Genomic DNA, 57,671 nt, shown 5'->3' with positions numbered 1-57,671 from the left:
ATTCTTTGTGGAACCTGATCAGGCAGTGATCTGGCGCGGGCCGATGCTGCATAAGGCGATTACGCAGTTCCTGCAGGATACTGAGTGGGGAGAACTGGATTATCTGATTATTGATATGCCACCGGGGACGGGAGATGTCTCACTCACTCTGTCTCAGTTGATTGACCTGGCAGGTGCCGTTGTGGTCTGTTCTCCGCAAAAAGTTGCCTTACTGGATGCTGTCAAAGCCGTCCAGATGTTTCGACAGGTGAAGATTCCTGTACTGGGAATTGTCGAAAATATGTCGGGAGATATTTTTGGACGTGGGGGAGCCCAGGAGAAGGGAAAAGAATTGCAGATACCCTGTTTGGGTGAAATCCCCATGAATGCAGAGATTCGTGAAAAATCTGATTCGGGTAATATTTCTGAATTGTTGACAGGGGGTCTTGAGTCGCAAGAGTATCTACTGAAGGTCGCAGAAAATACTGCGATTGAAATTGCCCGCACACTGATCGAAAAACCTTCGAGACCCCCATTGGAAATACTATAGTTTAAAGATGGATGTTGGATTGGCTGAATTATGCCTGTCTGGCTTCTACAATTCGCTCACTTGCTATAAATGTTAAAAATAAAATGTCCTCGCAACAGAACTCTACAACAGCAGATATAACTCAGAACATGATTACCATTAACGAACTGATAGAGGAGTTTGAATTTCTTCACGACTGGGAAGAACGCTGTGACTTTCTGATCGATCTGGGATTTGAACTTCCTGCCATGCCCGCGTCTGAAAAGACAGAAGCGAACCGGGTGCATGGTTGTCAGAGTATGGTCTGGCTGACTACAGAACTGAAAAAAGCAGAAGGCCAGAAGGTACTACATATTAATGCAGACAGTGATGCGTTGATTGTGAAAGGACTGATTGCAGTCCTACTGGCGATTTATAATGATAAAACTCCAGAAGAGATTCTGAAGACAGATGTCAGGCAGTATTTCTCACAACTCCAACTGGATAAGTATTTGAGCTCCCAACGCAAAAATGGACTGTTTGGAATGGTGGAACGTGTCCAGAGTGAAGCAAAACAGGTTGCTGAAGAAAACTGATCCAGGTGCTCAGGCCGCTGGCATCACGGTTTACTCTTATCGTCGTTCACTGGAAGTTTGAGTTTTTCGAAATGAAACCTGATCGGTGCAGCGGTGATCAGAGTGGGGGCGAGATAAGTGAATCGCAGGTTATTCTGTTGCAGGGGCAGGTCTTTAAATTGATATGAAACCCCGGTTTTACCAGCGCTTTCCAGCGTCGTATGTGAAGCGCCGTTGAGCCAGTACTTCTGCCCCGCTGGGTTTTCCAGGTACGCCCGGTTGTGATAGATCCAGGTGCGGTGAGATTCAAATGCAGGGCCACCGTAGTCGTAACTCAGGGCGATCCTCACATTTAATGTCTGACTGGTGGGGAGTTTTTTTTGCTCGACATGGATGAGTTCAACAGATACATTTCCCCGTCGCCGAATTGCGCCCTCTGATTGATTTAGATTATCAAACGAAATCGGCAGTGTTTCCGCGGCGAGTTCCATTTGTAATGTTCCCTGGATATCGAACGTCGAACTCTTCTGCTCGCTGTCGAGGATCCAGGTCATTGTAAAATTGACGTTCTTCCCCCCCTCCCCCAGGGGGAGTTCCAGTTTTGCCTGTGGAGTGAATGGAGAGAGCTTAGATGCTTGACTGGTACTGCAATGGATCTCTTCGGCTGCATAGCTCAGAAACAGAGGTCGCAGTCGGGGTTCGACTTCGACTTGAAATTTGACAGACAGTAACTCTTTATTCGAACTTCCTCGCAAGGGGCGGCTTTTAAGATCCAAAACGGTAATTCTGAATGGGCCATCATAATAAACATGTAGAGCTTTGGAGGATCGAGAGGAATTATCTGCAGCACTTTGCTGGAACTGCATTGAGTCGCTGGCCCCATCAAACTGATATGTGAAAGGCCGTTTATGACTCAACTCATCGATGGCTTGCCAGAAGGGAGTTTTTTCGAATTCAACCTGGATATTTTGATCAAGGAATTCAGCTGTTAGATTCTTCAGATCTAGCGGGTTACCGGACTGTGTGGAAATTTGCTGCAGAACCGTATTGAAGGGGTAGTCCCCTTTGATAGTAACCAGTGAGGCGTGTATTGAATCTCGGGCGGCCTGTTTTTCTATCTGGAGTTTTACGCGTATTAGCGCTTCCCGTACCGAAGGGGTCGTCACTAGTTCGGGGGGAGGGAGCTGAGCGAGTACAGGTTTTCCCAGATCAATCAGCTTACGTTCCGCCTGCTCTCTGACTTGTCGCTGGTTGGCATCCAGTTGAGAGATCAGCGTTTCCACCTGATGTTTCAGATCGGTCTGTTTCTGAACCGGGTTCGGGTCAGCTGCACTCACATTCAGTTGGCCGCAGACCAGAGCCAGTATCGTAATTGCCGTGTGTAGTAACAGGCGTGGCACCATTAGATCCTGTTCAGATTCAAAAGGGATTCAGGAAAAATTCGACATGCTTCTCTTTTATATTGTAGCTATTGAATGTGACAGGAAAATACCCCGAGGTTTCCGCTTCACCAATTAATCTATTGATTATAACCGTTATGTTCCCTGTCATCCAACGCCCTGATCGGACTCCGATTCTGATTTGAGAAGCCGGACACACAAACAGCGGTTAAACTATCTATAGAGATTCTCCTCCAAAAACCAGAGGTCCTGCCACTCGATTTGAGGTCGTCCCGATGTTGACCTGCCTGCGTCTGATTCCATTTTCCCTGCTGGGGGCCAGTTTGTTCTGGCTGACATCAGGGTCTGTCTGCGCAAAACCACCTACACTGATTGAGATGAAAACCAGGGACACGGTGTTCGTGGGTAAATCGATTGCGCACAATGCAGATCTCTGCTGGATGATGGATCAGTCAGGGAAGTTGTCGGAAGTCTCTCTGAAGAAAGTCACGTCCTTTCGTAGAGTCGCCTCCGAATTTCAAAAACTTCCCTTAAATAAAATGAAGTTGCAGCTCCAGAACGAATTCGGCCCGTTATATGAAATTATCTCGACTCGACATTACCTGATCTGCGCCCCGCGCGGGAAAGCCAAAGCGTATGGCGGTGTTTTTGAAGATCTCTATGAATCGTTCTCGCACTATTTTTCCTTACGTGGTTATCAAGTCAAGGCACCTGAATTTCTAATGGTCGCAGTCATCTTTCCTGACCAGGCTCAATTCTTCGACTATTGCAAAAAGGATGGGGTGCGTGCCGGCCAGGGTTTGCTGGGGTATTATCACCCGCATACCAATCGAACAGCTCTGTTTGATCAGAGTGCTGCGACTGCGTTACAGGATCCTGATCCGGCTCAGGTGCAAACGCAGTTGAGCTATTCGCGGGTTTCCGCTAACGGTGAAAACATGGCAGAAGCCTTGCGGGATACGATGATTCACGAAGCCACCCATCAGGTTGCCTTCAATACGGGACTGCATACCCGGATTGGTGAGAATCCCCGCTGGGTGGTTGAGGGTCTGGCAACGACGTTTGAATCAGATGAGCTGCGGTCTCATACGGGCGGCAGCATCCGGGCTCTCTCCAGAGTCAACCGGAGTCGACTGATCTGGTTTGTGAATTATTCACGCACCCGCCGAGAGAAAGAGTCACTGCGAACATTTATCCGGGATGATTCCCTGTTTCGTTCATCGACTCTGGATGCCTATGCCGAAGCCTGGGCACTGACGTTTTTTCTGGTGGAGACTCAGCCTGCACGTTATGCCCGCTATCTGAAATCGATCTCAGCACGCGACCCTTTGCAGGAATACTCTGCCGATGCCAGGGAACAGGACTTCAAGAAAGCATTTAAGACTAATATCAGGACGCTTGAAGTAGATTATCTGCGGTTCGTGGATCAGCTGACTGCAGAACTGGTTCAGCAGAATTAAGCTGCCCGTGTCGCGACTTCCTCTTCCATTGCGGCGACAACAAGAGCGCCACGGGTAATTGTAGATGGTTCATCCGGAACCAGATTGATTTCGTTTTGATTGAACGGAATTTTGTGATTTACCAGATTCTGACTGAGCAGTTCGTTGAAACCGGCTGTCTGCGCGAGGTCACCCAGGCAGGCAACAGGCAATAGTTCCAGTGTGGCAATGTAGGTTTGGATTGCCTCCAGCTGAGTCGTAAATTCATCCAGCAGGCTGTCCAGCAGCGATTCATACCACGATGTGACTACAGAGTGATGCGACAGATAGGGACTCAAGCTGGTTTGCGGACTGAGCCGTTTTGCTTTTGCCCGTTTTGAGTCGGTCCGCTGTTTCCCCTCAGAGTCGTTCTGGAACATTTTCCACGAGTGGGCCAGTTGTTCGTCCATCCACTCACTTCCAAATGGTACTGAATGTCGCGCGACCACTCGACTCTGATGGACTAATCCAATTTCGGAATGCGAATGTCCCAGGTAGATTACGTATCCGGAAAAGCGAGTTGCTGCAGGAAATGCTGCGAGTGCCGCTGCCAGCGTGATCGTAGTGGCAAACGGAGTGAATCCCTGCAGTGCAATTAGTTGAGAAGTCAGCTTGTTAAGTGGTGACTGCGGGTCAATGCCTGGTCCGATGAAAGCACAATATTCCCCACTGTGTCTGGCCTTGGGGAGTATGGACTGAATCAAAGTAGAAAGCAACTGACGGTGGACCGGATCATTCAATACCAGTTCACCATTCGCAAACAGCGGATAGAGAGGTACATTTGAAAAACGTGAAATCTGTGCGGCATTTCCGCCGGGGATAATCAATGTTTCCTCGGAATTGAGAAACGGGACACCAATTTTATGCAGCATCGACCGATTTTCAATGTTGTCTTCCAGGATCGTATACAACGCTTCGATGGAACGTCGTGTCAGTTTATGACTCGAATCATTCTGTAATGTCCGGAGACAGGTTGAGTCGATCTGCAATGCGCTGCTCATTTAGGTAATACTCCCTGTACTGCTTGCAGCACACGGTCAAGAATCCCGGAATGCCTTTTCTTCTCAGAATGTCCCAGTCGTGTTGTGTCTGTTGGTGGCTTCTTTTCTTTACCAGACTGTGAGGAGTCCTGATGTGAGCGGTCAAAGCGGAAAGAAGGTGGTTTCAGTTTCTTTTCCGGTGGTTTCTCAGGTGCAACAACCGTTCCTGTGCTCGAAAATTCCTGTTGATCTGGCGTCTTCGTATTACGGTTGGACTTCAGATTGAAGTGAGGTCCTTTCAATGTCGGCTCTTCTTTATCGACTCGCAGGGAGCGTGACTGATGTCGTCCGTATATGAATGCCTGAGTTGGTATTTGAGGTGTTTCATCAATTACGGGAATCTGATTTTCGAGAATCTGTTCCAGTAATGATTTTTCCGGAAGCGGAGGCAGCTCCTCCCAGTGAGTAATGATCGCGCTGTTATTGTCGCGTTCAGACTGTTCGAGCGGAGTGCTTACCTTATGCGTTCGGGGTTCCCTGTGCAGGTATTTCCAGAGTAACACCGCAATGCCAGCGAGTAAAATATAAGCGGTTCCCGGGGGCCAGGACGATGATTCAGATAACTCGTCTGTCTCTTCAAATTTTGATAAGCCTTCATCGAAACGGCTCTCGTTTGATTCCACAGGAGGTGCCGGAGCTGCTGTCAGATTCAGGTCCGGAACTGAAGAGGAATCAGCCAGCAGTTGGGTATTCTCATCAGTTTTATCATTCGCAACAGTAGAATTTAAATCTTCTGATCGGGAATTCACGGGATGGGGAACCTCAGCTATACTGGCGGCAGTCTGTTGCAGCATTGGTCCTCTAAGCAGCGGTGGATTTGTTTCTACTTTCAGGGAAGAATCTTCAGATGGCAGGGAGGTTTCTTCCGGATGCGTCACCTTCTGTAATTCAGGAGTCTGTTCTTCGACAGCAGCAGCCGCTTTCCCTAACATTCCAGGCGCTGACGTTTCTCGGAATGGATTTGAATTCGTACCATTGTCACGGCGCAATCGACGAGCAGCTGGCAGGGAGTGTGGAACCATGGACAGATTTAATACCTGTGGAGAATTTAAGACGATCACTGTTCCCGAGTCGAATTTGGAAGTCAGTTTTCTCAACTTGAAGTCGGAATTTCCCCGGCTGCGATAGGGGGGAATGACTTTGATGGACTCTGCCAGGTTCGCATATTGCTCCAGAGGTTGTCGTAGACATTTCAGGATGCCGGCCAGGTCGGCAATTTCCGGGCGTACCCCAAATACAACAGGACGATCTAAAAGATTGAGGATGGCAATCTGAACTAACTCAGAGTTCTGGGGCTGCTGCAATTGCGCATTCTGAGCGGGTGTGCTGAACGAGACATTCATGACGTTCGCTGGTGATTTCAATGCAATCAGAACATCACCATGCATGAGTGGAAAGTCGACATCAGTGTTAAAGAACAGGTCCTGACTGCTGCGACCACCTCGAATTACTCGGATGACACCAGATGAATCAGATGTCAGGCCGCCCGCTCCAGTGACAACCTGGTTGAGTTGCAGTTCCTGATTTGAAAGTTCGTAGGCGGCACAACGATTGAATTCACCCAACAATCCGACAACAGCAGATTCCCTGACCTGTACTTGCGGTAAGCCAATTTCACGAACAACCGTTTGCGCACGAGCATCCTGAAATGTTCCTGTGAACAGAAACACCATCAGCAACCTGATACCAATTTGGCGCCAGCAATCCATCCGGCCTACCTTATGACTATTTATATAGAAAAGAGAAAATATGAGTGGAGGAGAGGAAACCGTATAATCATTAAAATCGGCAGATTCTAACATCCAACATGATTCAATCTGCCGGTTTTTTATAAATAAGGAATGATTCCAAGCGATAGAAATAAATATCAGTAAGTGTTTATCTCAATATGACTTGAGTAAGTATGCCTTATAAGGAGGGAACTCTTCGCTATCTCGAAATGCAATTCATTTCGAGTGTGGTATTGATTCCAAGTGAATTACGATGTTGCTAGGATAAGCAGGTATGTGCTTGCTGAGTGTATTGTCCCGATACGGTGCGATGCACCTTGTGTTTGAGGTAACTCCGATCCGGTCAGAGTTCTCTATCTGAAGAAGCAGGAAATCTTGTGAACGTAACTAGTTTGACTGTTGAGAATTATCTGAAGGCCATTTTGCAGATCAGTCTGCAGTCTGGTTCAGAATGGATCAGTACGGGTGAATTAGCAAGATACATGAATGTGGCTCCGGGCACGGTCACCAGTATGCTGAAAACTCTGAAACAGTCTAAACTTGTCGAGTATCGTCCGTATGAAGGGGCAAGTCTAACTGACGCAGGTAAACAGTCTGCTATTCGAGTTTTACGTCGGCATCGACTGATTGAACTGTTCCTGTTTCAGACGTTAAAACTCACCTGGGATCAGATCCACGCAGAAGCCGAAAATATGGAACATGCGGTGAGTGATTTCCTGGTGGACCATATTGATGAGTACCTGGGATTTCCTGAGACCGATCCGCATGGTGACCCAATCCCTTCGATTGATGGTCAAATGCGGCGAGCCTATCCCAATCTGACCACGCTGGCTGCCTGTTCAACCGGAGTCAGTCTGCGGATCGTGCAGGTGACCGATCAGGAACCTGAATTTTTACGGTTTCTCTCCCGCACCGGTCTGGAGATCGGTTCAGAGGGACGGGTTCTAGAAAAAAATATCGAAGCCGGAATTGTTATTTCAGAATGGAGTGGCCAGCAGATCTCCATGGGGATTCATGTCGCTGAGAACATGAAGGTCGTTCCCATTCCCAATAATTAGTACCTCGTATTAAAGGTGCTGTCATTGAATCTGTGTGAAATGCGTTTCACCTGTCGTGCTGAAGAAAGAGAAGAAATTGAGTCATCTTATTTATGAAAATCCGTTGATTAGTCGTTATGCGTCACAAGAAATGAGCCAGATCTGGTCTGCGCAGAAGAAACATTCTACCTGGCGAAGACTATGGGTGGCGCTGGCAGAATCGCAGCATGAAATGGGACTGCCTGTCACAGCCGCTCAAGTCGATTCATTAAGATCAGCCGTCGATGATATCGATTTTGAAGTGGCTGCCAGAGAAGAAAAAAAACGTCGTCATGATGTGATGGCACACGTACATACTTATGGGGAACGTTGTCCGGATGCGTTGGCAATCATTCACCTGGGGGCGACCAGTTGCTTTGTCACTGATAACAGCGAATTAATTATGATTCGCGAGAGCCTGGAACAGGTACGCAGACGACTTGTTTCGGTCATTGATCAACTGGCGAAATTTGCTCAAGAGAATCGGGATTTACCCTGTCTGGGATTCACTCACCTGCAACCTGCTCAGCCAACGACTGTGGGGAAACGCGCCACTCTCTGGTGTTATGATCTGATTCTGGATCTCGAAGAAATCGAATACCGACTGGAAAAACTACGTTTCCGTGGGGTGAAAGGGACGACAGGAACCCAGGCGACCTTTCTGCAGCTGTTTCAAGGTGATCATGCCAAGGTCGACGAGTTGGATCGACGTGTCACGGAGAAAATGGGTTTTGCGGAACGTTATGCTGTCACTGGTCAGACTTATTCGCGAAAAGTGGATGCTCAGGTTCTGTCAGCTTTGAGTGGCATTGGCCAGTCGGCTCATAAAGCCGGGAATGATGTTCGCATCCTTCAGAACCGCAAGGAACTGGAAGAGCCGTTTGAGAAACATCAGATCGGTTCCTCGGCCATGGCTTACAAACGTAATCCAATGCGATCTGAGCGAATGTGTTCGCTGGCCCGGTTTGCCATCAGCCTGACTGCGAATGCAGAAGATACTGCCGCTACACAATGGATGGAACGAACACTGGATGATAGTGCCAACCGTCGGCTGTCTCTGCCACAATCATTCCTGGCAATCGATGCGGTGCTGATTTTATACCGCAACATTGTGGATGGCATGGTGGTATATCCAAAAGTCATTGAAAAACATTTGAATGAGGAATTGCCTTTCATGGCGACCGAAGAATTTCTGATGGCGGGTGTGGAAGCGGGCGGCGATCGTCAGGAACTGCACGAACTGATTCGCGTGCACAGCCAGGCGGCGGGAGCAGAAGTCAAAGTGCATGGTGGCCAGAATGATCTGATCGAACGCCTGCAGAAAGATCCTGCTTTCAAAGACTGTGATTTGAACAGTGCACTCGATGCCCGAAAATACATTGGTCGGGCGCCGGAGCAGGTAGATGCGTTTATTGCAGAAATCATCGAGCCGGTCAGGCAGAAATATCAGGATGATCTGCAACTGACTGTCGAAGACCTGAAAGTGTAACTGCTTTCGCCTGTACCAATTCCTGAGACAGCAGAAAAGAAAACGCCCCGATAAAAATTCGGGGCGTTTCTCAGGGACTTACAGTGCCATGCTACGTCAGTATTTGATCGATGACGTGCGCTTCTTCCACACCCGTGAGCCTGGTATCCAAGCCCTGAAATTCAACGCTGAATTGCTGGTGATTAATTCCCAGCAAATGTAGCATCGTCGCGTGCAGATCACGTACGTGTACAATGTTCTCTACTGAATTATAGCCCAGTTCATCGGTTTCGCCATAGCTAATTCCCCCTTTTATTCCTCCTCCGGCCATCCACATGGAAAAGCCTTTAATATGGTGATCACGGCCTGCGCCTCCTTTACCCTGAAACATGGGGGTTCTGCCAAATTCCCCTCCCCAGATCACGAGGGTTTCATCGAGCATTCCCCGTTGCTTGAGGTCATTAATTAACGCCCAGGTCGGTTTATCGGTTAATCCACAGCAGGTATTCATATAGCGAACCAAGTCTCCATGATGGTCCCAGCCACGGTGATAAAGGTGAATAAATCGGGAACCCCGCTCCGCCAGACGCCGAGCCAGCAGGCAGTTATTGGCATAGCTGCCCGAACCGGGTTCAGCACCATACATTTCCAGCGTCTGTCTGGTTTCCCCGGAGAGATCCATCAGTTCGGGAACAGAGGTCTGCATCTTAAAGGCCATTTCATAGGCGGCGATTCTGGTCTCAATTTCCGGATTGGTAACACGTTCATTTCGATAGCGGTCCAGTTTCTGGACGGTTTCAATTAATTGCTTTTGTTGAGCATTACTGATGCCTGCCGGGTTCTTGAGGTAGTTAACTGGATCGCCGGTCGAGTTGAACTGGACGCCCTGATAGCGGCTGGGAAGGAACCCTGTGCCCCATTGCCTTGATGCGATCGGCTGTGGATTCCGTCCACCGACACTGGTGAGTACCACGAAGCCGGGCAGCTCTTCTGTTTCACTTCCCAGACCATATGTAATCCAGGACCCCATTGATGGACGCCCGCTGATAGCGGTTCCCGTATTAAGAAAAGTATGCGCAGGGTCATGGTTGATTTGCTCGGTTACCATCGAACGGATGATACAGATGTCGTCAGCGATCTTGGCTGTCCAAGGCAGAAAATCACTGATCTCCTGCCCGTTGCGTCCATACTTGCGAAACTTGGTTAAAGGGCCCTGGCATTTGAGTTCTTTCCCCTGTAGCTGTGCGATCGGTTGGCCTTTGGTAAAACTTTCGGGGAACGGTTTTCCATCCATTTGTGCCAGTTTGGGTTTATAGTCGAAGGTCTCCAGATGTGTGGGACCGCCGGCCATACAGAGAAAAATGACCCGCTTTGCTTTAGGAGCAAAATGTGGCAAACCCGGGATGCCATCCATCGCAGTTTGATTTTTCGCTGCGGACAGTTTGTCATCCTTCAGCAGGTTTCCCAGCGCAGTGGCTCCCAGTCCGACGCCGGTATTATTCAGGAAGGCACGACGGTTCAAACCGGTTTGAATTTGATTCCAGTTCAGCATATTCTCAGTTCCTCGTCCCCACTTCATTCAGATTTAACAGTGCCCGCGCAACTTCCGTCCAGGCAGCCAGTTCGACCGCGTTCAGCGATGAACTCGTCTTTGCCAGTCCGGTGTGAGTTAATGAATCTGCGGACTTGGGTTTCGCCGAAAATGCAGTTCGATTGGAATTCAATAAAGTCAGCAGAACCTCACGCTCTATTTTCTCCGGTTGGCGAGAAGTTGCTTTTGAAAAGGCGAATTTAATTTTGGCTGAATCTGATGTTCCGCCATTTCGGATTACATCTTCAGCGAATTTTCGAGATGCTTCTACAAAAGTCGGATCGTTGAGTAGCGTCATTGCCGCAATCGGTGTATTGGAACGGGGGCGTTGAGCCGTACATTCTTCACGGCTGGGAGCATCAAATGCTTTGAGCATCGGATGCAGGAATTGCCGCTGCCAATGCACATACAGGCCGCGTCTCCATTGACTTTCATCTGTGTCTGCAATGTATTTTCGCTTGGGGAAATTCAGATGACGGTAGTATCCCTCGGGTTGATAAGGTTTTACACTGGGACCGCCAATCTCTTTCACCAGTAACCCGCTTACTGCCAGGGCATTATCGCGAATCATTTCTGCAGGCAGCCGAAAACGGGCCTGTCGATTGAGCCAGTGATTAAAGGGATCTTTCGTCCGTTGTTTGGTCGATTCAATCGAGGACTGACGATAGGCACGACTCATGACGATAAACTTGACCATCTGCTTCGTGTTCCATTGGTCATCCAGGAATTTGATCGACAGCTGATCGAGCAGTTCGGGATAATGCGGGGGACCACCCTGTCCGCCGAAATCATCCAGTACAGGAGCAATACCACGGCCGAAATAGAGATACCAGAGGCGGTTTACCATAACCCGCGCCATGAGAGGTCCGTAGCCTTGTTGGCTGGAGAGCCAGTCAGCCAGATCCAGCCGGGTCAGTCGGTCCTGCTTACTATTCAAGGGCCCTAAAAACTCCGGAATGGCAGGCTGTACAACGGGGCCCGTCTCATCCAGCCAGTTGCCGCGGGGGAGAACCCGAATTTCACGGGGCTTAATGGAAACAGTGATCATTGTTTTTGTCGTACTTCGATCAATGGCAGCGCGCGACTTCTTCAGCTTTTCCAGTTCCTGTTTAAGTTGTTTAATTTCCTGTTTCTGTTCCGCAGTCTTTAGTTCCGCCTCTGTTATTTTGATACTCGATTCAAGTTGAGCGATCTGATTTTTTTCCCGGTCTGTATAGAGAAAGATTTCCGGTTCCCTGATGGTGGGGATGCGGTCCGCGCCCCGTCTCAAGTGCTGGTCTTCATCGATATCCGCAAAAAACGCCACCATTGAGTAGAAGTCTTTGATGGTATAAGGATCGTACTTGTGATCGTGACACTGGCAACAACCCATGGTGGCGCCCATGAAAACGCCGGAAAAGTTACGTATTCGATCGGCAGCATAGATTGCCAGATATTCCTTGCGCTGGACTCCCCCTTCATGGGACGTCTGAAGTACGCGGTTGTATCCGGATGCAATTTTTTGCTGGAGGGTTGGCTCTGGTAATAAATCACCTGCCAGTTGTTCTCTCACGAATTGATCATAAGGGAGATTTTGATTGAAGGCATTGATGACATAATCCCGGTAGGGAGAGATGTGGTGATCCTGATCTCCGTGGTAACCCACCGTATCGGCAAAGCGGACCAGATCCAGCCAGTAAATCGCCATGCGCTCTCCATAATGTGGAGAGGCCAGTAAACCGTCGACTAGTTTTTCATAAGCCTGGGGGCCTGAATCTTCGACGAAACGTTTTACATCAGCTGGCGTGGGGGGCAGCCCCGTCAAATCGAAACTGAGTCGGCGGATGAGCGTGATTTTATCTGCTTCTTTGGCTGGTTTCAGATTTTTTGATTCCAGTCGTGACAGGATAAAGTGATCAATCCAGTTAACGGGCCAACTCTGATCTTTGCTGGTCGGAGTTTTTACTGGTTTGGGTTTTACATAAGCCCAGTGTTGAGACCAGGGAGCGCCTTCTGAAATCCATTGTCTGATCAGGTTGATTTCAGCAGGTTTCAACTTTTTCCCGGAATCGCTCGGTGGCATGACCAGGTCCGGATCTTTACTGGAAACCCGCTCGAAAAGTTCGCTATGACTGGGTTGACCAGGATGAATCATCGCTGGTTCTTCTGTGGATTTGAGCCCCTGTTCCATGTCTAGCCGCAGATCTGCTTCGCGATGAGTGGCATCAGGACCATGGCAGTGAAAACAGTTCCGGGAGAGGATCGGTCTGATATCCCGGTTGAAATCTACTTTCGCTGCAACCGCTTCGAGTGGAATGACCAGGCTCAAAATAGCAAAGCAGCAGATTCCCAGTGATCGCAGTATTACCCAAGGCATGGAAAGTCGCCCTCAGTTGAGGACACGCATGAAAGGCTGGAGGAGATGGGGTTCTACCCGAAATTCCTGGCACATCAAACGTGTTGAAAACTGTTTGGTGATACCGGTCCGTAACGCTTGGTGTTAACGGTAGCTGAACTCCCAAAGTTCAGCAGGCAGGCTCATTACTGCTAAAATCTTAGCAGGTGTATAGAGCAGATGCAAGAACTTCCGATTCGGCTCGAAATCGAAAATAAGGCATTGGTAACTTGACATTGTCGGTCTGTCTGACGAACTTCAAAGGCGGGAATGTGTCACAGTATTTGTGAAACGTTCTTCTTTCAAACTCCAGTTTCAGGTAATCAGAATGCAAGCCCCGACTTATCAAGAGATCCAGGATGCCCTGCCCCGTGTTCACAGTATTTTACCCCCGACCCCGCTGATTGAATGGCCCGGATTGAGCCGACTGACCGGAGCCCAGCTTTTCCTGAAACATGAGAATCACCAGCCTGTAGGTGCGTTCAAAGTGCGTGGCGGCATCAATCTGGTGAGTACACTTCCAGAGGAAGAACGGCAGGCTGGCATCATGGGATGCTCAACAGGCAACCATGGGCAGTCACTGGCATTCGCGGCGCGGAAGTATGGAGTGAAGTGTACGATCGTGGTTCCCCGGCATAATAATCCGGACAAAGTCGAAGCGATTCGTATGCTGGGGGCAGAGATCATTGAAGCGGGTGAAGATTTCAATGAAGCCAAGCAGTACCTCGAAGAGCATCTGGTTGATGGCAAGCGGCGCTATGTCCATTCTGCCAATGAACCGAAGCTGATTGCCGGCGTGGGAACACAGGGGATCGAAATATTCGATACGCTTCCCAATCCGGATGTGATACTGGTCCCCGTGGGGATGGGGAGCGGTGTTTGTGGAACAGGAATAGTAGCCCGGTCTATCCGCCCTCAAACCGAGGTGATCGGCGTGCAGGCTGAAAATGCACCCGCGAATCAACTTTCCTGGAAAGCGGGGATGATGCAGACCACGCCGACCGCATCGACCTGGGCAGAAGGAGTTGCGACACGCGCGGGCGCTGAATTGACGCAGGGAATTATGCAGTCAGTATTAGATGACTTTCTATTAGTCAGCGAAGATGACATGCGAATTGCCGCTTACCACATTTTAAAACAGACGCATAATCTGGCAGAAGGAGCGGGGGCGGCGGCGCTGGCTGCGGTTTTGAAATATCCGACTCGCTTTGCAGGTAAGAAAGTGGTTGCTGTACTGAGTGGCGGTAATTTAAATCTTGCCGAGTTACCCGAAATATTGCGCATCGGTTCACAGCAGTCATCTATCCAGAGCAAAATGCAATAAACCTTAGCGTCTCCCAATCTAATACACCCGGTAAAATTTGCGTGGAGACGCTATAGTAAAACAGGACACAGTCTAGAATCGTTATAATCAGCATACAGAAAAAATAAAGCTCATTTATTTAGTCACGCACTCTCAATACAAAACTGCGTTGGATTGGAATTCCCTCCCGGTAATTGTTACCGTAAATGTCGAACTGGAACGTTTCAGTTATCTGTTCCGAGCTTGATCCTGCAAGATAAATCCGTTGAGGGAACTATGAGATTTCAAGATCGTGTGGTGATTGTCACCGGCGGCAGTAAAGGCATCGGTGAAGGCTGCTCTCGCGTGTTCTGTGCTGAGGGGGGCCATGTGGCAATCCTTGCACGAGGGATACAGGCCGGACAGGATCTGGCACGTGAACTCAATGAAACCGGCCCCGGCAAAGCAATCTTCGTGCAATGCGATGTCGGTGAGCATGAGCAGATTCGATCGGCAGTTGATCTGGTTGTGGAACAGTTCGGCAGACTGGATTGCATCATTAATAATGCCGGCGTACATCCCCCTGCAATGTCTCTGGAAGAGACCAGCATTGAGGAAATGGAACAGTTGATGAGAGTCAACTTCCTGAGCACGTTTGCCGGTGCGAAATATGCCCTGCCGCATCTGCGTAAGACCAAAGGGACGATCATTAATATGTCGTCGATGACTGCTGTTCTGGGACAGCATCATTCGACTGCTTATTGTTCAACCAAAGGAGCGCAGGTCAGTTTTACCAAGTCCCTCGCGATCGAACTGGGAGAAGCCGGAGTGCGCGTGAATGCGATCCTGCCAAGTAATATCGATACTCCCCTCATGCGTGACTGGGCGGCAACTTTACCTGACGCTGAGAATGCTTTGAAAACGGTTGCCGATCTGCAGGTCTTCAAACGCATGGGAACGATCGAAGAGATGGGAAAACTGGCGTTGTTTCTTGCCACTGAAGATTCCAGTTTTCTGACAGGGCAGGCCATCGAAGCCGAAGGGGGCGCCAGCCTCGATTACTGAGGCTTCAGCCTGACAGTTGCAGAATCAACTTTCTTAATTCGACAATTTATTCAAACATAAATATAAAACGGGAGAACGTTATGACAGGTTTACATAAAGCGTTTCGGATTCTGGTAATCACTGTTTTTCTGGGAACCGCTTATCACACCTATGGAAATCTGGTGGAAGAATACAAAAATGGTCTGATCTGGAAAGAGCCCGAAGTCGTACAGACACCTCCCCATCAACCCCCTTCCGATGCGATCGTTCTGTTTGACGGAAAAAATCTCGACAAGTGGAAAGACGGCGATCAGTGGAAAATCAAAGACGGGTATGCGATTACCACTAATAAAAATATCGAAACCAAACAGTCATTCGGGGACTGCCAGTTGCATATCGAATGGGCGACTCCTGAGAAGGTGGAAGGGAAAGGTCAGGGACGCGGCAATAGTGGTGTCTTTCTGATGGGCAAGTATGAAGTTCAGATTCTGGACTCTTACGAAAATAAAACGTACTTCGACGGACAGGCCGGTTCGATCTACAAACAGTATCCACCCCTGGTGAATGCCTGCCGTAAGCCGGGTGAATGGCAGGCTTATGACATTATTTTCACTGCACCTCGCTTTAACGTATATGGACAGCTGGTAAAGTCCGCATTTGTAACAGTAATTCAGAATGGTGTGGTCGTACAGAACCATACCGAATTGCAGGGAGCGACCTATTATCATCAGCCCCCTTTCTATACGGCTCATGAAGAAAAGCTGCCGATTCAACTCCAGTTTCACAGAAACGATACTCAGTTTCGAAACATCTGGGTACGTGAACTCTCTGAAATCCAGCCAATTGGTTGTGTCTGCCCTGAATAAGTTTCAGGATCTGAATTCGTGTCTGGTTTCTGTTTGCTGCAATTGAGTAACTGACTTTGAGAGAAGGACCTGAGGCATGGCAGTTTTTCTAGGCGTTGATGTTGGGACCAGTGGAACAAAAACACTGGCGATGCAGGAAGATGGTACTATTCTATCTTCTGCGACCATTGAGTATCCCCTGTATAGCCCGCAGCCCGGCTGGTCGGAACAGGATCCGGAAGACTGGTGGCAGGCCACGATCAAAAGTATTCGTAAGGTCTTGAAAACAGGAAAAATCAAACCAGCCGATGTCAAAGGCATTGGATTGAGCGGGCAGATGCATGGTAGTGTGTTTCTCAATAAAAAACACGAAGTCATTCGTCCCGCTCTACTCTGGAACGATCAGCGGACAGCCGCGGAGTGTGCCGAGATCGAACAACGGGCCGGCGGACGAAAAAAGCTGATAGGCCTGGTTGCCAATCCGGCTTTGACCGGTTTCACGGCTCCCAAGATTCTCTGGCTGCGAAATCATGAACCAAAGAATTTTGACAAAACGGTTCAGGTCCTCTTACCTAAAGATTACATTCGTTTTCGCCTGACCGGTGAATTCGCCACGGAAGTCAGCGATGCCTCTGGGACATTATTGCTGAATGTCAAGCAGCGAAAATGGAGCCGTCCCCTGTTGAGTAAACTGGAGCTGGACGAATCACTTTTGCCGGAAGTTTATGAGTCAGAGGATGTCAGCGGGCATTTGACTGCGGAGTCGGCACGTCTGCTGGGACTGTCTGCCGGGGTGGCTGTTGTCGGGGGAGGCGGCGATCAGGCTGCGGGGGCAATTGGAAACGGGATTGTGAAAAAAGGAGTGATTTCTGCCACCATGGGGACCAGTGGTGTGGTGTTTGCCCACAGTGATGAAGTTCAGATTGACCCCGAGGGCCGCGTACATACCTTCTGCCATGCCGTTCGCGATAAATGGCATGTAATGGGAGTGGTCCTGTCCGCGGGTGGGAGCCTGCAGTGGTATCGCAATCAACTGTGTGAGCAGCAGGTCGCTGCAGCCAGAAAGCAGAAAGTAGATCCCTATCAGCTGATTACCGCCCAGGCAGCCGAGGCGCCGGCGGGCAGCGAAGGATTGTTCTTTTTGCCCTATCTAACGGGAGAACGAACACCGCATGCAGACCCCTATGCCCGGGCAGCCTGGATTGGTCTGAGTTTAAGGCACGGCCGATCTCACCTGAGTCGTGCGGTGATCGAAGGTGCCACTTATGCCATGCGCGATTCCCTGGAAATTATTAAGGAGCTGAATATTCCTGTCAAAGAGATCCGTCTTTCTGGCGGTGGAGCCCGGAGTCCGTTCTGGCGTCAGGTTCAGGCTGATATCTACGGACAAAAAGTCGTGACCATCAACGCCGAAGAGGGCCCAGCATACGGAGTTGCGTTACTTGCTGCTGCAGGGACCGGTGCCTACAAAGATGTCGTAGAAGCCTGTTCTGCAACGATTCGGGTTGTGGAAAGTACCAGCGTCAATTCAAAAGACAAAAAAGTCTACAATCGGTCTTTTCCCTTGTATCAAAAGCTTTACTCTTCTTTAAAGCCTGATTTTCAGCAGATATGTGGCCTGCTGGATGAGCGTTAAATTCCCTCCGGGGCCAAAATTGAGTCATGGATACAATATTCCACTATTATAATTGAGAGTCGACCGGGAGTGAAACAATTTTTCTGATGTCAATTGTGTAACTGGGGGTAAACAGTTAATTTAAACGGGGTAAGAATGCATGCATTTTGCGGTGTCAGGCTCATTGTATTGAGTAATCCTGTTGAACCGGAAAGAGTTGATCGAAGTCTGAAACACGGGATGCCGAAATAAATTCAGTATGTGTCCGCTGATTCAGATCATTTCAAATTTGGATATTGTGGTAGAAAAATAAACCCATAGCCGCTATTCTACTCTGCCTGCCCGAAGACAATCTCATACAAATCGAGTATAATCTTGACCTTCCAGCAGTGTTGAATTGATCAACCATGCTGAAAACGGGCATTCGTTTGCCAGCCGGGCTATGTAGTGTGTTGATAAAAAGCAGGACAGTCTCCCCAGATGACTAAACCCCAGGAAAAGAAGAGTGGATCAACTCAAGGCCCTTTTTGTGTCTGGTCTGGTGTCGGATTCACAAATTTTGTCAAACTGATGAGGCTCCGTCCAACAATCCGGTGGTCTGGACTGGGACGGTTGATTTCATCCGGCATCTTGAGTGTATCCAATTCTTTCTTTGGCATCCTGGAGAATTTGATCTTCAGTCGCAAAGTCAATCAGACGCAGTTGGAGCCTCCCGTCTTTATTATTGGCCATTGGCGCAGCGGGACAACATTGCTGCATAATCTGATGTCCAAAGACGATCAGTTCATTTATCCAAATATGGGAGCTATGCTGTTTCCCTCGCACTTCCTTCTGACGGAGCGGGTTCTTAAGCACGTTGTCAAACATCTGCTGCCAAAGCAGCGGCCCATGGATAATATGCCAGTGACCTGGGATCTGCCTCAGGAAGATGAAACGTCTATCATGCTGCTGCATTTGATGTCCCCTTACCTGGCCACAACCTTCAGCGATCAGCCGGAAGTCTATGACCGTTACTATGAACTGGATCAACTGACTCCCCGGGAAACTTCGATCTGGAAAAAAACATTTTTGTATTTCATGAAGAAGCTGACATACAAAGCGGGTGCCAAAAAACACGTGCTGCTGAAGTCACCCACACATACTTTTCGGATTCCATTCCTTCTGGAAATGTTCCCCGATGCGCGGTTTATTTATATCTATCGGGATCCCTACAAAGTATATAATTCGACACTGCATCTGCGGAAAACCATGTTTGGGGATAACGGTTTTGCTCCATTGGACATGGAGAAACTGGAAGAGGACATGTCGAATATTTATGTGAATCACTTGAATGTTTATGAACGTGATCGACAAATTGTACCCGAAGGCCAGTTGCATGAAGTCCGGTTTGAAGATCTGGAAGAAGACCCGGTAGGTGAGCTCAGAAAAGTTTATGAGCGTCTGAATCTCTCGGGCTTTGAAGGGCTCGAACAGAATATGAAGCCGTATTTGAAGGATCAGAAATCCTACAAGAAAAACAAATACGAAATGGATGCCGCCCAGGAGAAGAAAATCTACGAACGCTGGCAGAAAGCGTTCGAGATGTTCGGATATGAAAGACTTCCTTCGGAAGCCCTGGTGCAGAAAGCACGTGTGGCTTCCTGAGCTACCCGCTCATAGAGAGTATCAATTCTCTTGTTCGGGCTTGGAATCCTCGTCCGCTGACTTCTGATGGTTCTTACGCAGTTCCAAAAGCTGTTTTTCCAGCAGTCGCTGTTGATCGTGAACTCGTGAAATCAGGTGTGTTGATCGAATGCGGGAGGCACTCATGTCCCCAATCGCACAGAGAATCACCCAGAGTGCGATCAGCAGGATCCCTCCCCAGTACGCTGCGAATAGCCCGGGATAAGTTTTCCAAGGCATATAAGGCGAATCACCGATCACAATCAGAAACCCGATCACAATCAGCAGGCTCGAGGTTTGCATCCGTCGCCGATATTGTTTTGAGTAAAACCGGTGATCATCATCGCTGAGCTCATCATCATGCTGACGATGGAACCAGGACGTACGATGCAATTGAATCAGTCCTGCTCCGAATAGCACAAGAAGTGTACCAACGATTATGCCTGGGATCGTATCTGTCACTATTACTGCGTCCTTGAGTGATGGTGGGGGGAGTCCCTTAGTCTGCTGAAATGTTAACATTTCAATCTTCCAGTCCTCTCGTTTTCAGTCTAACAAATTCAGTTTCAGATGAAACGTGTCTGATGGAATTTATTTTGCAGACGGAATAAGAGGCAGGAACAGAGCGGTTTCTTTCCATTTTCAGAAATCCCTCATTTCAGGGAATACTGAAATGAATGGACGGGAATGGTGTTTTTTCTCAACACTCAACTATCGCCGGTACTAATGCTCTTCATCTGAGTTGGCTGAAATCACGGGAGGCAGGGATCGGAACAGGATGGTGAAATAAATGCCTACCAGCAGAATACCGGGAATCCACCAGTACAAAGTGGTGGTCAGTTTTTCCGGTCCAGGTGAGGTATTATAGATTGTGAGATGAAAATCGGGGTTTAATCCGGGCAGAAGATTGGGATAGATTGCGGCAGTTCCAGTGAAAATGATGAGGTAAATGAACAGTCCTGAACTCAAAAATGCCAGCATGTTTTTATTTTTCCAGCGTAGATATCCCGAGGCGAGTAGAGCCAAAACCGCCGTCACTGGCAGAATCATTTTCCAGGGAGTCTCCGAAAAACTTGTCCGGGCGAGGGGTTGTACATACCAGCTGGCCAGGAAAACGATCAAGGTCAGGCCAAAAGATCCAAGCCAGAGCCAGACAGCTGCCTCGCGCGCGTGTTGCTGAACTCTTCCGTCCGTTTTCGCTGTAAGCCAGAGCGCACCGTGATGCAGGAGAAATGTTGCGGAGGTTACACCACTCAGGATTGTGTACCAGTCCAGAATTCCCGTTTGCGGACCAATACGAAAATTCGTCCATAGGGGTTCAAAGAAAGAACCATTCGTATCCAAGGGGACACCTCGATAAATATTTGCCATGGCGGCCCCTAAAATGACGATCAGTAATCCGCTGGCAACAAACAGCATCAGATTCCAAAAATGAATCCAGAGAGAATCGGAGAGATAGTGTGGTAGTTCAATACTGATCGCCCTGAAGATCAACAGCCAGACAACCATGGTCAGTGGCAGATAAAATCCGCTGAACATGGCGCTGAGAAAGCCGGGAAACGCCATCATCATCGTGCCACCCGCGGCAATCAGCCAGACTTCATTTCCGTCCCAGACTGGGGCGATCGACTGGATGATCTGTTTCTGCTCCGAGCGATCGCGGGCGATCAACAAATGCAGAACACCCACTCCCAGGTCAAATCCATCCAGGACGATATATGTCGCAATCATCAAAACCAGCAGGATCAACCAGACTGTTTCCATACTAAACTGCTCCTCTTTCGGTCACTGTTTCTGATTGATTAATGAGCTCGGGCCCCTGGCCAATGATTCGTATTGCCAGAAAGAAATAAAGAACCGACAGTAACAGATAAAGTCCCATAAACCCGAGGAGGGTAAACATGACATTTCCCTGCGAAATATTATTCGATGCGCCATCAGCAGTCTTCATCAGACCATAGATTAACCAGGGCTGACGTCCGATTTCAGTTGTAAACCAGCCTGCAGTATTTGCAATAAACGGGAATGGCAGAGAAAGCATCAACAGCCAGAGAATGAAGCGATTGGTGTGTAGTTTTCTTTTCCAGACAAGCAGCAGACTGATTCCCATTAATGCGATAAACAGCGTACCCAGTCCCGCCATGATGTGATAGGAAAAATACAACAGTTCAATGTTGTCAGGCCAGAGGTCACGATCGTATTCGGTTAACCCTTTTACCTCTGCATTCCAGCTGGCGTGGGTTAGAAACGAGAGTGCTTTGGGAATGATGATCGGGTTATCGATTTTCATTTCCTGGAGATTGGGCTGTCCAAGGATGATCAGGCCGGCACCATCCTCCGTATGAAAGTGACCTTCCATCGCTGCAAATTTGACAGGCTGATGCTGCTGAACCTGTTTGGCTTCCCAGTCACCGGTCGGCATGGCAGCGATCATGCTGGCGGGAAATCCGACCAGCACCGCAACCGTCAAATACCGACGGGATACTTCCTGATGCTGCTGTTTCAGAAGATGAAAGGCGGCAATCGATGCCATCGTGAAACTACCGGTAATGACGGCTCCTGTCATGGTATGCAGATATTGCTTGAGCGCCCAGGGATTGCTGAGTAAAGCCCAGATACTGGTCAGCTGGTACACGCCATCCTCTCCGATTCGATAACCTACCGGATATTGCAGGAATGCGTTCGTGCAAATGATGAAGTAGCCACTGAGCCATGTGCCTGCCAGCAACAGAAAGGAAACCAGGCAATGCATACGTTTCCCCATTTTCTTTTCTCCAAAAATGAGGAGATAAAGAAAAGTTGATTCGAGGAAAAAAGCAAAGATTCCTTCCATCGCCAGGGTTTGCCCCAGGATCGAACCAGTCTTTTTTACAAGTTGCGCCCAGTTGGTCCCAAATTGAAACTCAAGTGGAATGCCTGTGACGACTCCCATGAGAAACGTGAGACCAAAAATTTTTAACCAGAACCTGGCTGCAACGTCGGCCCAGGTATGTCCTCTTAATCCCATACATTTGAGGATGAAAATTAAGAGAGCCAGGCCCATTGTTAACTGGGGAAACAGATAGTGGAATGAGACCGTAAAAGCAAACTGTACGCGATGTAGCAGTAGTGAATCAATCATGCATCGGATTCCATTCTGAAGCGGGTGTTTAAAGTTGAATCAGGCAATGCACACATGGGAATAGTTCGATCATTCAGGCAGATTCTGCAGCCAGTAGATGAGCACGGTTCCTACTTTTTTCAGACTGGTTCCTGAACAGTAGCGTGGAATGTCGCGCGTCGTATGCCAGGCCGGGTAATCAAAATCGATTATATCGCATGTTGGGATCCCGGCGATTTCATTCAGGGGGAGATGGTCATCCCGAATTTCAAACTTGGCCTGAGGAATAAACTCCCGCACCCCGGTTTTTCTGGCTGCTTCCCAGATGCTGCGCGTTAACTGGGGAGCATACTTCAAGCTGTTTTTTTCCATGTAGATTCCCAGGTTTCTGTCGGCGATCATATCCAGCAGAACCCCGTAAACATATTCGAATTCACGCGGTTGATTCTTGTACTGTTTGGCAAAATATTTCGATCCCAGAAAATACGGATCATTCTGACGGTAGACAAGCTCTTCACCATCAAAGAAGACGAAATCGACTCCGTAGCCATGGCTGACTTTGAGTTCCCGCATCACATTTCCCAGTTCCATGAGGAAGGCGACACCGCTTCCGCCATCGTTGGCCCCGATGAATAAGCCCTGTGGTTGATTTCGGTCGCGGTCGGGAAATGGCCTGGTGTCATAGTGGCAGGCCAGCAGGATGCGTTTTTTGGCTTCCGGATTCCAGCTGACAATCATGTTGTTCATCCGCACCGGATTACCGGTAATGGGGTGCGGTGCATCAAAGGACTGGAACTGGACTTTTGCTTTCAGTTCCTTGAAATGGTCCAGAATGATTTTCTGCTGAGCCGCCATGCCGGGAGAACCACTAATGCGGGATTTGAGGCGACAAATTCTGGTGAGATATTCATAAGAGCGTTTTGCGTCAAATGTTGTCCTGGTTTCTGGGTCATCTGCAATGCCGTCGGTCAGAGAAACCGCTCCTGCCAGGAGTAGCAGGGAGAGATAAACCACAGTTTGTTTCAGTCGCCACAACATGGGTACCCGTTTCATGGTCATTCGTTATGTTTTTATGATCTGTAAAAGAGGATCATCTACAAATAAACGATTCCTGTTACATGAATAGTAGCTTGATCGACATGCAGACAAGAGCAATATATAAAACTGTGCGGATGAAGGCATCCCCTTTTTTGACTGCCAGGTTTGATCCGATCCATCCCCCTACCGACATTCCCATCATCAGGACCAGGCCGGTACCCCACCAGATTTGACCTTGCCATGCGAAGATACCAATCGCCGCCACCGTATAGACAGCAACGATAAATACCTTATGCATGTTCGTCCTTAATAAATCGATATTCATTACATTATGAATAATGGCAATCAGAATAAAGCCGACACCTGCCTGAATGAATCCGCCATAAAATCCTGCCAGAACCATCAGCAGATATGCGGTAACTGGCACAGGTGGTTCAGAAGCGGTGTTCGTGGAAAGCTCCTCAACGTTTGCCGAACCGGCGGAGGGGGCTTCGACTTTCTGGTTCGGCTTTTTCTTTTTACGATTACCAAGAATCATTGTCACCAGAACTCCCAGCATGACAACAGCCAGAACACGATTAAACCAGGCATTGCTGAGTTTGGTGCCTAAAAATGCGCCAATCACAGTGCCAGGCAGCGCACACAGAGCCAATGTCAGGCTGAGGCGGTAATCGGAGAATCCCTTTTGTTTAAAACCAGCGATCGCAGTCAGGTTCTGGCCTAAAATAGCGATACGAACTGTCCCATTGGTGACAGCACCTGGGATATCCAGAAACACCATGATGGGCATCAGGATAAGTGAACCTCCGCCTGCCAGAACATTCAGAATACCAGCAATACAGCCGACACCTGCCAGTAATAGATAATGCCACCAGACCAACTTGTTCTTCTTTCCATCAGGAATTGATATTGATGTGGATGTTCTGAATGTTCCCCTGCTTTTGGGGGAATTGAATTCGGCCGCGGGATTAAGGATTTCTCCCGCTATCATTTCTCGACTGTTGTGCTAATCTATCCGTTTCCAGGACAGCATAGTAAACTTTGCGATAGTTACGATAGTTTAAAGTGTAAAGCTTTCTATGGCAGAGTACCAAGAGAATGCAGTTCAATTTACGACAAACATTCACAATCTTTTTTCAAAAAAAGCGAATCCTGCTTGCGCTAAGTGGTGTGACACTTTTATTTCTGCATACGGGTTGTCACTCTGAGTCGCTGGATCAAAAAAGATCAGACGCTCCGAGTGAGAGTTCTGTTCAGAAACCTGCGCTGAAAATCGCTGACTGGCGATATGTAGAAGAGGTCGTTGCCGACAATCAGGGGAAAATTGTGGTCGTTGATCTCTGGTCAACCTCCTGTCCTCCCTGCCTGCGTGAGTTTCCGGATCTGGTTACTTTGCAGAAGGAGTACCCGACAGAGGTGCTTTGTGTGTCCTTCAATTGTGATTATTTTGGAGGCAAGAATTATCCTCCCGAATATTATCGAAAGCCTGTTGAAAAGTTTCTCACGGAACAAAAGGCCTATATGAGGAATATCATCAGTAATGTGCCTGCGGAGGAATTGTTTCCCACACTGGATCTGGCCTCAATGCCTGCTACCTACGTTTATGACCGGCAGGGTAAACTTGCGAAACGTTTTGACAATGAACGTCGCGAGTATGGAAAGGAAGGATACACTTATCAACGTGATGTGATCCCTTTCGTAGAGAGCATGTTGAAAACAGACGCACTCAAACAATGAGTGCAGCGATCATGCCCGAGAGGACAATTCCATCCCAGGTTCCCGCTCCGCCTATGCTGATTGAAGGCGAATTCAGTTTTTTGAAGTCATTCCAGTGAAACAGGTCGGCTCCAATCAGTGGACCTGAGATACCGATCACAAAAGCAATGGGAGCATACAAAGCCTGATAATTCATGTCCGCATTGCCGGTCAGTGGTCCGATAATCCCAAATCCCAGGATGGTTGCGATCACAGAAACCAGCGGCGGTATTAAGAGGGGCATCGCAATTCCCATTCCCGGAACCAGCCGTGAAGTGCGGTAACAGATCACGGTATTCAGGCAGATTCCCACAATAGTCACCAGGATGGGAGTAATGCCCCCCCCGATAATGAATCGAGAGAGCCAGATAGCCAGTAAAACGGGAATCACGCAACCACCCAGATTGACAGCGATAATGGCTTCCTGTCGCAAACGCTGCATTTTCGGCATCAGCTGCATTCCAGCCAGGGATTCAAAGACAGGGACATTCACTTCCCGATCGAGCGGGAACCTTGCGATGGGGAAGTTGATCAAAGAGCCAAAGATCATTCCAAACAGTACCAGAATGGCAGCCTGCGGACTGAGATGCAGATTTCGCAAGGCCGTCTCTGCCAGATCGACGAAGATCAGTGGCAGCATGCAGCCCAAAAAAATCATCAGGCTCAGAATCATGCAACCTGAAACGGGAGGCGTCTGAAATTGCTGGGGTGGCTGTGTCGACACGCTCAATCATCTTTCTTTTCTGGTCAATTGGTGGTCTGCTGATTCGATACATATAGACAGGAGCTGGATTCGAGACCACTGTTTTACCCGGGTATTTTAGCGGGCCACCCCGATTCCCGCAGGTTTGAAGCGGGAATATTCGGAACAATTCCTACCTTCTCGCTGATTTCATACTGTGGAGACAGCCGGGAAGGATGAAATTCCACGAAGTCCCGCTACAATCAAGGTATGGCAGGAAACAGTTTTGGACAAGCATTTCGGATCACAACAGCTGGCGAAAGCCATGGTCCGGGCAATGTCGTGATAATTGATGGCGTTCCACCAGGAATTCCGATCAGCGTGGAAGATATGCTGGTTGATCTCAATCGCCGCAAACCGGGACAAAGCAAGATTGTCACGCAGCGCAAAGAAGCAGACCATCCTGAAATCCTCTCAGGTGTGTTTGAGGGAATCACGACGGGGACCAGTCTGGCAATTCTTATTCGCAATGAAGACCAGCGTAGTAAAGATTATAGCGATATCAAAGACAAGTATCGCCCCGGACATGCGGACTACACCTACGATGCGAAATACGGCTTCCGCGATTACCGTGGTGGTGGACGTTCCAGCGCACGTGAAACGAATGTCCGCGTGGCTGCAGGTGTTGTCGCCAAGAAAATTCTGGACGCATCATTCGGCGGACGTATCATCGGTTATGTGACTCAGGTCGGGCATCTCAAGGCCAAGATCTCCGATCCGACATCTATCACGGCAGCACAGGTTGAAACATTTTCAGATGGCAGTTTGAACCCGGTCCGCTGTCCGGATCATGATCTGGCACGTCAGATGTTCGACTTCATTGATACCGTCAGAAAAGACGGTGATTCCATCGGAGGCGTTGCCGAAATTGCTGCCATCAATGTCCCCGCTGGTCTGGGGGAACCGGTTTTTGACAAACTGAAAGCGGATATTGCCAAAGCTCTGTTTAGTATCCCTGCGGTTCTGGGCGTTGAATATGGATCCGGATTCGGATGTGCTACCATGCGTGGCAGTGAGAATAATGACCACTTTGTTGCTGAAGAGAGTAACAATAGTGAATCTCCTGTGATTGCAACGGACACGAATCGTCATGGAGGCAGCCTGGGCGGGATCTCCACAGGTCAACCTCTTGTCTTTCGTGCCGCCGTCAAACCAACCAGTAGTTTACTGATCGAACAACCGACGGTTACGAGCCAGGGGGAAGCGACAACGATTCGCACAAAGGGGAGACATGATCCCTGTCTGTTACCGCGCTTCGTCCCGATAGCTGAAGCAATGATTGCCATTACTCTGGCCGACCACTGGTTACGCTGGCGGGCTCAATGTGCGGCAGCTCCGGATTGCACTCGTAACGTTTAAGAGAGAAATCCAACATGGCCTGGATACAAAAGCAGATTCGTCTGCCTGCGTTTCGACGTGGGTTTCATATTGTCACACGCGAAGTTCTCAGTGAAATTCCCGAACTCTCGGCGATCAAGGTCGGCTTAATGCATGTCTTTATCATGCATACTTCCGCTTCACTTTCAATCAATGAAAATGCGGATCCTGATGTCCCCGTGGATCTGGAAATGTCGTTTAATAAGATTGCGCCGGAATCATTTCCATATGTGCATACCTGTGAGGGGCCCGATGATATGCCCGCTCATGTCAAAGCTTCTCTGCTTGGAAATTCTTTGACGATCCCGATCAGTGAAGGGCGTCTGTGCCTGGGAACCTGGCAGGGAATTTATCTGTGTGAGCACCGCGATCATGGCGGCAGTCGTCGACTGGTCGTCACGATCCAGGGTGAACAGTCTGAGTAACTTCTACTCTGACGATTTTAATTACCCACACAGTAAAGATGTTTATCTGAGCGGATAAAGAGGTCTCCCTCGCTGATCGCGGGGGAAGCGCTGAAGTCTTCATTATCGTTCGTCAGGCGGTTCACAGAGATCTGTTCCAGTTGATCGCTGGCTTTGATGACATAAGTTTCGCCGGAGCGGGATATAAAATAGATTTTGCCATCAGCAATGACTGGTGAAGAATAGTCACTGCCACGAAAGCCTCCTCCACCAGATCGTCCACCGAAGCGGTTGCCGCCTGCTGCCGCGTCTCGGTCATCCGTGGCGACTGAATCTCCTGAGTCCAGCCGACCACGGAAGATCCGTTCTCCGGTTTTGGCGTCGATGCAGTTGACGATGCCGCGCGAGAAGAAATAAATTCGTCCCTGGTACATCACCGGTGTTTCAATTCGGTTGGCATCGCGTCCGGTCCAGAGGATATTTGTTTTGGTGACGTCACCTTTACCTCCTGCTTTGACAGCGATTGATCCGCCGCCCCGACCTTCAATTCCGTAGACAACACCGTTCTCTGCGATCACGCTGGAACAATAGGTGTCTGTATCCATGGCTTCACAATACCAGCGTAATTTTCCGTTCTCTGGATTCATGCCCCAGATCTCATAAGGAACACCCAGAACCAGATCTGTCTCCCCTTCACTCCCCTTGACCAGAACGGGAGTGCCCCAGGTCGCGTTAAAGCCTGTGGATTCCTGTCTCCAGACTTCTTTGCCGGTCTTTTTATCGAGACCGACCAGGGCTTCACTTTCCGCAGTCGCGGTAACGATCAGCAGATCTTTGTAGAGAATCGGGCTGGATGAAGAGCCCCATCTGCGGGGGTCGAGTTCATCGCCGACGATAGTCTGCCACAGCTGATTGCCATCCAGATCGTAAGCAACCGCTCCCGATTTTCCGAAATAAGCATAGACGTGTTTCCCGTCAGAAGTCGGGGTATGTGACGCATAACCGTGCTCGGCAAACATACCGGTATACACGTCTTCCGGAAGCACCGGCTTCACCGTTTTATCCCAGAGGGTTTTTCCTGATTTTCGATCCAGGCAGACTAAGTGTCTGCGCAGGTCTTTTTGATCTCCGGGGTTGTTGCGAGTCATCCCATAGCCCGACCAGCAGGTGACAAAAACTTTGTTACCTACAATGATCGGACTGGATGAGCCATGACCTGGCAGAGCCACTTTCCATTTGAGGTTCTGCTGAGGACTCCATTTGTCAGGCGTCGCCTGTTTTTCATCAGAAACCCCTGATCCGTTTGGTCCCCGAAATCGCATCCAGTCTGCCTGAACGCTTGAGGAAATAAACATCAACAAAGCGAAGACAGCAATTTTGGGCTGCATGGCATGCTTCCTGAAACTGGATACTTTAACGAACCAAACGGATGACAGCAGGTTTTTAAGACACAGTTTAGTTGTCCGATTCAGGACGCTTGGGGCGATCCCCGTCTGAATCACGACCACCGCGGTTGCCTCGGTCGCCACGATCTCTACCACCTGATCTGTTACGGGAGTTAAACTGTTCTGACATTTTAGTCAGTTCGGCTTTATCAATTTCCTTGTCTTTATTGGTATCGATCCGATCGAACATGGACTGCATTCTCTCAGGCAGTTCTTCTTTGGTGAGTTTGCCGTCTTTATTTTTATCGTTACCCATCATTCGTTCGACAAAGTCACCGCCTCGACTACCACGGTTTCCTTCTCCACGTCCAAAACCTCCAGGTCCAAAGCCTCCAGGTCCTCCTGGGCCACGACGATCTCCATCACGACGGCCGAAGCCACCAAAATCAGGGCGCAGTTCATCTTCGGTCAGTTTCCCGTTTTTGTCTTTGTCCAGTTTCTGGAGTGCAACAGTAGCATTGTCGATTTCTTCTTTGGAGAGTTCGCCGTCCTTGTTAACGTCCAGAGTAATGAAGATCGGTAACATCAACATGAAATTAGGACGTCCACCAGGACCTCCTCGGCCATCACGGGGACCACCTTCCCGGGGACCACGGTCACGATCACCGCGTTCACGCCCTTCCGGACGATCGCCTCGTTCGGGACGGTCTCCCTCTTTTGGAGGCTGTGCCGATACAAGTGTGGTGGCGCTGATTGCGAGTAAAGCAGCACCAACTGAAAATAGACGTGACATACGCATTTGAAGGTCTCCAGAAATGTGATTTAGAAATGTTAAGTGTCTTAAACCAGTGGGTTTACAGCACTGGCTGTATGTTAAATTGAAATGAGATTTCAAGGTCCGTTCTCTACTGATTCCACACCGGTTCTTAAGAATTGGTGAGATAGTGAAGATGGCTGTGTACCTCGATCACATTTAAGCTACAAAAATCAAACCCGGGTGACGAGAAAATGTTTCGAAAAACTCAATAATCTCTAAGAATTTCTACGAACATTAAAATGTGATATTGCGACAATCTGACCGAAAAAAAAACGTCTGCAGGAAAACTGCAGACGTTTTGAAATCCATTGATGGCACTCTCGCTCAAACTTCTGTTATTTGAACGCAGTGATACCGGGCATAGCGACGGGAGGAACCGGTTTAGGGCCCCACTCGTAACTGGCTGGGGTCAGGTCTTCTTTGGAATTCATAGCTTCATCCCAGGTGATTGATTTTCCGGTATAAGCTGCCATGCGTCCCATAATTGCCAGCATGGTGCTCTTCGTCATGTAGTCACCATTATTCAGCGGTTCGCCTGAGCGAATGCTTGCGAAGAATTCATCATGTTCAACTTGATACATGTTTTTACTTTTGTCCCGGAACTGCCAGGTCTTTTCGCCTTGGGGGTTATAAATCCGATGTTTAAAGACATCGACACGGCCTTTAGTACCAAATACATGATCAGAGACATCGACGGCGCATCCATCCTGCTGTCGACAACGGCTGAAACCTTTGACGCCATTCGGGTATTCATAAACGATCGCAAAGTGATCGAAGATATTGCCATACTCTTTCCCGGTTCTTGTCTGCCGACCACCAGTACCACTACAGGCCAGCGGGGTCTGATCTTTCATCGTCCAGGCCATTTTATCCAGGCTGTGGACATGTTGCTCTGTGTTGAAATCTCCAGAAAGCCAAGTGAAATAGAGCCAGTTTCGCATCTGCCATTCCATATCGCTCCATTCGGGTTGCCGCTCAAACATCCATAATCCACGGGTATTGTAACTGCATTGAATGGCCATCACGTCGCCGACTGCGCCGTCGTGGATTTGCTTGAAGGTTTCCCGCATTCCCTGGTGATAACGCCAGCAGAGTCCGGAAACGATCGAAAGGTTCTTTTGTTTTGCCAGCTTGCAGGTTTCCAGAACGGATCGTACGCCGGGCGCATCTACGGCAACTGGCTTTTCAGCGAATACATGTTTACCCGCTTCAATCGCTGCGCGCAATTGCATGGGACGGAAGTGGGGGGGCGTTGTCAACAGTACGACGTCGACACAGTCAATCACTTTCTGATAAGAATCGAAGCCGACAAATTTGTGATCGGCGTCTACCTGAACCTGCTCGGCGACGGGGTTCTTCTTCAGATTCTGAAAGCTCTTGTCCAGATGGTCATAAAAAGTATCACCCATGGCGACCAGTTTGGCATTCGGGTCAGCCGCCAGCGCCTGGGCAGCAGCCCCGGTTCCACGTCCCCCACAACCAACCAGCCCCACGCGGATCACATCACTGCCTCCGGCAAACAGACTGGTTTGCAGAGCAGTCATCTGAGAGGAACCAGCGAATGCGGCACTTGTGAATGTAGAAGCAGCGGCCACAGCTGCTGTGCCGTTTTTAATAAATTCACGCCGCGTAGTGGAGGGAGAAGTCTGAGGTTGGTTGGTATTCATTTGATAATCCTGAATTAATTAGTTTCGTTGAAAAACTGATTCCTTAGGATACCATACCCAACCCACTGTTTTCGAGGCAAAAAGTAGAACTGACAAGAGGTTTTCGCAAGAGGGATTGAACCTGTGAACAGATTGGGTTTCAGTTAAATCTCAGTCATCAGTGCATCAATGTGATCTCGTCCAAAGCGCTGCAGACTGGCTGCTCCCAGATTGACGTAGTGTTGCCAGGTAGCTTTGAGGCGTTCCTGCTGCTGTTCGGTGAGAACTTTAATCTGACGGGCTGGACAGCCTGCCCAGAGTGTACCCGGGGGAACGTGAATCCCTTCCCTTACCAAGGCGCCTGCGGCGATTAATGCTCCCTTTCCGATCACACAACGGCTGAGTACAGTCGCGCCGATGGCAATCATCGCATCATCTTCCACGATAGAACCATGCACGATGGCAGCGTGTCCCAGGGTCACGCGATCACCGAGAATACAGGGATGCTGATAATCAGTATGCAGGATTGATCCGTCCTGTACGTTGGTCTCTTCTCCCACCTCAATATATTCCAGGTCACCGCGCAACACACACTGATGCCAGACCGTACTACGAGCTTTGAGGCGAACTCTTCCGGTGACAATTGCGTCTGATGTCACCCAGGCTGTAGGATCGATAATTGGTGAAGCATGGAGTGCCTGCCAGTCACAGTCCACTTCTGGATAAGGTAATTCGGGAGGAGCGGGAATCTCGGATGGCATTTGTGGCCAGTCAGGTGAAGAAGATTCACAATTCATCAGAAGGACTCTTTTCTTGTGGGGCTGGTAAGTCGGCAGCCTGGCTCAGACTGCTGTTCGGAATAGTGGGGCGTTTCTTTTCCATCAAAAACAAACCACCGATTGTCAAAGCGGTTCCACTTAACAGCCAGACGGTTAATTCTTCACCGAAACAGAGAACGCCAGCGAAAGCCGCCATTGCCGTTTGGGATGCATTTAACAGGTTGACCCGGGTCACCGTCAGATATTTCATGGAGGCACCAATGGCGAAAAACGCAATGGCATTCATGATGCCTCCCACCAGCATCACCAGGTACTGCCAGGGAGTTGTGATCCAGAAAATTGAGATTCCCAGTCGATAAACGGCGACACCAGTCAGGCAGATCAGTCCTGTGGTGCTGATCAACACCAGGGTAGCGGAGATGGACGTTTCCCCTCGAACCGAACCGCGAATCACTGCACCTCCTGCCCCATAAGAACAGCCAGCAAAGCCTGCGACAAAAATAGTGAGTGCCACAGTCGCCATGGCGCTGGAATGATGTTCCATCTTTTCAAAAACGGATTCCTCTGCCTGGTGGGCCCCCAGGCTAAGGATCACTATCGCGGCCGTTAGAATCAGCATGGAAGTAAACATGCGCGGCGTGATTGCTTCTTCCAGGAAGATTCGCCCCAGCAGGGCACCTGTTGTCAGTAGCGTGGCGAAGCAGAGGGGCACGGTAAAAGCCAGCCCCCCCAGGCTAAGTGACCATTGAAACATGACATTTCCACCGAACTGCATGACCAGTCCGGTCAGAATTAATGGCAGGACCAGTCGTCGCGGTGGTAGTGCAGGAAGTCCCTGTGATCCCCGATAGGCAACCAGGGCCCAGCCAACGATGGTTGCGGGCACCGATTTTAAAGCAGAGATCCAGATCGCCCAGTCAGCATTGTTGTCCACAGCCGCTTCGCGCAAAGCGATATTGGCGGCGGTATAAGCTATCGCAGACAGCAGGCCATACAACGTGCCCTTTACTGTTGGGGAGAGCCCGCCAGTGTATTCGCTTTCGGAGTTTTCAGGCAAAGCAGGCGCATCCGATGCAGTCTCTTTAATCGTCTTCACCTTCTTGCTCCAGTTGCTGCAACTCGATGATACGCGGGTCGAGTTCTTCTACAATCGCATAGCGGCCCTCTGACCAGCGGAAGAAGTCAACATCACGACATTTTTGGCTGCAGAATGGAAACGGTGATTGGTCATCACTCGCCTGGGAGGTGACGACCTTTCGGCATATGGGGCATGTTTGTGGTTGGATCATCGGATCCTCAGACAAAAGGGGGGAGCGAATTCAGGGTCTGATTCTCTTATAGATTATTCCAATGGAAATATCAAAGGTAATCAGGAATCCGAAGAACCACTCTTCCCGGAAGAGCCTGAATCACCACTGCTTTTTGAATCAGAGCTGGATGACTGTGCTTTGGAATCCGCGGCGGCATCTTTTTTGTAAGAGCTGCTCCGGTAATCGGTTTGGTAAAAACCAGAGCCTTTGAAGATGACTCCGCCACCTGCTCCGATCACGCGTTTGGCTTTCAGCTTTCCGCACTCAGGGCATTTTCTCAGAGGCTTTGCAGTAATAGACTGAAATACTTCCCATTTATGACCACACTGGGAACATTCATAATCATAAGTTGGCATTGGTAGAGACTCACAATTAAAAGGCAATGAGAAGTGATTAAGCTTCTGCAGGACCGGACGAAACAATAACTTTAGTAGGACGAACTACCCGATCATTGAGAATGAAACCCTGTTCCAGTTCCTGAATGACTGTCATTGGTGGATGCTCCTCGGAAGGCATCTGTTGCAGTGCTTCGTGCAGGTTCGGATCGAACGGTTTTCCCAAGGCATCAATGGCTGTCACATTATGTTTAGAGAGAACATCAATCAGCTGTTTTGCTACCATTTCGACGCCCTGTTTGAGGTCACCGACCTGGTCGGCACTTTCAGCGGCATCGACGGCCCGTTTCAGGTTATCCAGAGCCGGTAGCAGATCCTGGATGAAAGGCGCTGCCGCATACTGGCGGAGCAGTTCCATTTCTTTCTGATGGCGTTTACGGACATTGTCCAATTCGGCCTGTGAACGCAGAAAACGATCCTGATTCTCATCTCGCTCGGAAATAGCAGTCTGCAGTTGCTCTTCGACTGTCGGCGATTCCTCTGTCACATTATTCTCCTCAACCGGAACCTCTTCGGTCTGGTTTTGAATCTCTTCTGGTTGTTCCATGTCTGTCATTTTTCTGACCTGCTACGCTATTACAAACTGTTTTGAATATGAAACAAAAAAACGGAATACTTCCTGACACACTTTCACATCGATTAATCGGAATGTGTGAAGTATTCCTTCAATTTGTCAAAAAACGAATTACGGTTCGGGCTGCGGTGGGACGAGACTTCCGCGTGCTCAATTTCTGCCAGTTCACGCAACAGCTCTTCTTCCCGCTCTGATATTTTCTTAGGGACATCAATCTGCACGACCACATGCAGGTCGCCGCGCCGGCCCCCATGTGGATTAGGCATTCCCTGGCCTTTCAGACGAAAGACTTCGCCTGGTTGAGTTCCCGAAGGAATTTTCAGATCGTGTCGCCCTTCCAGTGTCGGGATCTCGATATTGGCTCCCAAAGCAGCCTGTGTGTATGTGATGGGAACATGGCAACTCAGTTCCTGTTCCTCGCGGCGGAAAAGTGGATGCTCATCAACCCCAATGACGACGTACAGGTCTCCCCGTGGTCCCCCATTGGCACCGGGGTTTCCCTCACCTCTCAGGCAGAGTTGCATACCGTTATCAATGCCTGCAGGAACTTTAATTTCCAGCGTAGTTTCTTGGGCAACGCGACCTTCTCCACGGCAGTCCGAACATTTTTCGACGATCACTTTTCCCGCTCCGCGGCACCGCGGACAGGTTGTCTGGACCCGGAAAAATCCCTGGGATTGCACTACCTGACCGGCACCGCCACAGTAATCGCATTCATCTGGTTGCGTGCCTGGTTTTGCACCCGTACCATGGCAGGAATCACAGGTTTCGTGGCGATTGATATGAATTTCTCGTTCACAGCCTGCTGCGGCATCCAGCAGGTCGATTTGCAGGCTGGTTCTCAGGCTTTCCCCCTGTCGCGGACGGTTGCCGCCGCGCTGGGATGAATTTCGGAAACCGAAGCCTTCAAACAGATCGCCAAATGCACTGAAGATATCGGAGACATCATGGAACTGACTGCCGCCTGCACCAAAATCAGCGTGTCCATATCGATCATAATGGGCACGTTTTTTTTCATCCCCGAGGATTTCAAATGCTTCTGCAGCTTCTTTAAAACGCAAAACTGCTTCTTCGTCACCGGGGTTGCGGTCCGGGTGATTAGCCAGCGCCAGTTTTTTGTACGCTTTTTTGATTTCAACGGTGGTCACTTCGCGCGATACGCCGAGAACTTCATAATAATCGCGTTTCGATGCCATAAATCACAACTCGTCGTATATCTAAAAGGTTTAGAACCAGATCATGTCCGCTCTGATCAGGTCCCTGCTATCATCGTTCTTGTCAGAACTGAAAAAAACGGGCCACCATTTTACGGCGGCCCGTCTATCATCACAATGTTTCTTCTGAATTCCAGTGAAAGAACTCAGTCTGTATCAGAAACTATCGAACACTTCCTTCGACGTCGGCCAGCTTTTTACCTTCGGTGCTGTCACTGCGTGTGACAAGTACCTGGGTGGTCAGCATGAGTCCAGCAATCGAGGCGGCGTTTTTCAGGGCATTTTTCACGACCTTGGCCGGATCAATAATTCCTGCTTTGAACATGTCGACGTATTCACCACTGTTGGCATTGTAACCTTTGGAGCCAGTCAGCTGTTTGACTTCATCGGCGACAACGGCACCATCAGTTCCGCAGTTTTCTGCGATCTGTCGGATTGGTCCTTCCAAAGCACGTGCGACAATCTGGATGCCGATTTTCTCGTCGTCGTTTTTGCCTTTGACTTTTTCGACAGCTTCAATGGATCGCAGCAGGGCAACACCACCACCGGGAAGAATTCCTTCTTCCACTGCAGCGCGTGTTGCATGCAGGGCATCTTCCATGCGGGCTTTGGTTTGCTTCATTTCTGTTTCGGTGGCTGCACCAACAGAAATAATGGCAACGCCACCAGTCAGCTTAGCCAGACGTTCCTGGTATTTTTCACGATCATATTCACTGTCAGTTTTTTCAAGCTGACCACGAATCTGAGCAACGCGTGCCTGCAATGCGTCTGTTTCGCCGGCACCTTCGATCAGGGTACAGGAATCTTTAGTAATTTCAATCTGCTTAGCCTGACCCAGTTGAGCCAGTTCCACTGATTCCAGTTTGATTCCCAGGTCTTCAGAAATCACGGTACCACCTGTCAGCACAGCAATGTCTGCCAGCATGGCTTTGCGGCGATCACCAAAGCCAGGAGCTTTGACTGCAGCAATATTGAGCACGCCACGCAGTTTGTTGACGACCAGGGCGGTCAGGGGTTCACCTTCTACGTCTTCAGCAATAATCAATAATGGCTTCCCTGTCTGTGAAACTTTTTCCAGCAGAGGTACCAGGTCTCGTAGAGCCGAGATTTTAGATTCATGAATCAGAATATAGCAGTCTTCCAGAATGCATTTCATGCCTTCCGTGTCAGTGACAAAGTAAGGTGAAATGTATCCTTTATCAAACTGCATCCCGTCTGCGAAAGACAGGGTCGTTTCATTTCCTTTGCCTTCTTCCACTGTGATCACGCCGTCACGACCTACTTTTTCAACGGCGTCAGCAATCAGGTTGCCGATGACATTATCGTTGTTGGCAGAGATAGCACCGACCTGGGCAATCTCTGCTTTTTCGGTGACAGGTTTAGCGAGTGCTTCGATCGCAGCGACAGCGGCTTCAACGGCTTTATCAATTCCCCGACGAACGATCATCGGATTTGCTCCCAGGGATAAGCCACGCAGGCCTTCCTGGTAGATGGAACGGGCTAAAACGGTAGCAGTCGTTGTTCCATCGCCGGCGACATCGCTGGTTTTGGTTGCGACTTCGTTGACCAGTTTCGCTCCCATGTTTTCGAAGGGGTCTTCGAGCTCAACTTCTTTACTGACTGTAACACCGTCTTTGGTTACCAGGGGGTTCCCAAAGCTTTTGTCGATGATCACATTGCGTCCCGTGGGGCCCATTGTGATGGCTACAGCGTCGCTGATAGTTTGCACGCCTTTTTGCAGCTTAGTACGTGCGCGATCTTCAAACAATAGTTGCTTTGCCACGCTTATAAACTCCTCTGTTTAACAGGAACGAACTTTCGATCGGATTGCTCCGTTCTCCCCTGCGTGATTTGTGATTGATTAAGATTCTCGAAGCAGGCAGAGAAAGAATTGCGTTTTACAATTCGATTCTCTGCCCGAATGATTCAATTAAGTACGTTCTTTACTTGATGATTTTGGCAAGAATGTCGCTTTCCCGCAGGATCTTGACGTCCTTACCACTGACTTCGATATCGGTTCCGCCGTATTTACCGTAGAGAACTTCATCACCGACTTCAACGGCAACCGGGCAACGCTCACCACTTTCCAGAAGACGTCCAGGTCCCACAGCGATTACAGTACCGCTCTGTGGTTTTTCCTGAGCTGTGTCAGGCAGAACAATCCCACCAGCGGTTGTTTCTTCTGCAACATTGGGTTCAATCACGATACGGTCATCAAGAGGATTCAGTTCCATTATGTTAACTCCCAAGTATTCCAATTAGTCTGGTTGTATGTGTGAATCCGGGAGCAGTTCCCGGAAGTAATATGTTTCTTTTTAACAATCAGGATCCAGTTATGGACCTGTTGCCATCCTCTGTAAATACTTGAGAGGATGGCGATTGTGACTTAGAAGCCACCCATGCCGGGCATGCCGCCACCCATTCCGGGCATTCCGCCCATGCCTGGCATACCACCACCCATTCCGGGCATGCCGCCCATACCACCCATGTCGTGGTGGTCATCATGATGGTGATCGTCTTCTTCGTCCTTGGGTTCTTCGACAACAATCGAATCTGTTGTCATCAGCAGGCAGGCTACACTGGATGCATTCTGCAATGTGGAACGAACCACTTTAGCAGGGTCAACGACACCAAAATCAAACATGTCGCCATAACGATCATTCAAAGCATCGTAACCGTAGGAACTGCTTTTGTCTTTTTTGACACGATTGGCAACAACAGAACCATCCTGTCCTGCGTTTTCAGCAATCGCCCGCAAAGGCATTTCCAGAACTTTTTGAATCAATGCGATACCCAGAGCCTGGTCGCCAGACAGTTTGAGGCTGTCGAGTGACTTGCTGGATCGCAGCAGGGCGATTCCACCGCCGGGAACAATACCTTCTTCAATGGCAGCTCGCGTTGCAGCAAGGGCATCGTCGATCAGGTCTTTGCGTTCCTTCATTTCTGTTTCGGTGGCAGCTCCGACATTGATCTGAGCCACTCCCCCTGCCAGTTTGGCCAGGCGTTCCTGAAGTTTTTCACGATCATATTCACTGTCAGTAACTTCGATTTCAGCTCGAATCTGATCTGCACGGCCACTGACGGCAGCCTTGTTTCCGCCACCGCTGACAATGGTTGTATTATCAGAGCTGACATGAATTTTCTTGGCCTGCCCCAGGTCTTTCAGTTCAACTGCTTCCAGTTTGATACCCAGGTCTTTGAAAATGGCTTTGCCGCCGGTTAACACTGCCAGGTCTTCCAGCATGGCTTTGCGACGATCGCCGTAGCCAGGGGCTTTCACTGCACAGACTTTAATGATGCCGCGTAATTTGTTGACAACCAGCGTTGCCAGTGCTTCACCTTCAATATCTTCTGCAATAATCAAGAGTGGCGAGCCATCTTTTGAAACCTGCTCCAGGAGTGGTACCAGAGCCTGGGCTGAGCTGATCTTTTCTTCGTAGATCAGAATGTGAGCCCGTTCCAGATCACAGGTCTGATTGTCTTCATCGGTGACAAAGTGAGGGGAAAGGAATCCGCGTTCGAACTGCATTCCCTCAACCAGATCAACTTCCGTTGAAACGCCACGGCCTTCTTCGACAGTAATCACGCCATCAGCGCCCACTTTTAAGAGAGCGTCTGCAAGAATTTTACCGATTTCCGGATCATTGTTTCCAGCGATGGTCGCCACGGTTTCGATGGCTTTTTTGTCTTTGCCTTTGACTTCCTTGGAGATCTTTCCGATTTGCTCCACGACTGCTTCAACGGCTTTCTGAACTCCACGGCTTAATGCCATTGGGTCAGCGCCTGAGGCAATGTACTTCAGCCCTTCACGGAAAATGGCTTCTGCCAGAACCGTTGCAGTGGTTGTTCCATCGCCGGCAACATCATTTGTTTTTGAAGCTGCTTCTTTTACCAGTTGGACCCCCATGTTCTCAAAGGGGTCTTCCAGTTCGATGTCTTCTGCTACAGTGACACCATCCTTAGTTACTTTTGGTGTTCCCCAGCCTTTGTCCAAGACAGCATTTCGCCCTCGCGGCCCAAGCGTACTGCTTACGGCTCGCGACAATTTAGCGACTCCTGCCAATAAACTCTTCCTGGCCTCTTCGTCAAAGCTTAAAAGTTTTGCCACAGTCTCTCCTCAACCAGCAATGATAGCCAATAATATTTGCCCATAACCACGATGATCTCTCACACGTCTGACACATTCACTTGCATGCCTGACATGCATTGCCTGACGCGTGAGTACGTTTAGGTGTAATACAACAAAGTTGGCAGGGATTTAACTGGACCCCGACCACACCAATCGATAAATGCAATCGTCATGCCAAACAGAATTATGAGTTGTAAGAGCCGTTAATGTAAGGGATTGTGCACTTGGAGACTTTTCGGTTTCACACTGTGACTGCCAAGTTGGCAGCGAGGAGTCCATTCCCAATGGTTTGTGTATCAAGGGTTTGGGTGGGGTGATTTTCAACATGCAGATCCAGGCATAGTGTCCAATGTCAACTGATGGTTTCGGTTCGCCAATGAAAAATGCAGGCATACTGCTTAAACAGCAGGCAGGATGGTCGAGGCATGCCTGCTTTACCTGCATTGAAAAAGTTACAAAATGTAAAAAATAACAAATATGAATTTATTGTGATCGTTTTTAAGTACTAATTAGCAAACATGATAGGTGCATAGAACCTCTTCAGGAATATGATTGAGGCACACTGTTTGCATTAAGTCTCTCTACCAAAGAAAGTGCTCAAATTATTGATTGGTATTTAGGGGCCCTAATCAGGATAAATGATTGTCCAAACATTAGAAGAAACAACGACTGATTAGACTCCGGGAAAGGTTTGCGACAAAATGAATTGGAAACAAGCGCTCACAGGCTTAACGGCAAGCCTTGTCGTGGTATTAGCGTTCTCTCAACCCACTTTGGCTTTTGATGAAGCTGAACCTACAGAAAAGCCCGCAGCAGAAGCGACGGCAGAGACACAGGCTCCCGCTGAGGAAGCTCCGGCTGAAGAAGCCCCCCCACTTTCATTATCTGAAGTTTACTACGCACTCGATAACAGCATGCTGTTACTGTGTGCCGTTCTGGTTCTGTTCATGCAGGCCGGTTTCGCAATGGTTGAGTCAGGATTCAACTCATCCAAAAACACAATCAATATTCTCTTTAAGAACTTAATGGATGTCTGTGTTGGCGTGTTGATCTATTTCGCCGTCGGCTACGGACTGATGTATCCGGGTGATGCAGGAAATGGTTACTTCGGTTATGCCGGATTTGGGATCGGAGATGCAGGAGATGCCGGGCCAGGCGTATTGCATCCGCAGGTCGACTTCCTGTTCCAGGTTGCTTTTGCTGCAACTGCTGCCACCATCGTTTCCGGTGCGGTTGCCGGTCGTCTGAAATTCAGCTCTTACCTCATCTATAGTGTTATCCTGACCGGGATTATTTACCCGATCAGTGGATACTGGAAGTGGGGCGGTGGCTGGTTGGACGCCATGGGATTCTATGACTTTGCTGGTTCAATTGTAGTACATGCAGTCGGTGGTTTTGCCGGTCTGGCTGGTGCTATCGTCCTCGGCCCCCGTATCGGTCGCTTTAAAGACGGCAAGTCTGTTCCTATCCCCGGGCACAACATTGCTCAGGCAACACTGGGTGTCTTCATCCTCTGGGTTGGCTGGTATGGGTTTAACCCTGGTAGTCAGCTGGCATTTGCCGGAACAGACAACACGAACGCTGTCATGTTAATTGCCACCAACACGACTCTGGCTGCTGCAGCCGGTGGTTTTGCAGCCATGGTTCTGGGCTGGATCATGTATGGTAAGCCTGATATTTCCATGGCTCTGAACGGTGTACTGGCCGGTCTGGTTGGTATTACTGCAAACTGTGACAGTGTCACCAACATCGAAGCTCTGATTATCGGAGTGGTTGCTGGTCTGCTGGTTGTCTTCGGCATCCTCGCACTGGAAAAACTGAAAATCGACGATCCAGTTGGTGCTTTCCCTGTCCATGGACTCTGTGGTATCTGGGGTGGCGTTGCTACTGGAATCTTTGGTGGGTTTGATATCGGGGTACAGATTCTGGGATCCGTCGTGATTCCGGTATACGCCTTTGTCACCATGTTTATTCTCTTCACGGTTCTCAAAGTGATTGGACAACTGAGAGTGTCAGAAGAAGATGAGTTGAAAGGTCTGGACCTGTCTGAGCACGGAATGCAAGCATATCACTAGGACAGACTGCTGAAACACTGGTACTTTGCAGGAGGTACCATTAAGTGTGACTGACTGATGGCTTGAGAAATGATTTCTCTCGCCATCAGTTTTTTTATGCGCTCTCGTGGGGGTAGACTCTCGAACTGATCGAGATCAAGCGGTAATACAAACAGCACTCTATAAGATTTCTCAGGAATTCCTTGTGAACCGGGCTCTGCTGACTTAATGTAAACAGGATGTAGACATTAAGATATCTCGCTTAAGAGTTTGTGTTCGCCTCAAGGAGTTTTGAAATGCCTAAGTATGTTTTGGCTTTAGATCAGGGAACGACGTCCAGCCGCTCGATACTGTTCAATCATCAGGGGCAAATTGAAGCGACTGCCCAACAGGAATTCGAACAGATCTTTCCTTCGCCCGGGCTGGTAGAACACAATCCTGATGCCATCTGGGATTCGCAGCTCTCAACCGCACAAAGGGTGATTGAGCAATCCGGTGTCAGTCTCTCCGAAATTGCAGCCATCGGCATCACCAACCAGCGAGAAACGATCGTGCTCTGGGATCGTGATACGGGAAAACCGGTCTCTAATGCCATTGTCTGGCAGAGCCGACTGACCGCAAAGCGCTGTGATCAACTGAAAGCGGAAGGGTACGAAAAACTGTTCCGTGAGAAAACAGGACTGGTACTCGATGCCTATTTCTCCGGTACCAAGATTGAATACCTGTTGAACGAGATCGATGGGCTCAGAGAGAAGGCCGCTAAAGGAGAGGTATTGTTCGGTACGATTGATTCCTTTCTCATCTGGCGGCTGACGGGAGGCAGAGTCCACGTCACTGACCCCACCAATGCGTGTCGAACACTCTTGTATAATATTCATACACATGAGTGGGACGAGGAACTGTTGAAGATCTTCAATATTCCACCAGCGATGCTGCCGGAAGTGAAAAGTTCCAGTGAAGTCTATGGGGAAACGTCACCCGAACTTTTTGGTGCACCAATTAAAATTGCCGGAATCGCAGGAGATCAGCAGGCTGCAACGTTCGGTCAGGGGTGTTTTGAGACCGGATCCGCCAAAAATACTTATGGCACTGGCTGCTTCATGCTGATGAATACGGGGGACAAGCCAGTTCCTTCCACCACCGGTTTGTTGACTACAATCGGCTGGAGTATCAATGGGAAAGTAACATACTGCCTGGAAGGGTCTGTGTTTATTGCTGGTGCTGCGATTCAGTGGCTCCGGGATGGTCTGCAGATCATCAAATCGTCAGAAGAAGTAGAAGGTTTAGCCTCCCAGGTGGAAGATTCGGGAGACGTGTTCTTTGTGCCTGCGTTTGTGGGGCTGGGAGCTCCTTATTGGAATCAGAACGCGCGGGGAACATTAATCGGTTTAACGCGTGGCTCTACCAAAGCACATGTGGCTCGAGCTGTTCTGGAATCATTGGCTTATCAGAGTTGTGATGTGTTGCATGCCATGGAGCAGGATTCCGGGATTAAACTGAAAATCCTGAAAGTGGATGGGGGAGCCGCAGCGAATCAACTGTTAATGCAATTCCAGGCCGACATGCTTAATGTGCCTGCCCAGCGACCTGTCGTACACGAAACTACGGCGTTGGGAGCCGCCTATCTGGCAGGGCTTGCGGTTGGGTTCTGGCAGAATCAAAATGAAGTAACCAAAAACTGGGCACTGGATGCCGAATTTCAGCCTGCGATGGATACACAGCGGCGAACACAGCTTTATCAACGCTGGAAAAAAGCCATCGAACGATCTAAGGACTGGGTCTGATCCGGAAGTCACTGGCCAGGATGTCAGGTATTACTGGTGGGAAGTCGCAACAGGTTCTGATCTGTTCCAATGATTAACAGGATGTCTGATTCCTGAATCTGGTAATCCGGATGAGGTACACAGTCGGTCGTGTAGATCTTGCCCGTTTTCTGTTCTACCTCGGGAGAGTTTCGTTTGCGAATCGCGACGACGTTAACCGAGTACGTAGAACGCAGGGAAAGTTCCGTCAGGTTTTTTCCAATGAATTCTTTCGGGGTGATCAATTCAATCATGGTATAACCATCGCCCACCTGGATGTAGTCTTCCAGGTGGGGATTCGCCAGTAAGCGTGCGAGGTGAGCGCCTGCCTGGACTTCAGGTTGAATGACATCCGTCGCGCCGATCTGCGTAAATATTTCCGCATGGAACTTACTTTGTGCCCGGCAGATGATTTTAGGGACCCCCAGTTTTTTGAGTATCACTGTGGTCAGCAGGGCCGCTTCAAAGTTTTCGCCGATAGAGATCACACAGGCGTCCACCTTGTCTATGTCCTGACTTTTCAATGCCAGCTCGTCCGTCGCATTCAGGCGGACTGCAATTGCAACATCATCTTTGACTTCATTGACTAACTTGTCGGAATTGTCGATGGCGATCACTTCGACCCCGCTGGCACCCAGACGTCTTGCCAGCTCCGTTCCGAATCGTCCTAAACCGATGACGGCTACTTTTATCACTGGATCATTACTCCCTTGGGAATGAATTTAGTGTCTGCTGAATGGATCTGTATTTTAAAGAGTTTTGTAACAGGGATTAACCCAGGTTCACACTTTCTTCCGGGTATCGGTACCGATAGGAGGGGCCGCGATTCGACAATGCAATCAGAGCTGTCAACGGTCCGACTCTTCCAATCAGCATGGTAAAAATTATCACCCAGTGTGAAGGGGTCGTCAATTCTGCTGTAATGCCTGTCGAAACACCAACGGTGGCAAAGGCACTGGTGGTTTCAAACAGGTGATCCAGGAATATGTCCTCTCGATTTTCAAATAATACGACCAGCAACGTGGAAGTCATCAGCATCATGATTCCCAGTGAAATAATCGTTAATGATCTGTGAATCAGGGTTGGCGGAATCGTTCTTCCCATGATTTCGACCCGGTCTCTGCCTTTCAATAAAGCCCAGACAGACAGGATGGCCAAAGCGAAAACCGTTGTTTTCACGCCACCTCCGGTCGAACCGGGGGAAGCACCAATAAACATCAGCAGGATAGAAAACAGTTTCGACTGAGGCTGGAATTCCCCCAGGTCAACCGTATTAAAACCTGCAGTCCTCATTGTTACCGACTGAAACCATGCCTGGTTCATTCGTTCCCAATAAGGCAGGTCCTGGTTTCCATGGATCGATTCTAATAAGTAAATTCCAATCGTCCCCCCCACCAGTAGAAAGAGTGTCGTAAAAAAAACCAGGCGCGATGAAATCGTCAGCCTGACTTTCTGAGTCGGGTGGTGAAACAGTGGTTTGCGCACCGTGAGATTGGAAAAGTGAGTAATTCCATACAACATCAAATTGTAGTTCACAGCAAATCCCAGCCCCCCAATGATGATTAATGCCGGCATCACTGCCCAGACCTGCCAATGGTGCCCCATGCCGAGCAGATTGTCATCCATCAGGCTGAAGCCTGCATTGCAGTAGGCGCTGATTGAGTGGAACAGGCTATGAAAGATTCGATCTTCCCATGCGAGTTCCGGCCAGAGCCCAGAAAGGCAGACAGCCCCTGCCAGTTCGGTAAATATAGTAATACCCAGAATCGCCAGCAGCAGCCTTCTCATGTCACCACGCTGGTGAGATTCGAGCATTTCACCAAATGTGACACTTTCGCGTATTTGCATTGATCGTCCGAACGCTGCAGCAAAGAAGGCGCCAAAAGTCAGGATTCCCAGTCCACCAATCTGAAACAGAATCATGATGATGGTGTGCCCTGTTCTGCTCCAGTATGTACCCGTGGGGACGATGATCAGGCCTGTCACACAACTGGCGCTGGTTGAGGTAAACAGAGCTGTCAGGAAAGGAGCGCCTTCCGTGTTCATCGTAGTGGGGTCCTGAACCCGGGCCGAGGGAAACATCAGCAGAATCGTGCCGACGGAAATCAGAACCAGAAATGAGGAGACGACAATTAAAGCCGGGTTCCAGCCGCGCGAGGAGACACGTCGGATCAGGAGAACCGATTCATACAGACTCCGGATGATGATACAGAATTCAGAAGCTCCCAGAACCAGAAGCAGTCGATCAGGAGCAGAGTCGGGTAGAATATCCTGAAATATGACGATCAGGACAACACTGGCAATCCAGAGACCAGAAAGAAACACATACACGGCATGATTGCGAAGAAACTCTTTGCGGGACAGATGCCAGTAGTAGCGAAATCCCAGGCTCAATGTAAAGTACAGCATCGCCGCAACAATGATCACCCCTAGTTCCCAATGGACGATAGTGGTAATCTTCAGCAGGCCATGTAAAATAACAGTGGCAATCAAAGCCACGATCAATGCGATGATTTCATAACGTCGCAGCAGACGACATCGGCGGGGATGATGTGTCTGGAACTGAATCCGGCTGGGAAGATGCGACAACGTCATAAGTGTTTAAGCTGCAACAAAAAAAGAATTTATGAAAACCTGTTCAGATTCTATTCGCAATATAAAGCAATTGAAACAGTGAGATAATGGTACGCGATTTTATTTCTGAAAGTTTGGCCCATGATCCGATTCATGGGTATATTCCCTTTACATCAAGAACGGGAATTCCCGGTGAAGAAACCTCGGAACAGGCGATCATCGATCATCCCTGGGTTCAGCGTTTAAGGCACATTCATCAGTTGCAGACTGCATGGTGGGTTTTCCCGTCTGCAGAACATATGCGGTTTCAGCACGTGTTGGGGGCAATGCATCTGGCGTCGGTCGCCATCCATGCCTGGTATGATTCACTCAACAGTGCCTGTCGCAATGTTCCTTCTCTGCCTTACGTGGAAAGCCTGGTGCGTCTTGCCGCGCTATTACATGATGTCGGACATGGGCCGTTCGGCCATTTTTTTGATGATCATTATCTGGATCAATATGGTTTGACCCACGAAGATATCGGGGCGCATATTATCGAGCATGAACTGGGAGAGTTGATCCGCGGGATTCGCAGGAATCCCAACGGTCGGTTAAACCCGCTGGAAGAACTGGATCCCAAACAGGTGGGTTGGCTCATCCGGCGCCCCTCAGGTGATCAGCAGAGTGAAGCAGGAAATCCGGACTGGCTTTGCAAACTCCGCGCCATGTTCAGCGGGATTTATACTGTGGACAATATGGATTTTGTCCTGCGTGATGCCTATATGTCAGGTTACAATATTCGTGCCGTCGATGTGTCACGCTTGATACATTACAGCTTTTTTACCGCTGAAGGTTTAACGATTCACGGACGCGGATTACAGGCGCTCGTGAATTTTATTGAGACCCGGGCCAACCTGTTTCGCACGATTTATTATCACCGTACAGTCCGTGCACTCGATTTAGCGCTGGAAGAAATTTTTGCGGAAACCATGCAGCATCTGTTTCATGGGAATCCACTGGAGCATCTGGATGATTATCTGGGGTTCACAGAATCCTCTTTTCTGGTTGACGTGGGGCGTTTTAAAAAGAGTTCTGACCCGGCGGTTCAAGATCTGGCAGAACGCTGGCAGGGAATCCTTTCGCGGAATGTTGAATGGAAAATGGCCTGCGAACGTTCGCTCAATTTTCATTCAGGCACCGCTGTCCACACTTCGATTTTTTCGGAACCGGAACTCGTGGAAAAACGCGTTCGAGCGAAACTGCCCGCCAAATTAAAACAGATTCCCCTGCGCATCGATGTCGCCAGGCATTATCACCGCCCCAGTGGTCGACTGCCCGCGGGAGGCCAGAATTTCCTGTTGGATCAGGGAACAGAAAAGACACAGGAACTGCACGATGATGAGTTGTTTCGGGCACTCCCTGTCAGTTTTCTGATCTTCCGAATTTATACCCGTGACCATCTACACGATCTTGAGATGACCAATGCACTCAATGCGGCGCTGGGTGAAGTCTCTGATTCAAAAACGAACATGTAGTTTACGGCTTATCAGATTGAACTCATTGAAATCTACTTATGCCAGTGTGTGAACTCATGTAAATCGCTCCTGCATATCAGTTAATGATTCTGGCAAAAAGCCTTCCCGAAATCTTGAGTGGTTTTCATCGAATTTCTGCCCATGGGGTTAAAACAATGTTCCTGTTATGTCGGTCGTGTCGGCAGAGCGAATTCCATAACATTGGTTTCCCGGCCCTGTCGATAACAACAACATGATAGATTTCGAACAGGAACAGATGCTGGAAAATCCCGAGTGGTGTCTCGTTTTAAGGCACTACAGTCAAATGCAGGTTCAGGTCAAAGAACAGGATCCTGAAGCCGATGGCTGGGTTGTTCGCCAGAATGAAGTCGAGGGGGTTGTCGTCGAACATCTGCCTCGGATTCATGGCAAGTTAATCGCCTTTGATCTGCTCAAATTTCAGATAGCAGGACGAGACGCTGGTGTCTTTTATAAAGTCACCACCGCGGGCAATAAAATGCTACCCAGACTGGAGAAAAAACTCCGAAAACTGGCTGCGGGACAAGACGCTGATCAGGCATGTGAGGTCGAGCAGGACTACGCAAAGTCTGCCTGATTGATGAGTACGCTACAGTGTACTCACTTTTACCATATCCCCACTGGCTCGATGACGACTGCTCCAAATGGTCTGGAAACGATGGTCATCAGCCTGGGTTCATGCTGGAAATGAGAAACGGCCCCGATTGCCTAAAGCAATGGGGCCGTCTGTATTCATCGTAGCTCCGAAAGGAACTCATTCCGCATTAGGCTTTCTTAGGAGCTGGTGCGGGAGCTTTCTTTGGAGGAGCTGGTGCTTCTTCTACCTTGGGAGCTGGTGTTGCAGGAGCACAGCTTGAGCAAGGAGCTGGAGCACAGCTTGGAGCTGGTGCACAGCACTTTGGTGCTGGTGCGGGGCAGCAAACAGGAGCTGGTGCACAGCATTTCACGCGAGCTGGTTTGCAGCAACGTACTCGTTCTGGTTTGCAGCAACGTTCTTTTTTGGGCTTGCAGCAACGAACGCGAACTGGCTTGCAGCATTTTACGCGTTCTGGTTTGCAGCAACGGTTACGGAAACCGAAGGCTTCAGCGTCTGAAACGCTGAAAGAAGCAGCGATCATTGTCAGGACAGCGATCATAGAAAGTGTGACAGTTTTTCGAATCATGGTGTACTCCTCAGATTCAATAAATAAAAAGTGGTTCCACTTCGCCGAAAGATGAGTCACTACTTCACCCCCCCGCGATGTCCCCAAGTCTACGCACTTGGGGAAAACAGGTCTGTTTTTCTGGTTTGGTAAGATTTGCCGGTTACGGCAAATACGCTGATTACAATACCAGAACGAAATGCGATGTCAAAGTAAAGGCAACACTAAAAATAAAGTTTCTCTAAAAATCCTTTATTTCCTGAAGTCTCAATTGCTGCCTGTTTTTACTTGATTTTCAAACCGTGTTGGTTAGACATCGATCGCCCAGACCTGACGACTCCGATTGAAACATAGGTTATAAATTTGCCCTTTGATAAATTTTGACCATTGTTCTTCGAATAGCAGGGTGTACAGGTCTTGTAAGCTCCTCTTTCCGCTAATTTCCTTGCAACCCTCATTTCGAGGTAGTAAAAATGAATAATGATCCGGCACTCTATTTACCTGGGAAATACTTTCCGCAAAACTGCCTTAGTTCACTGCCATAGTTCAATGACTAAGTATTTTGTGGACAACTCTACCAGTGTGAATCCGTCAGCTGGTTCACTCAGACCTCATCCTGTAATTGAGTAGATCCCACTGTGAATATACCTTCTGCAGATTCCCCGCTCAGTCAATCCGAATCGCAGCGAATCTGGCGGTGTGTTTCTGAAACACTGGTCTTTGGACAGCTGCCACTGTTAATGGGAATTTTGAATGTGACTCCAGACAGTTTCTCTGATGGGGGAGAAGCCACTGGAATCGAATCGGCTATCAGCAAAGGATTGCAACTGGTTGAAGACGGTGCGGACATACTGGATATTGGTGGAGAATCCACGCGGCCTGGTGCCGATCCGGTTTCCTTAGCGGAAGAGCTGCGACGGGTCGTCCCCGTGATTGAAGCACTCTCTACACGAACGAGCACTCCCATTTCTATTGATACGACCAAAGCTGAAGTCGCACGGCAGGCACTGCTGGCAGGCGCTACCATTATCAATGATATTTCCGGACTGACCTTTGACCCCGCTATGGTCCCTCTGGCTGCAGAGTCAAAAGCGGGCGTGATTTGTATGCACATTCAGGGCACACCGCAAACCATGCAGGAAAATCCTGAATATGATGACGTTGTTGCCGACTTGATACACTGGTTTCAGCAGCGGATTCAAGTCCTCCTGGCTGCCGGTGTCAAGCCAGCGCAGATAGTCCTTGACCCCGGGGTCGGCTTTGGTAAGACAGCAGACCACAATCTGCAGATTCTATCGCATATCTCGTCCTTTCAGGCACTCGGGTTTCCCGTGTTGATCGGGCATTCCCGCAAGCGTTTTTTATCAAAACTGCTCGGTCGCTCGCTCGAAGAACGACTGGCTGGTACCATCGGTGTCTCTGTGGCGCTTGCCAATCAGGGAGTCGAAATCTTAAGACTGCACGATATTGCCGCCAACCGGGATGCCATCGCTGCCTGGCAGGCAGTCATTTCCCGAAGCACACCATAGTTAAATTAGAGAATTCAAGTTTAAGGAATCGATATGAATCTGAATCTGTTCTCACGGCCACTGGTACTCGCGCTATTCACTCTTCTTACCATCAGTAGCCATGCAGCGGAAAAACCAGAACACAATTTTGAACGCTGGGAAAAGTCGATCTCCCAGTTTGAAAAACAGGATCAGGAACAGGGAGTCAAGCAAGGGGGCATCCTGTTTGTAGGCAGTTCCAGTATCCGTATGTGGGATCTGGATAAGTATTTCCCCGGTCAGAGTGTGCTCAACCGTGGTTTTGGCGGTTCAGAAATCGTGGATTCCACCCATTTCGCTGATCGGATTGTTATCAAGCATCAACCGAAGGTGATCTTCTTATACGCCGGCGATAATGATCTTGCACGTAAGAAAACCGCGGAAGAAGTCTCCGCAGATTTTAAAAAATTTGTCGCGAAAGTTCATAAAAGTCTGCCAGAAACCCGCATTGTCTTCATCGCCATCAAGCCCAGCATCAGCCGCTGGAAACTGGCCGATACGATTCAGCAGGCCAATAAGCTGATTGCTGCACAGTGCGCCAAAAATGAACTGCTCGAATTCGCCGATGTCTGGGAACCCATGCTGGGCGAAGATGGGAAACCCAGACCGGAACTGTTCAAATCGGATGGCCTGCACATGGAACATGCTGGCTATCTGATCTGGAAAAAAGCGGTGACACCTTATATGGATCAGAAATAACAGACCGGCTTTACAACAGCCTGCAGGTCAGATCGTTCTGACTTGCAGGTCATGCGCCTCAACAAACGCGTCCAGTTCTCCCCGTTTGAAAATTCCCGCTGTCGCACCGGTCGCCCGTACGCAACTGTGACCCAGGGCAGATCCAAACCTCAGGCAGTCTTCCGGGCTCGCTCCTTCGAGCAAACCGTGAATAAATCCCGCAACAAACGCATCGCCACTCCCCGTCCCGTCGACCAGATTGACCGGGTAAATCTCAGACTGAATCGTCCGCTCAGAGTCCATCAGGATACTCCCCTCACCGCCACAGGTGATGATCACATGCTTTGCTCCTGCTTTGCGGAACGCACGTGCCTGTTCAAGTGGGTCCGATTCACCCGTGATTAACTCTCCTTCGTCATTATTAGGTAGAAAATAATCACTCAGCGGCAATACCGGCTCCAGCATTTTCCAGTAGTCTGCCTGTTTGGGGGTCACCACATCCAGTACCGTCGTCACTCCTGCCTCTTTTGCCATCCAAAACATTTCAGCCACATTCTCGGGCGACAGCTCTTCTGACAGGCAGTACCCCCCCAGATACAATATGCGGCTCGACTCAATCTGCTCCCGTGTGACCGTTTCTCCGGTAAACAGTGCATTTGCTGCGACCGAATGAATGAAACGCCGGTCTTCTCCCTGCACATTAATCACAAAAGAACCGCTCGTCGGCAACTGGTCTGACTTCATCAGGTAATCGCAGTGCACCCCTGATTGAATCAGGCTTTCTTCCACATATTGCCCGAAAACGTCCTGTCCCACGATTCCCGCGATCGCTACCTGCCTGTCGAGACGCGCCAGATCAGAAGCCACATTCGAGGCACAGCCGCCAATCGTCAGTTCCATCTGATCAGTCAGCACCAGCTCTCCTGGTCGGGGCAGATGATCAATGGCTTTGCACACATGGTCTGCAACAATGATGCCCGCACACAAACAGTCATACCTGGGAGACGACATTCGATCACCTTTTTTCTCGATACAGTCAGTTTTTTCACGAACTGGTTATTATGCGAGAGTGCAGGTAGAGATCAACACCTAACTGGAATGTAGATGCACAGATTTTATGTTCTGCCCCGGGTCCGCTGCCTGAGAGGGAAGTACGGTCTGGGTTTCCGGATCGTTCGGGCTGTCGGTTGGTTTCTGCTTTCTGAAATGCAGCAACAGCCTGAGCATGATCGGGTAGGTCATCAGCGCGAAAAAAGTGGCCACTATCAAAGACCCGATGATCAGCGGAGAGCCGACTTCCAGCAGCAGCTGCTTCACCGTTTCCCACCAGCCACTGAATCCTTCAAATTCCAGGATCCGCGCGAAATCTTTCTGGGTCATCGAACCGCCTACATAATAGGTCCCGATTTTATAGTCGAACCAGTAGATTGGCACGATCGTCAGTGGATTCGAAATATAGACGGTGATCAGGGAAGCAACCTGATTAAATTTAAAGAAGGGACGGGTCACAAAAGCAACGCAGACCACCATCAGCATTTGAATGCCAACCGTAGGGGTCAACGCGATAAACATTCCGATGGCCGTCCCCAAGGCAATGGAGTGGGCACTGTCGTCCAGCATTAATATCGAACGCAGCAGCACGCGCGGGCTGTATTTCCAGGCTGGTTTCGGTGATGACATATCGCTATTTCAACAGGCTTTTTCTGTGAGTCTGATCCAGACTGAATCCAGTCTGGAATAGGGGCCACGTTTTACTTATTCAGTGTTATAGGATTATTTTATCGGCTGGAACCGGGCAAAATTCCGCTACTTTATGCAATGTTCGTCTGGTGCAGTCGTATTACCCGGGGTAACTGTTACAGTCAGTCCGATTATAAGATTTAGCAGCATTAGCTCGGGAACCGATCTGCGAGAGCATATCATATTTTACCATAGCGGCTTTCAAACTTTGATACCCGGCCCAAATGCCTTTGGAGACGCTACGATAAAAATCAGGCACAGTCAATTATTTACCAGTCGGCCTCTATTCTAGTTAAGCAATTTCCTGTTAAGCAACTGTTATCATCCGTCCAATCTCCCACCACGGTAAACTCCTGTTTTTGAACACACGCCTTAACATCCGTTAAAAGTATAGTTTGTACACTTTGTGGGAAACAGTATGTTTTTTTGAGCCCGAGCCTGAAATTTCAATACAGGTTGGTTATGCTCTGTTTTAAGAATGGGGCGCGCTCTTCACTTCCTGTTCTTTTTTTGACGTTTTCAGCTCATACTGATTAGTACGCAAACGGGATTGATAATGGTAGAGAACCTGGAAATTTTCGAGGTCGAAGTGACTGCACCCAATCTGGTCGTTATTCCTCAGGGGTCCACCCTGCAGTTTTTGTACAGTAACGTGCAGACCGAATCCAATAAGGTCTTAAGACTCTTTGATGCGCCGGAAATCAAGAATGTGATTATTGACCTCTCCAAAGTCGATTATCTCGATTCCATCATTATCGGCTCCATCATCCGACTCCTGCAGCGAGCCAGGCAGACCGGCGGCCAGGCCGTCTTCTGTAATGCCTGTGAAAACATGCAGAATATCCTCAAATGTATCAAAGTCGGCAGCCTCTGGCCTCTGTTCGAGACCCGGGAAGAAGCCGTGACTGCCATCAGTACGAATTCATAGTCCTCCAGTTTTTTCCTGATAACAATGAGCCTGGAATGCTGCCGTTCACAGCCGACGACCTGAAAGCGATCCAGACCGAAACCTTTGTCGAACATCTCGACTACTTCGAAAGCCTGGCCTCCACCAACTCCTGGGCTCTCAGTACACATTGCATCTCTACTGGTTCAGCAGTCAGTCGCGAAACCAGTCACCCCAGCCTGGTCCTGACCGGAAATCAGACCGCTGGCCGCGGTCGAGGCAGCAATTCCTGGTGGGCGCCTGAAGGGGGACTTACTTTCTCCCTCGTCGTCGATACCCGAAATTTGCAGATCCAGCTCGAACAGCAGCCACTCATCGCGCTCGCCACCGGACTGGCCGTTTGTGAAACCCTCGAAAAACATCTGCCCGACTACTCGCTCCAGCTCAAGTGGCCCAACGATGTCTATCTGCAGCAGAAAAAAGTCGCTGGCATTCTCGTCGAAATCGCAGCCACCCAACCCGGGCTCGTTGTTATCGGCGTCGGACTGAATCTCAATAACTCCTTCCTCTCCGCCGAAGCAGAACTCCAGTCGCGGGGCACTTCTCTCTATGAAACTACCGGCCAGAAATACTCACTCGCCACGACCCTCATTGACCTGGTCAATGGCATCGAAAACCGCCTCTACGATGTTGCCGGCGAAACCAATGCCTTCATGGCCGACTGGCGACGCTACTGCCTGCTCACCGGCCGTACCATTCGCATCAATACCGGACTCGAAGTCAAACAGGGAACCTGTCTCGAAATCGACGACCAGGGCTTCCTCATTCTCCAGACCGCAACCGGCATCGAACGCATCATCAGTGGCACCATTGAACATTTCTGATTAAAATAATCCTTATGAAAAAGCTACTCATCTATCCCGCCATTGACGACGTGCGCCTCGCGCGAATTCAACAAGTCTCGAACCAGCTCACCGTCTGTAACGCTTGTGATCTCTCGCAGGCGTTAACTGAAATCATAGATGCCGACGCCTTCTTCGGTAAGCTGACTCCCGAACTGTTGGCCGCTGCCGAAAATCTCAAGTGGGTCCAGTCCCCCACCGCCAGCCTCGAACATTATGTCTTCCCCGAACTGGTCGAACATCCCTGCCAGCTCACCAATATGCGCGGACTGTTTTACGATGTCATCGCCGACCACGTCCTCGGCTTCGTCCTCTGCTTCGCTCGCAATCTGCACCGCTATATCCGCCAGCAGTATCAAGCAGAGTGGCAACCCATCGGCGGAACCGCTGGCAAGCCAAATTTCGTTACCGGACCCGGACAGGTCAGCGAAGTCGATCGCAGCCATCTGCATCTCGCCGACTGTTCGCTCGGCGTCGTGGGTGTCGGCTCCATCGGCGCGGAAGTCTGTCACCGCGCTGCCGCCTTTGGGATGACCGTCTACGCCGTCGATCCACTCACCCGCGAGGTACCCGGAGTCGTCGATGAAGTCTGGGACATCGACCGCCTGCCCGACCTGCTGGCCATCAGCGATTTCGTCGTCATCGCCGCTCCCCACACCCCTCAGACCGAAAAACTGTTTCGCGCCAAACAGTTCCGCCAGATGAAATCCTCCGCGTATCTGATCAACATCGGCCGCGGTGCCATCGTCGATTTGCAGGACCTGACTGCCGTTTTGGAGCAGAAAGACATCGCCGGCGCCGCCCTCGACGTCTTCGAAATCGAACCCCTGCCCTCCAATCACCCGCTCTGGCAGATGGATAACGTAATCATCACTCCCCACATCGCGGCCGCCTCGACTCGCGTTCCCGAACGTCACCTGGAAACCCTGCTGGAAAACATCCGCTGCTTCATGAACGGCCAACCCTTCCTCACCCTCGCCGACAAAAGTCTCTGGTTCTGAAAAATCAGTTGTTAAAAACATCGACTGCTTTTCCGCGCACCACACATGCATTTCACTGTTCAACTTCCCCTTGACGCCGCCGCGCCACGGGCGATTATGCGTAGTCGTGTGTCGCGCGCGTGCCCAGTTTACAGTGCACTGAAACACGGGCCACTTGTTCTGACTCTTCACTATAAAACAGCCCGTTTTTTCCAGATAATCAGTTCGCAGAATGACACGTGTTCCCGATGTATGCCTGCGGGTCGCCGCACTTCGCAGCCTTTCCCCCCAGGACCGCCACTGCTCACACCAGCATCGGTCCCCTATCAACAAACATCGCCACTCGATTCTGTTCAGCCCCCCTTGACTCCCCCGCGCTCGTGCAGAGAATATTCCTATGAACAACGAACACAGACTGATCCCGATTTCGGTTCTCTCACAAAAATCATCCGTGGGTAATTTATGAAAACAATCCATCACTCCACTTCGTTCTCCTTTCCGTAAGGTCACACAAAAGAAATGGGTAAGCCCGGATGCACATCCGGGCCGAGTGCAGCGAGCAGAAGGTCGCAGCTGCCGCGTTCGTACCAGAACCGAACTTCCCATACTAGAGCGCATCACATTTAAGTATAGCGTTTCGCAATCTAATATACTCGGGCCAAACAGCCCTGGAGACGCTACAGTAAAACGGGACACAGTCTAAGTTTTCAAGATCGCCGGGTGCCACTGTCGGCTCGTCCGACAGTGACTGTGATCAGGCCTCCCCCTCTTGCTGAACAACAGCCGTGTGGCACAGTTGGCTTGTCAACAGTGAAATGAACAATCTATAGACGATCAATACTCATTTACATTCTTGACAACGAATTATAAAACACTGCTTCCAGTCCTCGCAGATAAAAATCGCGAACCACTAAACACAGAGAATGGGTAAGCTTCCAAGAAACCCAATTAGCCGTAGGGCCTTAGCCCCGGTTGTCTCCCGATCTGCAGAATCCGCAGCAATTACTGTATGGCTAATGGTGAAAAGCGGCTGGCCCCGGATGCAATCCGGGGTTGTCGCAGACAACAGGAAACTGTCAGGGCAATCTTACAATCAGGATTCAGGTGACCAACCTGCCCCCTGGTGTAGAGTCGACACCCACATGTCCGCCCGCCTGGCGATTGTCGAACCAGTATCACTCAACATCGGAAACCAGTGACACATGCAATCGTGAAATTTCTACCACGAAAAACACGAAAGCAGACACGGGGTAAGCAAAAAAGAAGGGGTGAGCCCGGATGCAATCCGGGCCGAGCACAGCGAGCAGGAGGTCACAGCTGTCGCATTCAATCAATACCAGTCCGTCTCATTCGCGAGATAAACCCAATTAGCCGCAGGGCCTTAGCCTAATGGCACTTACTTTAAAGTAAGTTGGTCACCCCTGACGTTTGGCATGGGATTTGCGCAGGATTCTATTCTTGAAAATAGACTGCCAATTTGCCAGGAGTAACCACGCAGTGAA

At 49.5% G+C, this 57,671-nt stretch carries 50 protein-coding genes (1 of these 50 running past the window's edge); 23 read left to right on the top strand and 27 right to left on the bottom strand.

Translation table 11 applies throughout. From position 1 onward, the window contains the following. A protein-coding gene (locus tag ACN0YH_RS17690; RefSeq protein ID WP_417380912.1) for an Mrp/NBP35 family ATP-binding protein crosses the window boundary here: on the top strand, window positions 1-529 show its 3' portion. The gene continues 554 nt to the left of window position 1, outside the view; 529 of the gene's 1,083 nt are visible here — the last part of the coding sequence; its start codon lies off the left edge, out of view; it ends in the stop codon at window positions 527-529. A 128-nt stretch (window positions 530-657) separates the two neighbouring features. Continuing rightward, entirely contained in the window at window positions 658-1,083 is a 426-nt protein-coding gene (locus ACN0YH_RS17685; RefSeq protein ID WP_417380911.1) for a SufE family protein, read from the top strand. Between the two features lie 23 nt (window positions 1,084-1,106). On the opposite strand, the gene ACN0YH_RS17680 is transcribed toward ACN0YH_RS17685, so the two are convergent. Then, window positions 1,107-2,465: a hypothetical protein gene (locus ACN0YH_RS17680; RefSeq protein WP_417380910.1), complete on the bottom strand. Its 1,359-nt coding sequence runs from the start codon at window positions 2,463-2,465 to the stop codon at window positions 1,107-1,109. Window positions 2,466-2,737: 272 nt separating this feature from the next. Here ACN0YH_RS17680 and ACN0YH_RS17675 point away from each other — a divergent pair, with 272 nt between their 5' ends. Then, window positions 2,738-3,922: a DUF1570 domain-containing protein gene (locus tag ACN0YH_RS17675; protein ID WP_417380909.1), complete on the top strand. Its 1,185-nt coding sequence runs from the start codon at window positions 2,738-2,740 to the stop codon at window positions 3,920-3,922. Here ACN0YH_RS17675 and ACN0YH_RS17670 read toward each other — a convergent pair. Together ACN0YH_RS17670 and ACN0YH_RS17665 are read right to left on the bottom strand one after the other, a co-directional pair. Further along, window positions 3,919-4,941, bottom strand: a complete 1,023-nt coding sequence (locus ACN0YH_RS17670; protein ID WP_417380908.1) for a hypothetical protein — start codon at window positions 4,939-4,941, stop codon at window positions 3,919-3,921. The genes ACN0YH_RS17675 and ACN0YH_RS17670 overlap by 4 nt on opposite strands. Continuing rightward, window positions 4,938-6,689: a hypothetical protein gene (locus ACN0YH_RS17665; protein ID WP_417380907.1), complete on the bottom strand. Its 1,752-nt coding sequence runs from the start codon at window positions 6,687-6,689 to the stop codon at window positions 4,938-4,940. Before ACN0YH_RS17665 ends, ACN0YH_RS17670 begins: the two co-directional genes overlap by 4 nt. Before the next feature lie 398 nt (window positions 6,690-7,087). Here ACN0YH_RS17665 and ACN0YH_RS17660 point away from each other — a divergent pair, with 398 nt between their 5' ends. Both ACN0YH_RS17660 and purB read left to right on the top strand, forming a co-directional pair. Continuing rightward, on the top strand, window positions 7,088-7,768 hold the full coding sequence (locus ACN0YH_RS17660) for a metal-dependent transcriptional regulator (protein ID WP_417380906.1): 681 nt from the start codon (window positions 7,088-7,090) through the stop codon (window positions 7,766-7,768). A gap of 76 nt (window positions 7,769-7,844) precedes the next feature. After that, complete coding sequence (purB, locus tag ACN0YH_RS17655) at window positions 7,845-9,275, top strand: adenylosuccinate lyase (protein WP_417380905.1); 1,431 nt, start codon at window positions 7,845-7,847, stop codon at window positions 9,273-9,275. Window positions 9,276-9,366: 91 nt separating this feature from the next. Here the strand turns inward: purB and ACN0YH_RS17650 are convergent, their stop codons facing one another. Both ACN0YH_RS17650 and ACN0YH_RS17645 read right to left on the bottom strand, forming a co-directional pair. Then, the gene (locus ACN0YH_RS17650) at window positions 9,367-10,806 is read right to left on the bottom strand and encodes a DUF1501 domain-containing protein (protein ID WP_417380904.1); all 1,440 of its coding nucleotides are present in this window, start codon (window positions 10,804-10,806) and stop codon (window positions 9,367-9,369) included. A 4-nt stretch (window positions 10,807-10,810) separates the two neighbouring features. Next, entirely contained in the window at window positions 10,811-13,201 is a 2,391-nt protein-coding gene (locus ACN0YH_RS17645; RefSeq protein WP_417380903.1) for a DUF1553 domain-containing protein, read from the bottom strand. A gap of 346 nt (window positions 13,202-13,547) precedes the next feature. Between ACN0YH_RS17645 and ACN0YH_RS17640 the strand changes: the two genes are divergently transcribed. The 5 genes from ACN0YH_RS17640 to ACN0YH_RS17620 all read left to right on the top strand — a co-directional run bounded on the left by ACN0YH_RS17640 (window position 13,548) and on the right by ACN0YH_RS17620 (window position 19,649). Beyond that, window positions 13,548-14,543 carry a threonine ammonia-lyase gene (locus tag ACN0YH_RS17640; RefSeq protein WP_417380902.1) on the top strand — a complete coding sequence of 332 codons (996 nt, stop codon included), beginning with the start codon at window positions 13,548-13,550 and terminating at the stop codon, window positions 14,541-14,543. 255 nt (window positions 14,544-14,798) lie between these two features. After that, window positions 14,799-15,566, top strand: coding sequence for a glucose 1-dehydrogenase (locus ACN0YH_RS17635; protein ID WP_417380901.1), 768 nt, complete (start codon window positions 14,799-14,801; stop codon window positions 15,564-15,566). An 80-nt stretch (window positions 15,567-15,646) separates the two neighbouring features. Further along, window positions 15,647-16,411, top strand: a complete 765-nt coding sequence (locus tag ACN0YH_RS17630; protein ID WP_417380900.1) for a 3-keto-disaccharide hydrolase — start codon at window positions 15,647-15,649, stop codon at window positions 16,409-16,411. A gap of 76 nt (window positions 16,412-16,487) precedes the next feature. Continuing rightward, entirely contained in the window at window positions 16,488-18,026 is a 1,539-nt protein-coding gene (xylB, locus tag ACN0YH_RS17625; protein WP_417380899.1) for a xylulokinase, read from the top strand. Between the two features lie 459 nt (window positions 18,027-18,485). Continuing rightward, window positions 18,486-19,649, top strand: a complete 1,164-nt coding sequence (locus tag ACN0YH_RS17620) for a sulfotransferase family protein (protein WP_417380898.1) — start codon at window positions 18,486-18,488, stop codon at window positions 19,647-19,649. Window positions 19,650-19,670: 21 nt separating this feature from the next. On the opposite strand, the gene ACN0YH_RS17615 is transcribed toward ACN0YH_RS17620, so the two are convergent. From ACN0YH_RS17615 to ACN0YH_RS17595, 5 genes are all read right to left on the bottom strand, one after another. After that, complete coding sequence (locus tag ACN0YH_RS17615; protein WP_417380897.1) at window positions 19,671-20,189, bottom strand: hypothetical protein; 519 nt, start codon at window positions 20,187-20,189, stop codon at window positions 19,671-19,673. A gap of 201 nt (window positions 20,190-20,390) precedes the next feature. Then, window positions 20,391-21,431, bottom strand: a complete 1,041-nt coding sequence (cydB, locus tag ACN0YH_RS17610; protein WP_417380896.1) for a cytochrome d ubiquinol oxidase subunit II — start codon at window positions 21,429-21,431, stop codon at window positions 20,391-20,393. Window position 21,432: 1 nt separating this feature from the next. Continuing rightward, window positions 21,433-22,788 (bottom strand): cytochrome ubiquinol oxidase subunit I, encoded by a 1,356-nt coding sequence (locus tag ACN0YH_RS17605; RefSeq protein WP_417380895.1) that lies wholly within the window; start codon window positions 22,786-22,788, stop codon window positions 21,433-21,435. A 69-nt stretch (window positions 22,789-22,857) separates the two neighbouring features. Further along, complete coding sequence (locus ACN0YH_RS17600) at window positions 22,858-23,820, bottom strand: M28 family peptidase (RefSeq protein WP_417380894.1); 963 nt, start codon at window positions 23,818-23,820, stop codon at window positions 22,858-22,860. Between the two features lie 61 nt (window positions 23,821-23,881). After that, window positions 23,882-24,685 carry a sulfite exporter TauE/SafE family protein gene (locus ACN0YH_RS17595; RefSeq protein WP_417380893.1) on the bottom strand — a complete coding sequence of 268 codons (804 nt, stop codon included), beginning with the start codon at window positions 24,683-24,685 and terminating at the stop codon, window positions 23,882-23,884. Between the two features lie 218 nt (window positions 24,686-24,903). Here ACN0YH_RS17595 and ACN0YH_RS17590 point away from each other — a divergent pair, with 218 nt between their 5' ends. After that, window positions 24,904-25,542 carry a TlpA disulfide reductase family protein gene (locus ACN0YH_RS17590; RefSeq protein ID WP_417380892.1) on the top strand — a complete coding sequence of 213 codons (639 nt, stop codon included), beginning with the start codon at window positions 24,904-24,906 and terminating at the stop codon, window positions 25,540-25,542. Here the strand turns inward: ACN0YH_RS17590 and ACN0YH_RS17585 are convergent. Beyond that, window positions 25,532-26,284, bottom strand: coding sequence for a DUF1614 domain-containing protein (locus ACN0YH_RS17585; protein WP_417380891.1), 753 nt, complete (start codon window positions 26,282-26,284; stop codon window positions 25,532-25,534). The two genes, ACN0YH_RS17590 and ACN0YH_RS17585, sit on opposite strands and share 11 nt — an antisense overlap. Window positions 26,285-26,512: 228 nt before the next feature. Here ACN0YH_RS17585 and aroC point away from each other — a divergent pair, with 228 nt between their 5' ends. After that, window positions 26,513-27,661 carry a chorismate synthase gene (gene aroC / locus ACN0YH_RS17580; RefSeq protein WP_417380890.1) on the top strand — a complete coding sequence of 383 codons (1,149 nt, stop codon included), beginning with the start codon at window positions 26,513-26,515 and terminating at the stop codon, window positions 27,659-27,661. Between the two features lie 14 nt (window positions 27,662-27,675). Beyond that, window positions 27,676-28,104, top strand: a complete 429-nt coding sequence (locus ACN0YH_RS17575; RefSeq protein WP_417380889.1) for a secondary thiamine-phosphate synthase enzyme YjbQ — start codon at window positions 27,676-27,678, stop codon at window positions 28,102-28,104. 17 nt (window positions 28,105-28,121) lie between these two features. Here the strand turns inward: ACN0YH_RS17575 and ACN0YH_RS17570 are convergent, their stop codons facing one another. From ACN0YH_RS17570 to groL (ACN0YH_RS17515), 12 genes are all read right to left on the bottom strand, one after another. Continuing rightward, window positions 28,122-29,471: a PQQ-binding-like beta-propeller repeat protein gene (locus ACN0YH_RS17570; RefSeq protein WP_417380888.1), complete on the bottom strand. Its 1,350-nt coding sequence runs from the start codon at window positions 29,469-29,471 to the stop codon at window positions 28,122-28,124. A gap of 67 nt (window positions 29,472-29,538) precedes the next feature. Then, a complete protein-coding gene (locus ACN0YH_RS17565) occupies window positions 29,539-30,267 on the bottom strand; it encodes a hypothetical protein (protein WP_417380887.1) in 729 nt (242 codons plus the stop codon). Between the two features lie 353 nt (window positions 30,268-30,620). Then, window positions 30,621-31,952: a Gfo/Idh/MocA family protein gene (locus tag ACN0YH_RS17560; RefSeq protein ID WP_417380886.1), complete on the bottom strand. Its 1,332-nt coding sequence runs from the start codon at window positions 31,950-31,952 to the stop codon at window positions 30,621-30,623. A 143-nt stretch (window positions 31,953-32,095) separates the two neighbouring features. Then, the gene (locus ACN0YH_RS17555) at window positions 32,096-32,728 is read right to left on the bottom strand and encodes a gamma carbonic anhydrase family protein (protein WP_417380885.1); all 633 of its coding nucleotides are present in this window, start codon (window positions 32,726-32,728) and stop codon (window positions 32,096-32,098) included. Next, a complete protein-coding gene (locus ACN0YH_RS17550) occupies window positions 32,718-33,806 on the bottom strand; it encodes a DMT family transporter (protein ID WP_417380884.1) in 1,089 nt (362 codons plus the stop codon). Before ACN0YH_RS17550 ends, ACN0YH_RS17555 begins: the two co-directional genes overlap by 11 nt. Further along, window positions 33,793-33,999 (bottom strand): DNA gyrase inhibitor YacG, encoded by a 207-nt coding sequence (locus ACN0YH_RS17545; protein WP_417380883.1) that lies wholly within the window; start codon window positions 33,997-33,999, stop codon window positions 33,793-33,795. Before ACN0YH_RS17545 ends, ACN0YH_RS17550 begins: the two co-directional genes overlap by 14 nt. An 80-nt stretch (window positions 34,000-34,079) precedes the next feature. Next, on the bottom strand, window positions 34,080-34,376 hold the full coding sequence (locus ACN0YH_RS17540; protein ID WP_417380882.1) for an FmdB family zinc ribbon protein: 297 nt from the start codon (window positions 34,374-34,376) through the stop codon (window positions 34,080-34,082). A 37-nt stretch (window positions 34,377-34,413) separates the two neighbouring features. Then, window positions 34,414-34,962 (bottom strand): nucleotide exchange factor GrpE, encoded by a 549-nt coding sequence (gene grpE, locus ACN0YH_RS17535; protein WP_417380880.1) that lies wholly within the window; start codon window positions 34,960-34,962, stop codon window positions 34,414-34,416. 92 nt (window positions 34,963-35,054) lie between these two features. Next, window positions 35,055-36,185 (bottom strand): molecular chaperone DnaJ, encoded by a 1,131-nt coding sequence (dnaJ, locus tag ACN0YH_RS17530; protein WP_417380878.1) that lies wholly within the window; start codon window positions 36,183-36,185, stop codon window positions 35,055-35,057. A 181-nt stretch (window positions 36,186-36,366) separates the two neighbouring features. Continuing rightward, entirely contained in the window at window positions 36,367-37,986 is a 1,620-nt protein-coding gene (gene groL / locus ACN0YH_RS17525; protein WP_417380877.1) for a chaperonin GroEL, read from the bottom strand. A gap of 160 nt (window positions 37,987-38,146) precedes the next feature. After that, window positions 38,147-38,437 carry a co-chaperone GroES gene (locus ACN0YH_RS17520; RefSeq protein WP_002647162.1) on the bottom strand — a complete coding sequence of 97 codons (291 nt, stop codon included), beginning with the start codon at window positions 38,435-38,437 and terminating at the stop codon, window positions 38,147-38,149. Between the two features lie 152 nt (window positions 38,438-38,589). Beyond that, complete coding sequence (gene groL, locus ACN0YH_RS17515) at window positions 38,590-40,311, bottom strand: chaperonin GroEL (RefSeq protein WP_417380876.1); 1,722 nt, start codon at window positions 40,309-40,311, stop codon at window positions 38,590-38,592. 722 nt (window positions 40,312-41,033) lie between these two features. Between groL (ACN0YH_RS17515) and ACN0YH_RS17510 the strand changes: the two genes are divergently transcribed. Both ACN0YH_RS17510 and glpK read left to right on the top strand, forming a co-directional pair. Then, window positions 41,034-42,407 carry an ammonium transporter gene (locus tag ACN0YH_RS17510; RefSeq protein WP_417380875.1) on the top strand — a complete coding sequence of 458 codons (1,374 nt, stop codon included), beginning with the start codon at window positions 41,034-41,036 and terminating at the stop codon, window positions 42,405-42,407. 275 nt (window positions 42,408-42,682) lie between these two features. After that, a complete protein-coding gene (gene glpK, locus ACN0YH_RS17505) occupies window positions 42,683-44,170 on the top strand; it encodes a glycerol kinase GlpK (protein WP_417380874.1) in 1,488 nt (495 codons plus the stop codon). A gap of 23 nt (window positions 44,171-44,193) precedes the next feature. Here glpK and ACN0YH_RS17500 read toward each other — a convergent pair whose 3' ends face one another. Beyond that, window positions 44,194-44,883, bottom strand: a complete 690-nt coding sequence (locus ACN0YH_RS17500; RefSeq protein ID WP_417380873.1) for a potassium channel family protein — start codon at window positions 44,881-44,883, stop codon at window positions 44,194-44,196. A gap of 76 nt (window positions 44,884-44,959) precedes the next feature. Next, a complete protein-coding gene (locus tag ACN0YH_RS17495) occupies window positions 44,960-46,783 on the bottom strand; it encodes a TrkH family potassium uptake protein (protein WP_417380872.1) in 1,824 nt (607 codons plus the stop codon). An 86-nt stretch (window positions 46,784-46,869) separates the two neighbouring features. Here ACN0YH_RS17495 and ACN0YH_RS17490 point away from each other — a divergent pair, with 86 nt between their 5' ends. From ACN0YH_RS17490 to ACN0YH_RS17470, 5 genes are all read left to right on the top strand, one after another. Next, the gene (locus tag ACN0YH_RS17490) at window positions 46,870-48,276 is read left to right on the top strand and encodes an HD domain-containing protein (protein WP_417380871.1); all 1,407 of its coding nucleotides are present in this window, start codon (window positions 46,870-46,872) and stop codon (window positions 48,274-48,276) included. 232 nt (window positions 48,277-48,508) lie between these two features. Next, window positions 48,509-48,871: a hypothetical protein gene (locus ACN0YH_RS17485; RefSeq protein WP_417380870.1), complete on the top strand. Its 363-nt coding sequence runs from the start codon at window positions 48,509-48,511 to the stop codon at window positions 48,869-48,871. Window positions 48,872-49,093: 222 nt separating this feature from the next. Next, a complete protein-coding gene (locus tag ACN0YH_RS17480; RefSeq protein WP_417380869.1) occupies window positions 49,094-49,396 on the top strand; it encodes a hypothetical protein in 303 nt (100 codons plus the stop codon). A 678-nt stretch (window positions 49,397-50,074) separates the two neighbouring features. After that, window positions 50,075-50,965, top strand: coding sequence for a dihydropteroate synthase (gene folP, locus ACN0YH_RS17475; protein WP_417380868.1), 891 nt, complete (start codon window positions 50,075-50,077; stop codon window positions 50,963-50,965). A 33-nt stretch (window positions 50,966-50,998) separates the two neighbouring features. Further along, complete coding sequence (locus ACN0YH_RS17470) at window positions 50,999-51,682, top strand: SGNH/GDSL hydrolase family protein (protein WP_417380867.1); 684 nt, start codon at window positions 50,999-51,001, stop codon at window positions 51,680-51,682. Window positions 51,683-51,709: 27 nt separating this feature from the next. Here ACN0YH_RS17470 and ACN0YH_RS17465 read toward each other — a convergent pair whose 3' ends face one another. Further along, the gene (locus ACN0YH_RS17465) at window positions 51,710-52,672 is read right to left on the bottom strand and encodes a carbohydrate kinase family protein (protein ID WP_417380866.1); all 963 of its coding nucleotides are present in this window, start codon (window positions 52,670-52,672) and stop codon (window positions 51,710-51,712) included. Window positions 52,673-52,750: 78 nt separating this feature from the next. Beyond that, the gene (locus ACN0YH_RS17460; RefSeq protein ID WP_417380865.1) at window positions 52,751-53,341 is read right to left on the bottom strand and encodes a DUF2062 domain-containing protein; all 591 of its coding nucleotides are present in this window, start codon (window positions 53,339-53,341) and stop codon (window positions 52,751-52,753) included. 616 nt (window positions 53,342-53,957) lie between these two features. On the opposite strand from ACN0YH_RS17460, the gene ACN0YH_RS17455 reads away from it, so the two are divergent. The 3 genes from ACN0YH_RS17455 to ACN0YH_RS17445 are packed head-to-tail and all read left to right on the top strand — an operon-like array spanning window position 53,958 to window position 56,190. Then, window positions 53,958-54,329 carry an STAS domain-containing protein gene (locus tag ACN0YH_RS17455; protein ID WP_417380864.1) on the top strand — a complete coding sequence of 124 codons (372 nt, stop codon included), beginning with the start codon at window positions 53,958-53,960 and terminating at the stop codon, window positions 54,327-54,329. 35 nt (window positions 54,330-54,364) lie between these two features. Continuing rightward, complete coding sequence (locus tag ACN0YH_RS17450) at window positions 54,365-55,171, top strand: biotin--[acetyl-CoA-carboxylase] ligase (protein ID WP_417380863.1); 807 nt, start codon at window positions 54,365-54,367, stop codon at window positions 55,169-55,171. Window positions 55,172-55,185: 14 nt separating this feature from the next. After that, entirely contained in the window at window positions 55,186-56,190 is a 1,005-nt protein-coding gene (locus ACN0YH_RS17445) for a D-2-hydroxyacid dehydrogenase (protein ID WP_417380862.1), read from the top strand. The last annotated feature ends 1,481 nt before the right edge of the window (window positions 56,191-57,671 follow it).

This window comes from Gimesia sp. (genome assembly GCF_048262075.1).
Taxonomy (GTDB): domain Bacteria; phylum Planctomycetota; class Planctomycetia; order Planctomycetales; family Planctomycetaceae; genus Gimesia.
The sequence above is the reverse complement of the archived record's forward strand: the minus strand, read 5'-3'. Positions and strand labels throughout refer to the sequence as shown.

Coding starts and splice junctions, on each gene's coding strand:
- ACN0YH_RS17605 (WP_417380895.1), bottom strand. CDS start 22,788: ATGATTGATTCACTACTGCTACATCGCGTACAGTTTGCTTTTACGGTC.
- ACN0YH_RS17680 (WP_417380910.1), bottom strand. CDS start 2,465: ATGGTGCCACGCCTGTTACTACACACGGCAATTACGATACTGGCTCTG.
- ACN0YH_RS17575 (WP_417380889.1), top strand. CDS start 27,676: ATGGCCTGGATACAAAAGCAGATTCGTCTGCCTGCGTTTCGACGTGGG.
- ACN0YH_RS17455 (WP_417380864.1), top strand. CDS start 53,958: ATGGTAGAGAACCTGGAAATTTTCGAGGTCGAAGTGACTGCACCCAAT.
- ACN0YH_RS17520 (WP_002647162.1), bottom strand. CDS start 38,437: ATGGAACTGAATCCTCTTGATGACCGTATCGTGATTGAACCCAATGTT.
- cydB (WP_417380896.1), bottom strand. CDS start 21,431: ATGGAAACAGTCTGGTTGATCCTGCTGGTTTTGATGATTGCGACATAT.
- ACN0YH_RS17635 (WP_417380901.1), top strand. CDS start 14,799: ATGAGATTTCAAGATCGTGTGGTGATTGTCACCGGCGGCAGTAAAGGC.
- ACN0YH_RS17555 (WP_417380885.1), bottom strand. CDS start 32,728: ATGAATTGTGAATCTTCTTCACCTGACTGGCCACAAATGCCATCCGAG.
- glpK (WP_417380874.1), top strand. CDS start 42,683: ATGCCTAAGTATGTTTTGGCTTTAGATCAGGGAACGACGTCCAGCCGC.
- ACN0YH_RS17485 (WP_417380870.1), top strand. CDS start 48,509: ATGATAGATTTCGAACAGGAACAGATGCTGGAAAATCCCGAGTGGTGT.
- ACN0YH_RS17675 (WP_417380909.1), top strand. CDS start 2,738: ATGTTGACCTGCCTGCGTCTGATTCCATTTTCCCTGCTGGGGGCCAGT.
- grpE (WP_417380880.1), bottom strand. CDS start 34,962: ATGGAACAACCAGAAGAGATTCAAAACCAGACCGAAGAGGTTCCGGTT.
- ACN0YH_RS17630 (WP_417380900.1), top strand. CDS start 15,647: ATGACAGGTTTACATAAAGCGTTTCGGATTCTGGTAATCACTGTTTTT.
- ACN0YH_RS17490 (WP_417380871.1), top strand. CDS start 46,870: ATGGTACGCGATTTTATTTCTGAAAGTTTGGCCCATGATCCGATTCAT.
- ACN0YH_RS17615 (WP_417380897.1), bottom strand. CDS start 20,189: ATGTTAACATTTCAGCAGACTAAGGGACTCCCCCCACCATCACTCAAG.
- ACN0YH_RS17445 (WP_417380862.1), top strand. CDS start 55,186: ATGAAAAAGCTACTCATCTATCCCGCCATTGACGACGTGCGCCTCGCG.
- xylB (WP_417380899.1), top strand. CDS start 16,488: ATGGCAGTTTTTCTAGGCGTTGATGTTGGGACCAGTGGAACAAAAACA.
- ACN0YH_RS17460 (WP_417380865.1), bottom strand. CDS start 53,341: ATGTCATCACCGAAACCAGCCTGGAAATACAGCCCGCGCGTGCTGCTG.
- ACN0YH_RS17450 (WP_417380863.1), top strand. CDS start 54,365: ATGCTGCCGTTCACAGCCGACGACCTGAAAGCGATCCAGACCGAAACC.
- dnaJ (WP_417380878.1), bottom strand. CDS start 36,185: ATGGCATCGAAACGCGATTATTATGAAGTTCTCGGCGTATCGCGCGAA.
- ACN0YH_RS17560 (WP_417380886.1), bottom strand. CDS start 31,952: ATGAATACCAACCAACCTCAGACTTCTCCCTCCACTACGCGGCGTGAA.
- ACN0YH_RS17470 (WP_417380867.1), top strand. CDS start 50,999: ATGAATCTGAATCTGTTCTCACGGCCACTGGTACTCGCGCTATTCACT.
- ACN0YH_RS17570 (WP_417380888.1), bottom strand. CDS start 29,471: ATGCAGCCCAAAATTGCTGTCTTCGCTTTGTTGATGTTTATTTCCTCA.
- ACN0YH_RS17670 (WP_417380908.1), bottom strand. CDS start 4,941: ATGAGCAGCGCATTGCAGATCGACTCAACCTGTCTCCGGACATTACAG.
- ACN0YH_RS17620 (WP_417380898.1), top strand. CDS start 18,486: ATGACTAAACCCCAGGAAAAGAAGAGTGGATCAACTCAAGGCCCTTTT.
- ACN0YH_RS17685 (WP_417380911.1), top strand. CDS start 658: ATGATTACCATTAACGAACTGATAGAGGAGTTTGAATTTCTTCACGAC.
- ACN0YH_RS17650 (WP_417380904.1), bottom strand. CDS start 10,806: ATGCTGAACTGGAATCAAATTCAAACCGGTTTGAACCGTCGTGCCTTC.
- aroC (WP_417380890.1), top strand. CDS start 26,513: ATGGCAGGAAACAGTTTTGGACAAGCATTTCGGATCACAACAGCTGGC.
- ACN0YH_RS17645 (WP_417380903.1), bottom strand. CDS start 13,201: ATGCCTTGGGTAATACTGCGATCACTGGGAATCTGCTGCTTTGCTATT.
- ACN0YH_RS17600 (WP_417380894.1), bottom strand. CDS start 23,820: ATGAAACGGGTACCCATGTTGTGGCGACTGAAACAAACTGTGGTTTAT.
- ACN0YH_RS17565 (WP_417380887.1), bottom strand. CDS start 30,267: ATGCGTATGTCACGTCTATTTTCAGTTGGTGCTGCTTTACTCGCAATC.
- ACN0YH_RS17640 (WP_417380902.1), top strand. CDS start 13,548: ATGCAAGCCCCGACTTATCAAGAGATCCAGGATGCCCTGCCCCGTGTT.
- ACN0YH_RS17665 (WP_417380907.1), bottom strand. CDS start 6,689: ATGGATTGCTGGCGCCAAATTGGTATCAGGTTGCTGATGGTGTTTCTG.
- ACN0YH_RS17495 (WP_417380872.1), bottom strand. CDS start 46,783: ATGACGTTGTCGCATCTTCCCAGCCGGATTCAGTTCCAGACACATCAT.
- ACN0YH_RS17465 (WP_417380866.1), bottom strand. CDS start 52,672: ATGTCGTCTCCCAGGTATGACTGTTTGTGTGCGGGCATCATTGTTGCA.
- ACN0YH_RS17545 (WP_417380883.1), bottom strand. CDS start 33,999: ATGATCCAACCACAAACATGCCCCATATGCCGAAAGGTCGTCACCTCC.
- ACN0YH_RS17590 (WP_417380892.1), top strand. CDS start 24,904: ATGCAGTTCAATTTACGACAAACATTCACAATCTTTTTTCAAAAAAAG.
- ACN0YH_RS17510 (WP_417380875.1), top strand. CDS start 41,034: ATGAATTGGAAACAAGCGCTCACAGGCTTAACGGCAAGCCTTGTCGTG.
- ACN0YH_RS17540 (WP_417380882.1), bottom strand. CDS start 34,376: ATGCCAACTTATGATTATGAATGTTCCCAGTGTGGTCATAAATGGGAA.